Source organism: Sphingobacterium sp. MYb388 (genome assembly GCF_037479535.1).
Taxonomy (GTDB): Bacteria; Bacteroidota; Bacteroidia; order Sphingobacteriales; family Sphingobacteriaceae; genus Sphingobacterium; species Sphingobacterium anhuiense.
This window is the reverse complement of sequence record NZ_JBBGYV010000002.1, coordinates 1-57,671: the sequence shown is the minus strand read 5'-3', so window position 1 is coordinate 57,671 and position 57,671 is coordinate 1. Positions and strand designations below refer to the sequence as shown.

53 protein-coding genes (1 of these 53 running past the window's edge) are annotated in these 57,671 nt (G+C 35.1%); 22 read left to right on the top strand and 31 right to left on the bottom strand.

What is annotated here, in order from left to right; all coding sequences use genetic code 11:
• The 6 genes from WH188_RS06190 to WH188_RS06165 all read right to left on the bottom strand — a co-directional run.
• A protein-coding gene (locus WH188_RS06190; RefSeq protein WP_339423539.1) for a DEAD/DEAH box helicase crosses the window boundary here: on the bottom strand, positions 1–245 show its start. The gene continues 898 nt to the left of window position 1, outside the view; only the first 245 of its 1,143 coding nucleotides appear in the window; the start codon lies at positions 243–245; its stop codon lies beyond the left edge, outside the window.
• Positions 246–396: 151 nt separating this feature from the next.
• Positions 397–942 carry a CopD family protein gene (locus WH188_RS06185; RefSeq protein ID WP_339423538.1) on the bottom strand — a complete coding sequence of 182 codons (546 nt, stop codon included), beginning with the start codon at positions 940–942 and terminating at the stop codon, positions 397–399.
• Between the two features lie 121 nt (positions 943–1,063).
• A complete protein-coding gene (hemE, locus tag WH188_RS06180; protein WP_132843008.1) occupies positions 1,064–2,101 on the bottom strand; it encodes a uroporphyrinogen decarboxylase in 1,038 nt (345 codons plus the stop codon).
• Positions 2,101–2,619 (bottom strand): hypothetical protein, encoded by a 519-nt coding sequence (locus WH188_RS06175; protein WP_231577776.1) that lies wholly within the window; start codon positions 2,617–2,619, stop codon positions 2,101–2,103. The genes hemE and WH188_RS06175 overlap by 1 nt, the downstream gene beginning before the upstream one ends.
• 6 nt (positions 2,620–2,625) lie before the next feature.
• Positions 2,626–3,333 carry a response regulator transcription factor gene (locus WH188_RS06170; protein ID WP_021189964.1) on the bottom strand — a complete coding sequence of 236 codons (708 nt, stop codon included), beginning with the start codon at positions 3,331–3,333 and terminating at the stop codon, positions 2,626–2,628.
• The gene (locus WH188_RS06165) at positions 3,323–4,198 is read right to left on the bottom strand and encodes a sensor histidine kinase (protein ID WP_132770986.1); all 876 of its coding nucleotides are present in this window, start codon (positions 4,196–4,198) and stop codon (positions 3,323–3,325) included. The genes WH188_RS06170 and WH188_RS06165 overlap by 11 nt, the downstream gene beginning before the upstream one ends.
• A 133-nt stretch (positions 4,199–4,331) precedes the next feature.
• Between WH188_RS06165 and WH188_RS06160 the strand changes: the two genes are divergently transcribed.
• The gene (locus WH188_RS06160) at positions 4,332–5,036 is read left to right on the top strand and encodes a YjjG family noncanonical pyrimidine nucleotidase (RefSeq protein ID WP_339423537.1); all 705 of its coding nucleotides are present in this window, start codon (positions 4,332–4,334) and stop codon (positions 5,034–5,036) included.
• 84 nt (positions 5,037–5,120) lie between these two features.
• On the opposite strand, the gene WH188_RS06155 is transcribed toward WH188_RS06160, so the two are convergent.
• The 3 genes from WH188_RS06155 to WH188_RS06145 all read right to left on the bottom strand — a co-directional run bounded on the left by WH188_RS06155 (position 5,121) and on the right by WH188_RS06145 (position 8,822).
• A complete protein-coding gene (locus tag WH188_RS06155) occupies positions 5,121–5,927 on the bottom strand; it encodes a 3-keto-disaccharide hydrolase (RefSeq protein ID WP_339423536.1) in 807 nt (268 codons plus the stop codon).
• A 57-nt stretch (positions 5,928–5,984) separates the two neighbouring features.
• Positions 5,985–8,432, bottom strand: coding sequence for a TonB-dependent receptor domain-containing protein (locus tag WH188_RS06150; protein ID WP_021189963.1), 2,448 nt, complete (start codon positions 8,430–8,432; stop codon positions 5,985–5,987).
• 108 nt (positions 8,433–8,540) lie between these two features.
• A complete protein-coding gene (locus tag WH188_RS06145) occupies positions 8,541–8,822 on the bottom strand; it encodes an ATP-dependent Clp protease adaptor ClpS (protein ID WP_132770990.1) in 282 nt (93 codons plus the stop codon).
• 72 nt (positions 8,823–8,894) lie between these two features.
• Here WH188_RS06145 and WH188_RS06140 point away from each other — a divergent pair, with 72 nt between their 5' ends.
• From WH188_RS06140 to WH188_RS06125, 4 genes are all read left to right on the top strand, one after another.
• Positions 8,895–9,941, top strand: coding sequence for a 3-oxoacyl-ACP synthase III family protein (locus WH188_RS06140; RefSeq protein WP_208701748.1), 1,047 nt, complete (start codon positions 8,895–8,897; stop codon positions 9,939–9,941).
• A gap of 213 nt (positions 9,942–10,154) precedes the next feature.
• A complete protein-coding gene (locus WH188_RS06135; protein WP_339423535.1) occupies positions 10,155–11,108 on the top strand; it encodes a DUF2157 domain-containing protein in 954 nt (317 codons plus the stop codon).
• Entirely contained in the window at positions 11,098–12,186 is a 1,089-nt protein-coding gene (locus WH188_RS06130) for a DUF4401 domain-containing protein (RefSeq protein WP_339423534.1), read from the top strand. Before WH188_RS06135 ends, WH188_RS06130 begins: the two co-directional genes overlap by 11 nt.
• The gene (locus WH188_RS06125; RefSeq protein WP_339423533.1) at positions 12,173–12,661 is read left to right on the top strand and encodes a GDYXXLXY domain-containing protein; all 489 of its coding nucleotides are present in this window, start codon (positions 12,173–12,175) and stop codon (positions 12,659–12,661) included. Before WH188_RS06130 ends, WH188_RS06125 begins: the two co-directional genes overlap by 14 nt.
• A 61-nt stretch (positions 12,662–12,722) precedes the next feature.
• On the opposite strand, the gene atpG is transcribed toward WH188_RS06125, so the two are convergent.
• The 9 genes from atpG to WH188_RS06080 form a co-directional block, all read right to left on the bottom strand.
• Positions 12,723–13,616 (bottom strand): ATP synthase F1 subunit gamma, encoded by an 894-nt coding sequence (gene atpG, locus WH188_RS06120; protein ID WP_021188670.1) that lies wholly within the window; start codon positions 13,614–13,616, stop codon positions 12,723–12,725.
• A 79-nt stretch (positions 13,617–13,695) separates the two neighbouring features.
• A complete protein-coding gene (gene atpA, locus WH188_RS06115; protein ID WP_021188669.1) occupies positions 13,696–15,270 on the bottom strand; it encodes a F0F1 ATP synthase subunit alpha in 1,575 nt (524 codons plus the stop codon).
• A gap of 49 nt (positions 15,271–15,319) precedes the next feature.
• Positions 15,320–15,865 (bottom strand): F0F1 ATP synthase subunit delta, encoded by a 546-nt coding sequence (locus tag WH188_RS06110; RefSeq protein WP_021188668.1) that lies wholly within the window; start codon positions 15,863–15,865, stop codon positions 15,320–15,322.
• Between the two features lie 31 nt (positions 15,866–15,896).
• Positions 15,897–16,397, bottom strand: a complete 501-nt coding sequence (locus tag WH188_RS06105) for a F0F1 ATP synthase subunit B (protein ID WP_021188667.1) — start codon at positions 16,395–16,397, stop codon at positions 15,897–15,899.
• Between the two features lie 92 nt (positions 16,398–16,489).
• Complete coding sequence (atpE, locus tag WH188_RS06100) at positions 16,490–16,678, bottom strand: ATP synthase F0 subunit C (protein WP_021188666.1); 189 nt, start codon at positions 16,676–16,678, stop codon at positions 16,490–16,492.
• Positions 16,679–16,714: 36 nt separating this feature from the next.
• A complete protein-coding gene (gene atpB / locus WH188_RS06095) occupies positions 16,715–17,872 on the bottom strand; it encodes a F0F1 ATP synthase subunit A (RefSeq protein ID WP_232789408.1) in 1,158 nt (385 codons plus the stop codon).
• Positions 17,873–17,904: 32 nt separating this feature from the next.
• Complete coding sequence (locus WH188_RS06090; protein WP_132770996.1) at positions 17,905–18,309, bottom strand: hypothetical protein; 405 nt, start codon at positions 18,307–18,309, stop codon at positions 17,905–17,907.
• Positions 18,302–18,490, bottom strand: coding sequence for an AtpZ/AtpI family protein (locus tag WH188_RS06085; protein WP_259194211.1), 189 nt, complete (start codon positions 18,488–18,490; stop codon positions 18,302–18,304). The genes WH188_RS06090 and WH188_RS06085 overlap by 8 nt, the downstream gene beginning before the upstream one ends.
• A gap of 81 nt (positions 18,491–18,571) precedes the next feature.
• The gene (locus tag WH188_RS06080; protein ID WP_339423529.1) at positions 18,572–20,812 is read right to left on the bottom strand and encodes a helix-turn-helix domain-containing protein; all 2,241 of its coding nucleotides are present in this window, start codon (positions 20,810–20,812) and stop codon (positions 18,572–18,574) included.
• Positions 20,813–21,070: 258 nt separating this feature from the next.
• Between WH188_RS06080 and WH188_RS06075 the strand changes: the two genes are divergently transcribed.
• From WH188_RS06075 to WH188_RS06060, 4 genes are all read left to right on the top strand, one after another.
• Positions 21,071–21,568: a phosphomannose isomerase gene (locus WH188_RS06075; protein ID WP_021188662.1), complete on the top strand. Its 498-nt coding sequence runs from the start codon at positions 21,071–21,073 to the stop codon at positions 21,566–21,568.
• Positions 21,569–21,823: 255 nt separating this feature from the next.
• Complete coding sequence (locus WH188_RS06070) at positions 21,824–22,555, top strand: hypothetical protein (RefSeq protein ID WP_168127094.1); 732 nt, start codon at positions 21,824–21,826, stop codon at positions 22,553–22,555.
• 11 nt (positions 22,556–22,566) lie between these two features.
• Positions 22,567–23,676, top strand: coding sequence for a hypothetical protein (locus WH188_RS06065; RefSeq protein WP_021188659.1), 1,110 nt, complete (start codon positions 22,567–22,569; stop codon positions 23,674–23,676).
• A 28-nt stretch (positions 23,677–23,704) separates the two neighbouring features.
• Positions 23,705–24,697 carry a hypothetical protein gene (locus tag WH188_RS06060; RefSeq protein ID WP_132770999.1) on the top strand — a complete coding sequence of 331 codons (993 nt, stop codon included), beginning with the start codon at positions 23,705–23,707 and terminating at the stop codon, positions 24,695–24,697.
• Between the two features lie 71 nt (positions 24,698–24,768).
• On the opposite strand, the gene WH188_RS06055 is transcribed toward WH188_RS06060, so the two are convergent.
• Both WH188_RS06055 and WH188_RS06050 read right to left on the bottom strand, forming a co-directional pair.
• Positions 24,769–25,878 carry a zinc finger domain-containing protein gene (locus WH188_RS06055; protein ID WP_168127093.1) on the bottom strand — a complete coding sequence of 370 codons (1,110 nt, stop codon included), beginning with the start codon at positions 25,876–25,878 and terminating at the stop codon, positions 24,769–24,771.
• A gap of 9 nt (positions 25,879–25,887) precedes the next feature.
• Entirely contained in the window at positions 25,888–27,018 is a 1,131-nt protein-coding gene (locus WH188_RS06050; protein ID WP_132771001.1) for an SPFH domain-containing protein, read from the bottom strand.
• A gap of 203 nt (positions 27,019–27,221) precedes the next feature.
• Between WH188_RS06050 and WH188_RS06045 the strand changes: the two genes are divergently transcribed.
• Both WH188_RS06045 and WH188_RS06040 read left to right on the top strand, forming a co-directional pair.
• Positions 27,222–29,093 (top strand): DNA topoisomerase IV subunit B, encoded by a 1,872-nt coding sequence (locus tag WH188_RS06045; protein ID WP_021188656.1) that lies wholly within the window; start codon positions 27,222–27,224, stop codon positions 29,091–29,093.
• 235 nt (positions 29,094–29,328) lie between these two features.
• Complete coding sequence (locus WH188_RS06040; protein ID WP_132771002.1) at positions 29,329–31,110, top strand: hypothetical protein; 1,782 nt, start codon at positions 29,329–29,331, stop codon at positions 31,108–31,110.
• A 103-nt stretch (positions 31,111–31,213) separates the two neighbouring features.
• On the opposite strand, the gene WH188_RS06035 is transcribed toward WH188_RS06040, so the two are convergent.
• From WH188_RS06035 to WH188_RS06025, 3 genes are read right to left on the bottom strand one after another with little or no spacing between them, the layout of a single operon-like run.
• Positions 31,214–32,119 (bottom strand): class I SAM-dependent methyltransferase, encoded by a 906-nt coding sequence (locus tag WH188_RS06035; protein ID WP_132771003.1) that lies wholly within the window; start codon positions 32,117–32,119, stop codon positions 31,214–31,216.
• Between the two features lie 54 nt (positions 32,120–32,173).
• Positions 32,174–32,926, bottom strand: a complete 753-nt coding sequence (locus WH188_RS06030) for an ABC transporter ATP-binding protein (protein ID WP_132771004.1) — start codon at positions 32,924–32,926, stop codon at positions 32,174–32,176.
• Positions 32,927–32,943: 17 nt separating this feature from the next.
• Positions 32,944–33,678 carry an MlaE family ABC transporter permease gene (locus WH188_RS06025; protein WP_021188651.1) on the bottom strand — a complete coding sequence of 245 codons (735 nt, stop codon included), beginning with the start codon at positions 33,676–33,678 and terminating at the stop codon, positions 32,944–32,946.
• A gap of 289 nt (positions 33,679–33,967) precedes the next feature.
• Here WH188_RS06025 and WH188_RS06020 point away from each other — a divergent pair, with 289 nt between their 5' ends.
• Both WH188_RS06020 and ispG read left to right on the top strand, forming a co-directional pair.
• Positions 33,968–34,912, top strand: coding sequence for a LiaI-LiaF-like domain-containing protein (locus WH188_RS06020; protein WP_132843025.1), 945 nt, complete (start codon positions 33,968–33,970; stop codon positions 34,910–34,912).
• Between the two features lie 46 nt (positions 34,913–34,958).
• On the top strand, positions 34,959–36,971 hold the full coding sequence (ispG, locus tag WH188_RS06015; RefSeq protein WP_183917192.1) for a (E)-4-hydroxy-3-methylbut-2-enyl-diphosphate synthase: 2,013 nt from the start codon (positions 34,959–34,961) through the stop codon (positions 36,969–36,971).
• Positions 36,972–37,028: 57 nt separating this feature from the next.
• Here ispG and WH188_RS06010 read toward each other — a convergent pair whose 3' ends face one another.
• The gene (locus WH188_RS06010; RefSeq protein ID WP_052764493.1) at positions 37,029–37,502 is read right to left on the bottom strand and encodes a T9SS type A sorting domain-containing protein; all 474 of its coding nucleotides are present in this window, start codon (positions 37,500–37,502) and stop codon (positions 37,029–37,031) included.
• A 257-nt stretch (positions 37,503–37,759) separates the two neighbouring features.
• Between WH188_RS06010 and WH188_RS06005 the strand changes: the two genes are divergently transcribed.
• Positions 37,760–39,706: a KUP/HAK/KT family potassium transporter gene (locus WH188_RS06005; RefSeq protein ID WP_132771007.1), complete on the top strand. Its 1,947-nt coding sequence runs from the start codon at positions 37,760–37,762 to the stop codon at positions 39,704–39,706.
• A 139-nt stretch (positions 39,707–39,845) separates the two neighbouring features.
• Positions 39,846–40,757: a 23S rRNA (adenine(1618)-N(6))-methyltransferase RlmF gene (gene rlmF / locus WH188_RS06000; RefSeq protein ID WP_168127091.1), complete on the top strand. Its 912-nt coding sequence runs from the start codon at positions 39,846–39,848 to the stop codon at positions 40,755–40,757.
• Between the two features lie 63 nt (positions 40,758–40,820).
• Here the strand turns inward: rlmF and WH188_RS05995 are convergent, their stop codons facing one another.
• Positions 40,821–42,515 carry an amino acid permease gene (locus tag WH188_RS05995; protein WP_132771009.1) on the bottom strand — a complete coding sequence of 565 codons (1,695 nt, stop codon included), beginning with the start codon at positions 42,513–42,515 and terminating at the stop codon, positions 40,821–40,823.
• An 80-nt stretch (positions 42,516–42,595) separates the two neighbouring features.
• Positions 42,596–43,279 (bottom strand): ACP phosphodiesterase, encoded by a 684-nt coding sequence (locus tag WH188_RS05990; RefSeq protein WP_132771010.1) that lies wholly within the window; start codon positions 43,277–43,279, stop codon positions 42,596–42,598.
• A gap of 112 nt (positions 43,280–43,391) precedes the next feature.
• Here WH188_RS05990 and tyrS point away from each other — a divergent pair, with 112 nt between their 5' ends.
• Positions 43,392–44,675: a tyrosine--tRNA ligase gene (gene tyrS, locus WH188_RS05985; RefSeq protein ID WP_132771011.1), complete on the top strand. Its 1,284-nt coding sequence runs from the start codon at positions 43,392–43,394 to the stop codon at positions 44,673–44,675.
• Between the two features lie 117 nt (positions 44,676–44,792).
• Entirely contained in the window at positions 44,793–45,767 is a 975-nt protein-coding gene (locus WH188_RS05980; RefSeq protein WP_168127090.1) for an energy transducer TonB, read from the top strand.
• Positions 45,768–45,838: 71 nt separating this feature from the next.
• On the opposite strand, the gene WH188_RS05975 is transcribed toward WH188_RS05980, so the two are convergent.
• On the bottom strand, positions 45,839–46,537 hold the full coding sequence (locus tag WH188_RS05975; RefSeq protein WP_339423528.1) for a DUF4397 domain-containing protein: 699 nt from the start codon (positions 46,535–46,537) through the stop codon (positions 45,839–45,841).
• 154 nt (positions 46,538–46,691) lie between these two features.
• Here WH188_RS05975 and WH188_RS05970 point away from each other — a divergent pair, with 154 nt between their 5' ends.
• Entirely contained in the window at positions 46,692–49,379 is a 2,688-nt protein-coding gene (locus WH188_RS05970; protein WP_168127088.1) for an FtsK/SpoIIIE family DNA translocase, read from the top strand.
• A gap of 3 nt (positions 49,380–49,382) precedes the next feature.
• A complete protein-coding gene (locus WH188_RS05965; RefSeq protein WP_168127087.1) occupies positions 49,383–50,039 on the top strand; it encodes a LolA family protein in 657 nt (218 codons plus the stop codon).
• A 53-nt stretch (positions 50,040–50,092) separates the two neighbouring features.
• Here WH188_RS05965 and WH188_RS05960 read toward each other — a convergent pair whose 3' ends face one another.
• The gene (locus WH188_RS05960) at positions 50,093–50,899 is read right to left on the bottom strand and encodes a lytic transglycosylase domain-containing protein (RefSeq protein ID WP_168127086.1); all 807 of its coding nucleotides are present in this window, start codon (positions 50,897–50,899) and stop codon (positions 50,093–50,095) included.
• Positions 50,900–51,145: 246 nt separating this feature from the next.
• On the opposite strand from WH188_RS05960, the gene WH188_RS05955 reads away from it, so the two are divergent.
• Entirely contained in the window at positions 51,146–52,774 is a 1,629-nt protein-coding gene (locus WH188_RS05955) for a pseudouridine synthase (RefSeq protein WP_168127085.1), read from the top strand.
• A gap of 104 nt (positions 52,775–52,878) precedes the next feature.
• The gene (locus WH188_RS05950; protein WP_168127084.1) at positions 52,879–53,349 is read left to right on the top strand and encodes a nucleoside triphosphate pyrophosphohydrolase family protein; all 471 of its coding nucleotides are present in this window, start codon (positions 52,879–52,881) and stop codon (positions 53,347–53,349) included.
• 32 nt (positions 53,350–53,381) lie between these two features.
• Here WH188_RS05950 and WH188_RS05945 read toward each other — a convergent pair whose 3' ends face one another.
• Positions 53,382–54,329 (bottom strand): TIGR01212 family radical SAM protein, encoded by a 948-nt coding sequence (locus WH188_RS05945; RefSeq protein WP_168127083.1) that lies wholly within the window; start codon positions 54,327–54,329, stop codon positions 53,382–53,384.
• Between the two features lie 114 nt (positions 54,330–54,443).
• Here WH188_RS05945 and WH188_RS05940 point away from each other — a divergent pair, with 114 nt between their 5' ends.
• Positions 54,444–55,469 carry a LacI family DNA-binding transcriptional regulator gene (locus WH188_RS05940; protein WP_168127082.1) on the top strand — a complete coding sequence of 342 codons (1,026 nt, stop codon included), beginning with the start codon at positions 54,444–54,446 and terminating at the stop codon, positions 55,467–55,469.
• Positions 55,470–55,530: 61 nt separating this feature from the next.
• Here WH188_RS05940 and WH188_RS05935 read toward each other — a convergent pair whose 3' ends face one another.
• On the bottom strand, positions 55,531–55,734 hold the full coding sequence (locus WH188_RS05935) for a hypothetical protein (RefSeq protein WP_168127081.1): 204 nt from the start codon (positions 55,732–55,734) through the stop codon (positions 55,531–55,533).
• A gap of 311 nt (positions 55,735–56,045) precedes the next feature.
• Positions 56,046–57,587, bottom strand: coding sequence for a sulfatase family protein (locus tag WH188_RS05930; protein WP_168127080.1), 1,542 nt, complete (start codon positions 57,585–57,587; stop codon positions 56,046–56,048).
• Positions 57,588–57,671: the final 84 nt, after the last annotated feature.

Genomic DNA, 57,671 nt, shown 5'->3' with positions numbered 1-57,671 from the left:
GTAGGAACAAGTACAAGTACTTCAATATTTCGATCTCTTTTAACAACATCAATTTGTAACTTCTCTAATATAGGCATCACAAAACATGCAGTTTTCCCAGAGCCTGTTTGCGCAATACCCATCAGATCTTTGCCCGATAAGATAACTGGAATAGCTTGTTCTTGAATAGGAAAAGGTTTCAGATAACCTAATTGCTTGACAGAACTAATAATATTGTGTGATAAACCTAAAGACTCAAATGACATAAAATGTTTTATTTACTGCAAATGTACACTATTATTTATTGTCAATAGTTATCCCGTAAAGATCAGATCAACATCTGCTAGTCTAGATAACCGAATTTAATAGTAATAATTAGTTTGGAATGATCCCGATTTTTTAGAAATTAAAAAACCATTATTTGCCTTCTCTTGAAGTTCTATATTTTTTATAAGCTTTGATTAATATCATTAATATAATCGCCAGTGATAGCAGACCGACAACGCCATAGATCCAGTTCAATGCAGATTTTAAAACAACGGTAAAGACAATGGAAAATAACAGTACAGTAGATACTTCATTCCACATTCTAAGTTTTGAGGAACTAAGCGTTGATTTTTCATCTCTAAGATTAAACATCATCCGTTGACTGATAAAATGGTAAGCAATCATAGCTGCCACAAATAGCAACTTGACATGCATCCACCCCATTTGTAATAATGATGGATTAACATACAGCATTACTAAAGCCGAAAAAACTGTAATGTACATGGCAGGAGTAGTTATTACCCACCACAATCGGTTCTCCATGATTGAAAACTGCTTGTGTAAAACGGTATATGCCTCTTTAGATTGATCTTTTGCCTCTGTATGATAGATGAATAGTCGGGGCATATAAAATAATCCCGCCATCCAACAAATGACAAATATGATATGTATCGCTTTAGCGTAAAGATAAATCATAATCCTAAAAGTATGAATACAAAGATAATTGAATATTGAGTTATTGAGAAGAACTTATTTACTACAAACAAAACAAGGAACAAATATTTGTTCCTTGTTTTGTTTATTAAACTGATACTTGTTAATATTTAAATTCTTTAACAACTTCAATTGCGTATTTCACATTGTCAAAAGGGATATCAGGCATAATACCATGTCCTAAGTTGAAAATAAATCCATTTTCACCACGCATACGTTCAAATAATTGAAGGATCTTATCTTTGATTACTTTTTTATCAGCATACAATACAAATGGATCCAAATTACCTTGAACAGCAATTCCCGCAGGTAACGATTGTTTGATATTTTTTAAATCTGCATTCCAATCGACAGATATCACATCCGGTTTTGCTTCTGCCATTATTGGGGCAAACACAGAAGATCCTTTACAGAAAGAAATTACTGGAACATCTTTTCGATTCAAACGAGAGATGATTTGATTATTATAATAATGAGCAAACTCTTTGTAATCATTCCAAGATAAAGCTAATGCCCAGCTATCAAATAACTGAACAGCATTAACACCAGCAGCAATTTGCATGTTTAAATACTCGACGGTTACATCAGCTATCTTTTGAAGAATAGTATGAGCCAATTTTGGTTCATTATTCAACATCAATTTGGTCAACTTAAAATCTTTTGAAGAAGCTCCTTCAACTAAATAACTTAAAATTGTAAATGGTGCACCTGCAAAACCAATTAAAGGAATACTACCATTCAAACGCTGTTGAATTACTTTAATAGCATCAGCTACATATTCCAATTTAGGCAAACAATCAGTAGCTAATTTATCTGCATCAGCAAAAGAACGCACTGGATTAGCGAAACGCGGACCTACTCCTTGTTCAAAACTTAAATCTCCACCCATTGCTTCTGCTGTAACCAAAATGTCAGAAAACAAAATTGCGGCATCTATACCTAGTAAGTCAACTGGCAACATGGTAACATCTGCAGCAATCTCCGGAGTTTTGCACATTTCCAAAAAGGAATATTTATTTTTTATTGCCCAGTACTCAGGCATAAATCTTCCAGCTTGACGCATCATCCATACAGGCGGGCGTTCTGTTTGCTGCGAAAGTGCAGCTCTAATCAATAAATCGTTTTGTAAAGTAGTAATCACTATATATGTTTTGAAATTTCGTTTTGTATTTTGCCAATTATACTGGCTTGACGTTCTGTTAAATTCAATTTCTTCGCCACATCAATATAAGCTTGAGCACGTTCATACTCTTCTTTTCTTAAACTGATATTCGATAAATTGATTAAGACCATCCCTTTTTCATTATCTTTTTTCCACGGTAATCTTGATGCTAATTGGAAATGGTATTCAGCTTCATCAATGCGATCCTCATGAAGTGAAATCGTACCCATCATATATTCATAAATATTACGACGTCCTTTCCTCAAGCGATCAGGATTTTTCACTTCAGCCAGTAAAACTTTTGCCTTAGCATAGTCCTGCTTATGAAATGAATCACTAGCCATAGCTACTGAGCTCTCGCGCAAATGACTCCACACCAGATAACAAACACCACCTGCAATCAGGATCGAAGTTTGATAATGTCCAGCATAAACGCCATATCCAATTAACAATAATGCAATGATAATAACAGCTACACGAGCCTTAAATGTCATCATAAAACGTTATGCATTATTATCCGTGAATTTATATCCAACACCACGAATAGAATGGAAATAAATTGGGTGTTTTTGATCAGGTTCAAAATATTTACGGAAAGTCAAGATGAAATTATCAATCGTACGAGTTGAAGGATAAACATCATAATTCCATACTGTTTCCAATATTTGTTCGCGAGAAACAGCTTCATTTCGGCGTTCAATCAATAGCTTCAACAACATGGTTTCTTTCTTTGTTAAAGAAGTAATAGTACCATCTGCATGATGCAATTCATATGAATTAAAATAAATTGTTTTATCACCAATTTGATAAGAGTTTAATTCTTTCAGATCATCAGGTTTTAAACTTCTTCGCACCAAATTACCTACCCTAAGGATAAGTTCTTCCAAATTGAAAGGTTTGATTAAATAATCATCTGCACCTTTTTTAAGACCAGTGATACGATCTTCACTACTGTTTTTAGCAGTTAAAAACATAATAGGAACTTCCGTATTTTGTAGTCGAATAGTTTCGGCAACCTGGAATCCATCAATCTCAGGAATCATGACATCCAGAATGATCAAATTAAAACGTTCTTCCTTGAATATTTTCAAAGCCTTTTTACCGTCTGTAGCTGTTGTTACACGGTAACCTTCTAACTCCAAATTTAACTTGATAGCCTCTAACAAGTGTTCTTCATCTTCTACGAGCAGTATGCGTTGTTTACTTTGCATTTTTATCAAATGTTACTTCAAAAATACTCCCCGAAGGAGTGTTATCTTTTACCTTAATAGACGCGTTATGCTTTTGCAAGACCGTCTTCACTATATACAACCCCAAACCGGTACCTTTAGTTTTACGTGTCGCTTCACTTCCCACACGATAAAATTTATTAAAGATAAGTTTTTTCTCCACATCACTGATACCAATTCCATGATCAGCAACAGAAAAAATTATTCCATGCTCTTCATTTGTTAATTTAACCACAACATTTGCACATGGTGGAGAGTATTTTATTGCATTCTCGATCAAATTAGTCACGACATTACTTATTGCAAACTTATCAGCGTAGATCATAACATCCGAATCCAAATTAGGTTTCAACACTTGCGTTCTACAAGCATTCTTTTGAAGGCGGTCCACAATTTGTTCTACTAATTCGGTGAGATTAAACTTTTCCTTCGGAAGATTATAATTGCGGCTTTCAAGCTTAGTGGTGATTAATACATTTTCCACCAAATCATCCAATCGCTCAATATCCTTCAAAGAATTCCTTAAAAAAACTTGTTGCTGTTCCTTATCCAAATCTCTTTTCAAAATTGTTTGAATATATAATTTGACCGAAGCTAGCGGAGATTTTAATTCATGAGTTATGGCCAATAAAAAGTTTTGTTGCTGTTGTTGTAATTTTTGTTCACGAACAAAAAGCTTTTTTAAACGTAAAGCGCCCCAAAGAAAGATCAGTAAAAAAAATATACCTTCACCGATAATCATCGATTTCCTTTGTGGTTGAAACCGAGCAAGCATAACACCCCACCAGATCAATTGGGAGGTGGCATAAAAAACAAGAAAATAAAATAAAACAAGTGCTTTTTTCATACGATATATTGCAACAGAACAAAAATAACGATAAACAGAGGTATAAAAAAATGTGTTGGACTTTATGACACTAAGAGGAAAATCGAACAGCCCCTATTTCTTTCATTAGTTCATATTACGCTATATTTGTACTATGTTTCAACAAGACAAAAAAGATATATTCTTCGATTTAGATCATACCATTTGGGATTTTGATAAAAATGCAGAAGAGACATTGGACGAACTATATTATCATTACAAATTTGATCAGCTATTTCAGCAAGAAAGCTCTGCCCAATTTATCCAAACCTATACGGTCAATAATCATCGCGTATGGAATCTGTATCATCATGGTAAAATTGATAAAACGGAATTACGCCGTGCCCGCTTTGCAGATACATTTACACAACTTGGTGTAGATCCGTCCCTATTTCCCTCTAGTTTTGAAATAGAATATTTACGCATGTGCCCACAGAAAACCAATTTATTTCCACATGCACATGAAACGCTTCAATATCTGTATAAAAATTACAACTTACATTTGATTTCAAATGGATTCAAAGAAGCTTGCGAAGTAAAGCTTGATAAAAGTGATCTCAATAAATATTTTAAAAATATCTTTATTTCCGAAGTGGTTGGGGTCAACAAACCTGATCCCAGAATATTCAATTTCGCATTAGATAAAGCCGACGCAAAAATTGAAAATTCCATCATGATCGGTGATAATATTGATGCAGATGTTCGAGGAGCAATGAATGTAGGCATGGATGCCATATTCTTTAATCCTAATCAAGGTGAAAGACCACAAGATGTAATACATATGATCAGTAATTTAAAAGAATTACAGTCCATTCTATAAAATAAAGGAATGAAATAACAGAATCATAAAGCATAAAAAAAGCGAGCTTGATTTTCAAGCTCGCTTTTTTATGCTTTATGGTAATTACAATTTTTTCACAGTAATATTTTTGAACCATACGTCATCACCATGATCCTGAAATCCGATAACGCCTGATTTAGTTTTGCCACCGACATTCTTCAATAATTCGTAAGCCAAAGGCCATTTTTCTTCACTAAATTTACTTTTTTGTAATAGATCAATCCATGATTGATCCCATAGTGTATATTCAACAACTTTGACGTCATTCTGCCACTGTTCAACTTTACCTTTATTAACAACAATTTTCACTTTATTCCATTCACCATAAGGCTTAGCATTTTGAGGCTTCGCAGGGATCATATCATATAACGACGTTGATTTACGATTTCCATCAACCCCCATCTTCGCGTCAGGATGATTTTCATTATCCAGCACTTGACATTCAGGACTGGAAATATAAATTGGTTGTCCTTCAATTTCCTTTGCTAAAAAGAAAATACCAGAGTTCGCTCCTTTTGCCACTTTCCATTCCAGTTCCAATTCAAAGTTTTTGAAATCATGAGCAAAAATTAAATCTCCACCTTCATTATTTCCAACATTTGCCTTGCTGTCAAATTTTATAGCACCATCATCAATGATCCATTTTTTAGGCAATACAGCTTTATCATAACCACGCCATCCTGTTAAAGAAGTACCATCAAAAATGACATATGCACCTTGTTTATTTTTGTTAAAATTTTTCAAATCTACCTTAGGTAGATCCAAAACCTTATATGCAGGGACTTCTTTCTTCTGTTGAGCGACAGTAGTACCAACACTTGCAGTACCCGCGAGCATAGTAGCTGCTAAAACGATTGTTCTTAATTTCATATCTAGTATTTATATGGATTAAATTTAAAAAAAAATCATCGGAATCAAGAATATATCTTAATATTCTTCTCCGGATATTTCATTTGTATTAGTCTCCCTTTTCTTAGACTTTGTTAAATCCTGACCTCCGAATCGATACGAAACTGATAAAGTAACCATTCTTTTCATCCAACGCCTTTCAAAATTAGAAATCAACTGCGGCGTTTCCGTATACCCTTCCATTTTTCTAGAATTGAATACGTCACGGACATTCAACATAACAGAAGCTTTCTTATTAAAGACATCTTTTTTCAAAGCTACATCTATACCTTTCATCGCATTCATCTTTCCTTGAGCCATTACACGAGAAGAATTATATTCGCCTCTAACCTGTGCAGAAAATGTTGGTGTCATCCTATAGTTCATGGTTAAATTAGAATTATAAGAAAATCCCTTCCTACTTGGCAACTGGTACAGCTCATTAGCTTTATAATTGATATTTATCAAGTTCAGATTGAATGTAAAATCAAAATCTTTTGTTGCATTGACTTTGGCAATAAATTCAAAACCAGATAAAGTACGGCTTGTTAAATTCTCCCATTTACTATAAGTCACACTATTCGAATCTACAAAGAATACGTAAGGTTGAATCACTTCACTGGTATGATTAAAATATGCTGAACTGACCAAATTAACTTTACCATAAGTTTTCGCATAACTCAACTCAAAAGCATGCACATCTTCAGGTTTCAAATTAGGATTACCCTGTCGGCTATTCATATTATCTGTAACATCTGGAAATGGATTGATTTGCCATCCGCGAGCACGTTGCACCCTTCTTGAATAACTCAACTGTAACTTATCACCACTATCATCTAAATCATACGTTAAGAATACAGTGGGATATAGACGAAAGAAATTTTGATTAGCTTTTTCTTCTTTGACAAGTACTTCTGGATCTTTTGAAAAGTAAGTCGATTTTAATTCAAATTGCTCGCCACGTAACCCCAATTGATAGCCAATTTTTTTACTTAATTTATTCTGATAATTGACATATAAAGCATGAACCGAACTCGTAAAATCAAAATCATTACTGATCTTATAATCGGGGAAATAAAGCCCAAGGCTATCAACTAAGATTTCAGAAAACTGCGTATCAAAAGATTTTCTAATCTGCGTTCTATATCCAGCTTCAAACTTACTCGTCTCAGAAAATGGCAATACATAATCAGCTTGTAGATTAATCACCTTTCCGTTTTCAGAAGTCACATTTTTACGACCATCAGCAGGTATGGGACCACTAAAGTTCTGTAAAAAATCATTTGTTCCATCTTCTTTATCATTTCCATAACTTGCATTCGCAGTCAGCTCTTCTCCAGATCGCTTAAATTGATGTCTAAAATCAAAATTTAAATCATAAGCAAAGTCATCTTCAAATTGACGTGAATTACGATTACTAGTCCCCGAAAGTTTAGGATGATTAGAATATTGGTAATTCAAATCTTCAGAACGATCACTATTACGGATACTCATATTACCAGAAAGCCCCAAAGTAGTACGATCCGTTATATTATAGTCAACTCCTGCCTTAATATTATGTCCGTTTCCTTTACGGGAAGACTCAGATTCATTATAGATACGGCTGTTATTATCTAAAAAAGTGTTATCAACCTTCCCACTTCCCACCATATTACGGCGGTTAAAATTATAACTTCCAAAATAGTTAAACTTCTTATCTCTGTAATTAAGCGTCAATCCAGCCATATAGTTATCATAAGACCCCGCGGATGTATTAACAGCCCCATTCAATCCCGTACGGATATTTTTTTTCAAGACAATGTTCACAATTCCAGTCTGTCCTTCAGCGTCATATTTGGAAGAAGGATTGGTGATAATTTCGACTTTATCAATTGAATTAGCTGGTAAACTCTGTAATAAGGCCGTCACATCATTACCTGCCATTGCAGATTCTTTACCATCAATCAAAATCTTAACATTAGATCCTCTTAAACTAACCGTCCCATCCTGATCGACTTGTAAAGTTGGCACATTTGCTAATAAATCGGTGGCTGTACCACCTGCACTCACCAAACTTTCTCCAACATTAAAAATCTTACGATCGATTCCAATCTGCATCGCCGGTGCTCTTCCTTCAATTACAACTTCACTAAGCAATTCACCAGAAGGTTTTAAAACTAATTTACCGAGATTAAGATTGGAAGAATTTGATACGACAATATTTGTTTTCACGAAGTCGGAATAGCCAACATAAGTAACACGTAACGTAAAAGTACCATTTGGAACATCTTGAAAAATGACTACGCCATTCTCATCAGATTGGGTACCCTTTAAATAAGCTTGAGCACTACCCGTCAGTAATGATGCACTAGCAAAATTGACTGGAGTTCCAGTTTTTTCATCAATAAGAGTAGCAGATACTTTACCAGATTGAGCGAAAGCTATTATCGGAAAGAATAAAAACGTAATAAGAAAAGTAAAGAAATGGGTCTGATTTTTAGAGAACATAATAAAGTTATAAGCTGTAATACTACAAAAATGTATTTTTTTGTTGAACTAAAACGACTCGTAACCACTTTATTACTCAATAAAATGACCTATCTCGGAAATAAAAATCTACTCGACAGATACAGTAAGACCTTCTGCTTTTAGAATTTTTCTATAGACCTCCATCTCAGTCAAAGATCCCTCCAAGACTGCACATTTACCATCATTATGCACTTTAAAAGCAATTCTTTCAGACTCAGGTTCCGAATATTGCAAATGATGCATCATACAAAAAATAACATGGTCAAAAGTATTGATATCGTCATTCCACAAAATCAGTCGATTGGAATCTTTAACTGAAGCTAAAATTTCGGATAAGGAATAGGTTTCTTGTGCAGTTTCTGTACTCATACTACAAAAGTACTTTAATTTTCAAAAATTACGTAATTTTACTTAATTTGAACTTAACATAAATACAATCATATGTTTCAATCCAAAATTGCAGGTATAGGATACTACGTACCAAAAAATGTTTACACCAATCAAGACTTAACCCGTTTCATGGATACAAGTGATGAATGGATTCAGGAAAGAACAGGTATTAAAGAGCGTCGTTATGCGGATAGAATTGGTGAAACAACCACCACTATGGCTGTTGAAGCATCAAAAATAGCGATTGAACGCGCAAATACGACTGCCGAAGAAATTGATTTTATTATTTTTGCTACGCTTTCGCCTGATTATTATTTCCCTGGTTGTGGCGTACTTCTACAGCGGGAAATGGGTATGAAAGAAGTAGGTGCTTTAGATATCCGAAACCAATGTTCAGGTTTTATTTATGCATTATCTGTCGCTGACCAATTTATCAAAACTGGGATGTACAAAAATATTCTTGTCGTTGGCTCTGAAAAACATTCTTTTGCCCTTGATTACTCAACACGCGGAAGAAGTGTGTCCGTAATCTTTGGAGATGGCGCCGGAGCTGTTGTTCTTCAACCTACAAATGAAGCAGGTAAAGGTATTCTAAGTACTCATTTACATTCTGACGGTGCTGATGCTGAAAAGTTAGCGATGTATTACCCTGGTGCATCTGGTGGGATCTGGTTAGATGAAAAACCAAAATGGCCGGAACAAGAGCTTGGCGGAATGTTAATGACAGCAGAAATGCTAGAAAATGGAACAGCATTTCCAGTCATGGACGGTCAGACAGTATTTAAAAAAGCAGTGGTAAAATTTCCAGAGGTAATAGGAGAAGCACTAACCAAAAATAATTTAACAACACAAGATATTACCCTCTTAGTACCCCACCAAGCAAATCTTAGAATTTCGCAATTCATCCAGAAGACATTGAAGCTAAATGACGATCAAGTATTTAATAACATTCAAAAATATGGAAATACAACCGCGGCATCAGTTCCAATTGCATTATGTGAAGCATGGGAAGCTGGAAAAATTAAAGAAGGAGATCTTATTTGTTTAGCTGCTTTTGGCGCAGGATTTACATGGGGATCAGCCCTCATCCGTTGGTAGAAAACACACGGTAATTTTTTAAAAAAAACTAAGATTTACTGCTAGCCCTCAGAATTAAAACAGTGTTTTCCACAGGAGTTATTAACATAATGTTAATAACTCCTATGGAAAACATCATATAGCCTATCAGATTCCGAAGTATCTCCCACCTTCAATCTTTTTCAGATCCATTCTATTCCAGAAAATTATCACAATTTTTCGTTAGATTTAGTAATGGAAAAACTAAATCGTGAAGACATATCGATTGCAAGTAAGCATAGTAATCTTTCAAGAGAACAGATAGAAAATCTTTTAGAAGAAAATGTGTACGTAAATACCAGAGACTGGAAGCGATTCTTAGATTTATTCTTACTTGTATTAGGAATCGGGTTTGTTGTCTCTGGCATTATATTTTTCTTTGCATTCAATTGGGCAGATTTAAACAAATTCATTAAAATCGGAATTATACTTCTTCTACTAGCTGCAACTGTACTTTGTGCACTTCTATTAAAAATAAATGAAGTATATAAAAATACATTATTGACAGCTGCTTCCATGTTAGTCGGTGTATTATTTGCGGTATTTGGACAGATATACCAAACGGGAGCTAATGCCTATGACTTTTTTCTTGCCTGGACGATATTTATCACGATTTGGGTAATCGCAACACGATTTTATCCACTTTTGCTTCTCCATATTCTTCTTATTAATACAACCATTTTCCTATTCAACGATCAAGTTCTAAATAGTTTTGACCCAGTTAGTATGTCTACACTACTATTCTTTATCAATGGTAGTGCGTTAACGGCCTTATTATCTCTAAATCATTATCGGAAAATCCAGATACCACTATGGTTTAGAAATACGTTTACGCTTATCGTAACTTCAATTTCAACAATCGGTTTGTGTTACCTCATATTTGACTCAAGACTCCTAAACGGATTATTATTAATTATTGGTACGCTAGCATGCTACTCTTACTGTATCTATTATGCCTTACAGACAAAAAGTACATTTTTCATTGGAACCATAGCTTTCAGTATTTTAATTATCACTAATTGTCTGCTTATTAGAATCTTTGAAGATGAATTTGTCTTGATCATCATCAGTCTTTTTGTGATAATAACGGTGACAGCCATTATAAAATTATTGTTAAATCTTCAAAGAAAATGGACCAATGAAAAATAAACAAGAAATACTAAATAAAATAGAACTTTTGAGCAAAGGCAACGAGCCCAATTTTCAGATCAATATAAATGATACAATGGCAGCGTATCAACATTTGGAGGAAAACAGATCAAATCTGACTATAAAAATACTATCCATACTTGGAGTTATATTAAGTGTTTTAAGTTTTTTAGGAGCCTTATTTTTACTAAACATCTTAAACGATAAGTTGAATTTAATCATTTGCGGTTCCATCTTTCTTATTCTATCTCTATACTGCATTAAAAAATATAACGCCATTATCATTGATACTGCAAGTATTGCATTTTATATTGTGGGAGGATGGATGCTCATATATGGTTTCGATATCCATGATTTAAATTACATTTTTATACTCTGTTTTATCATCAGCTTATGTACACTATTAATTGTACAACGCTATCTATTATCCTTGTTAAATATACTTTGCATCATTTATTCCATAATAGCTTTAATCAATCACAATGATCAAAATCTATTATTCATTACATTGATCAATGCTATTCTCATAATCGCATTGATCTATTTTTTATCACATGAAGCAGCTGTACTATCCAAACGAAATTTAATCAGTACAATCTATAATCCATTACGCTTAGGGCTTATTCTTGCAACCGTAGTCACGACAGCATTCATTATACTATCACACTATGAGACCAACGAGCAAGTAAATAACACCTCATTCGCATTACATATATTATCAGTACTATATGCATTAGCAACTTTATGGGTGGTTTATAAAATCACAAGTAAATTTGAGATCACAAAATCCAAAGTACTTTTTCCTACATATGCGCTTCTCATACTGATGCTAGGTTCAACAGTTATTAATCCCGGTATCGCATGTTCAATACTACTCATCTTAATTTGCTTTAATTATCAATATAGGATTGGTCTGTCAATTGGTCTTATTTCCCTACTCCTTTCCTTATGGCATTTTTACTATAATCTAAACTTTTCATTATTGGTAAAGTCATTAATTTTAATCATTTCCGGATTGTTATTTTTAGCCATTTACTTTGTTATAAATTCAAACAAAATCAACAATGAAAAAATATAAAAACTGGATCATAGCAGCAAACTTATTGGCCATCATTGCTTATTTTACTTTTACGATCATGCAGAAGGAAAAAATTCTAAAAGATGGTAAACTGATTCTTTTGGAGTTAGCACCTGTCGATCCAAGATCACTTATGCAAGGTGATTACATGCGCTTAAGATATAGTATAGCAGACAGCATAACGCCTGCTCAAGCGCCGCCACGTGGATACGTTGTTGTCAAATTAAATACTAAAGGTATAGCAAGTGGGGTTCGCTTGCAAAACAATACGACACCGCTAAAGAAAGACGAACTCTTGATCAAATACACGATGTCTAATAGACATAGTTTAAATATAGGTGCCGAATCCTTCTTTTTTCAAGAAGGGCATGCAAAAAAATATGAACAAGCAAAGTTCGGCGGGATTAGAGTAGATAATAAAGGAAATAGTTTGTTAGTCGGGCTTTATGACGAGCGGGAAAAAATGATCAGGTAAAGCATAAAAAAGGCGATGAAAATAAATTCATCGCCTTTTTTTATATTGATATTACTCTTAATTATCCGTTTGATAATGCCGCTGCACCAGAAACAATCTCTGTTAATTCTGTTGTAATAGCAGCTTGACGTGCTTGGTTGTACGAAAGCTTTAATGCTTTTAACAAATCTCCAGCATTATCAGTTGCTTTGTCCATTGCAGTCATACGGGCACCATGCTCAGAAGCATGAGAATCCAAAATAGCTTTATACAATTGAATTTTAATAGCTTTAGGAATTAATTCCTCAATGATCTTCTCTTTCGAAGGTTCGATAATATAATCAACCTCAGCAGTTTTTTCCTTAGTAGAAAGGGTATCTTCCGTAGGAAGTAATGGTAAAATTTGTTCCGAAGTCAAGATTTGTACCGCTGCATTTCTGAATTGGTTATACACCACTTCTACACGGTCAAAGTTACCTTCTTTGAATTGTTCCATTACAAATTCAGTGATTTTTGAAGTATTCTCAAAATTTAAAGCACCGAATAAATCACTATGATTGGCAATAATATTATAAGCAGGCTTTTTAGCATAGAAATCATATCCTTTCTTACCTACAGTAATGATACTTACATCACCTTTACGTAATTGATCAGCATACTTTTCAGCAACTAAATTATTTGCAGTTTTGATTGCATTCGCATTAAAAGCACCAGCCAAACCTCTATTAGAAGAAACAACAATAATCAACACTTTATTTGGTTCACGATCTACCGTATAAGGAGAATTACTTCCTTCTACACTTGCAGATACATCTGCCAAAATTTCACGAAGTTTATTCGCATACGGACGCAATTGAACAATTGCATTAGTAGCGCGTTTCAGTTTCGCTGCAGATACCATTTTCATCGCTTTAGTAATCTGCTGTGTTGATGTTACCGATGCGATACGGATTCTTACTTCTTTTAAATTTGCCATATTTAATTTGAGATTTGAGTATTGAGTACTGTGTATTGAGTATAACTCGCTATACTCAATACTCTATACTCATATCTAATTAATATTTTGATGCTAAATCTTTAGCTACTGTTTCTAATACTGAAGTTAACTCATCTGAGAATTTACCTGCTTTAAAAGCATTTAAAACTTCTGGATGACGTTGCTCTAACAACGTTAAGTATTCTTCTTCAAATTCTCTCACCTTATTTACTGGAACTGAACGGAATAAACCTTTAGTACCTGCATAAATAATTGCTACTTGTTTTTCAACAGAAACCGGAGAGTATTGAGCTTGCTTCAAAATCTCAACGTTACGGATACCTTTGTCTAAAACTCCTTTAGTTGCTGCATCTAAATCAGAACCAAATTTCGCGAAAGCTTCTAGCTCACGGTATTGTGCCTGATCTAATTTCAATGTACCAGCTACCTTCTTCATCGGCTTAATCTGAGCATTACCCCCTACACGAGATACAGAAATACCTACGTTGATCGCTGGACGGATACCTGCGTTAAACAAGTTAGACTCCAAGAAAATCTGACCATCAGTAATTGAAATTACGTTTGTAGGAATATAAGCAGAAACGTCACCCGCTTGAGTCTCAATAATTGGAAGAGCAGTCAATGAACCACCACCTTTTACCAAGTGTTTGATAGACTCAGGAAGATCATTCATATTTCTAGCAATCTCATCAGAAGCATTGATTTTCGCAGCTCTTTCTAATAAACGGCTATGTAAGTAGAAAACGTCACCTGGGTATGCTTCACGTCCCGGAGGTCTTTTCAATAATAAAGAAACCTCACGGTAAGCTACCGCTTGTTTTGATAAATCATCATATACGATCAATGCTGGACGACCTGTATCACGGAAGAATTCTCCGATAGCAGCACCCGCCATTGGCGCGTAAAATTGTAATGGAGCTGGATCAGCAGCAGAAGCCGCAACAACAACCGTATAAGCCATCGCACCACGTTCCTCTAAAGTACGAACGATATTCGCAACTGTAGAGTTCTTTTGACCAATAGCAACATAAATACAGAATACAGGTTGACCAGCATCATAAAATTCCTTTTGGTTTAAGATTGTATCGATACATACTGCAGTCTTACCTGTCTGACGGTCACCGATTACTAGCTCACGTTGTCCACGACCTACTGGAATCATAGCATCGATCGCTTTGATACCTGTTTGTAATGGCTCCGTTACTGGCTGACGGAACAATACACCTGGAGCTTTACGCTCGATTGGCATTTCGTATGTCTCACCTGTAATAGGTCCTTTACCATCGATTGGCTGACCTAATGTATTTACAACACGTCCGCACATACCTTCACCTACTTTAATAGATGCAATACGATTAGTACGTTTAATAGTATCACCTTCTTTCACGATGTCTGAAGGACCTAAAAGTACAACACCAACGTTGTCTTCTTCTAAGTTTAATACGATACCTTGTAATCCGTTATCAAATTCAACCAATTCACCGGACTGAACTTTAGTTAAGCCGTAAATACGAGCAATACCGTCACCAATACTAAGTACGGTACCAACTTCCTCTAGTTCGGCTTCTGATTTAAAGCCCGACAATTGTTCTCTTAAAACTGCCGAAACCTCATCTGGTCTTACCTCTATCATTGTTATTATTATAAGGGGTTCTTGATTTTGTTAAATGCTAAAATCAACACTAAACGCGTTGACCTTCAAAATATCTTTCTAATCTATTTAATTTACCTGCAATACTTGCATCATATTGTTTGTCACCAATCGTGATTACAAACCCACCGATCAAAGATTGATCAACTTTATTTGTAATCAAAACCTGCGCATTAACTTGATTTGCAATTGTTGCTTTTAATTCTGATAAATTAGTATCAGAAAGTGGTGCTGCAGATATCACTGTAGCTTTTACAATTCCTTTTACTTCATTGTACTCGCGAACAAATTCATGAGCAGCAGCCTCGATCACTTCAGCACGACCTTTTTCAATCATGATCTTGAAGAATGATAAAATAGCAGGATTGATTTTATCTTTAAATAATGCCTCTAAGATATTTACTTTCTTGTCCAATTTAATAATTGGATTAGACAATACTGCACGTAGCTCAGGATTAGCTTTCAAAACCTCGATGAATTGATCCATATCCGTTTTGATAGCGTCCAAACTACCTTGTTCTTTTGCCAAATCAATTAATGATTTCGCATATCTTGATGCTACTTTAAATACTGACATACTTCTTTAATGATAAAATTTGAATGACCGATTAGTTTACTTTCACGTCTTTAAGCAAATCTGCAATTAACGTTTCTTGCTTATTTTGGTCTTCAAATTCTTTGCTTAATACTTTACGAGCAATATCCAATGCCAAAGTAGAAACTTGATTCTTTACTTCTGCCATTGCTTTGTTTTTTTGCTCATTGATTTCAATTGATGCTTGAGCTATCATCTTAGCACCTTCAGTATGGGCTACATTTTTTGCTTCAGCAACAATCTTATCTTTCATTTCTTTAGCCTCTTTCAAGATAAGATCACGTTCTACACGAGCTTCCTTTAGTAAGGATTCGTTTTCATTGGTTAAGCGCGCCATCTCTAATTTAGCTTTTTCAGCAGATTCCAAAGCATCAGAAATACCTTGTTCACGTTCTGCTAAAGCAGCGATGATAGGTTTCCAAGCAAATTTACCTAATAAAAAGATAATGATTAATAAGATGATGACTTGCCAGAAAAACAAACCAAATGAAAACTGTTCTATTAATTTTTCCATTGATGTATGATAATATTTTTTGTATTTCGTCTAATTGAAAGTATTATTTATGACCAACCGTCATAAATAATACTTTTAAATTCATTGGGTGATTATTTACCTAATAATAACGCACCGAAAGCTAAACCTTCTAATAAGGCTCCGATAATGATCATCGCAGTTTGGATTTTAGATGCTGCTTCTGGTTGACGTGCGATAGCTTCCATTGCTGAACCACCGATTTTACCTAGACCTAATCCTGCTCCGATAACGATTAAACCCGCTCCAATTAAATTGTACATAATAAATGATTTAAATATAATTAAACAAAAAATTTCTTAGTGATGTGCTTCGTTGTGCTCTTCAACAGCCATTCCAATAAATAGCGATGACAACATCGTGAAGATAAACGCTTGTAAAAATGCTACTAATATTTCAATTACCATCAGGAAAGTTGTCAATAGCATAGACACCCCGATACTACCTCCCAATGTTAATTGTTGTTGCAATACATAAACAATTGCAATCAATCCCATAATAACAGTGTGTCCAGCTGTAATATTGGCAAACAAACGAACCATTAGAGAGAATGGTTTTGTAAACATTCCTAATACTTCAATTGGTGCCAAAACAAATTTAAAAGGAACTGGTACTCCTGGCATCCAGAAAATATGCTTCCAGTAGTCCTTATTTGCTTTAATATTCACAAATAAAAATGTAAAAATTGCTAAACATATCGTTACTGAAATATTACCTGTAACATTGAATCCCAGCGGTGTTAAACCTAATAGGTTTAAAACTAGAATTAAGAAGAAAACAGACAATAAGTACGGCATAAATTCTCTATAACGATGTCCAATATTTGGAACCGCCATCTCGTCACGTACATATAAAACTAAAGGTTCTAACACGCGACCTGCACCCTTAGGTAAATTATTCGCTCCCTTTTTGTATGTTTTTGCTAGGCCGATAAATCCCCAGAATAACAAAACAGTTGCTAAAATTAAACCCACAACATTTTTAGTAATTGATAGATCTAATGCCTTAGCATTTGTCGGGTGATGGTGTTCATCATAATTAAGTGTACCGGTAGCATCTGTTTTGTAGATTTTACCATGGTATAATTTATAAAACTGTCCATCTTTTTCAACGGTATTTTTACCAAAATCAAATTCTGAGGACATAAAAATTTTAACACCCCCGTCAATGATAATCACTGGCAAAGGAAATCCATAAGTCTTACCTTCTTTTTTATCTGTATACAAAGAGAAATAATGATCGTCTTGTAAGTGGTGATCAATATACTCATCTATTTCCTCCCGCTGAGTTTTTGGCTCTTCTGCGTGAGTTGAAATCTCAGCTGTATGAGACTCAGATGCCTTTACTAAAAATGGACTAACAGCAAATAAAATTACTGCAAAAAAAAGAAATGCTTTCTTAACGCTCCCCATGTTCTGTTTTTTATTTTTGCGCAAAAATACAATATTATTTGTCATTTTTTGCGATTAATTTGAACTTTTTATTAAAACTACTTATTGACTGATTCCACTTCTTTATTAATGACCTTAAAAGCAACTAATACGTCAAAAAACAAGTATAGAAAAAATACGATTAAAAAATTATATTCGAATATATCATCGGACGAATGATTCAATCCTCCTCTAAAAAAAACATAACTTAATGCTGCTTTTAACGTAATTAGGCCCAAAAAAATGAAACCTATACTTTTAGGCATTACGGAATCGGAGATCAGGATAACAATTAATACAACTAATGAAGCAACAGATTCAAATGCGTATAAACTATACAATTCAAAACCAGTTAAACTTTTAAAATCAGCAATCCCAAAAGAGGGTAGTGCAAAGTAGTGCGCCCCAAAGAGGACTGCAGTAAAAATTAGAAGTATTGCAATAAATTTAATGTAATTATTCATCCCTGTTCAATCGATTAGCTTCTCGTATAAAATGATAAAGTGAGGCGAAAATACCTATAAATGTGCATATTTTCATGGCAAGACCATTAGAAAAATGGTATTTCTCATCTAGCCAGGTGCCTAACATATACATCAAATAAATTGTGACTCCCATTTGCAGAGGCAATGAGATAAAAACCATCCACTTATTTGGGTTTTTATTAGACTTTCCCATGGCTATTTATAGCTAACTTTTACAAACATACACATATTTTGAAACATCTTAATCATGAACTGGATTTTCTAAAACTTTTTGTCCGATTTTAATATGCGGATAGTCTATACTCGCTCCCAGCATCATCTTTAATTCTGACGAAGATTTATCTGGATGTGCTTTTATGGTATTAATGATGAGATCCAGCTTATCCTGTTCAATCAATTCTGTGGCCTCCACTTCTGTCCCAACAAAATGAATAAGATGTCCATAAATTGTTCCCGCTACCATACCTCTTTTCACCGCGATCTCTTCAATACTAGCACCATCTTTGTAGAGTTCAAGAGTTACCTGCTTTGTATCCAACTTTTTAGAGCTCTCCCCCTCTTCACTTTGCACGACTAAATCTTCTTTTTCTTTTGTCTTTGACTGCTCCTGCACCTGTTCCAAAGCTTCCTGAAAATTATCTTTTTTAGATAATGCATCTGCGATAATCAAACACTGCTGAAGTTGCTCACGCTTACGCTTAAAATCCAACAACAGTTCTTTAGCCTCATCAATGTATTTTTTAGTTCGTTTCTTAATCTGCCATTCCTTAATATGCTGTTCCAACGCACCAACGAGATCATGATCCATCTTAGGTAAGAACCAATTGACCGCTGAAGTCGTACGGTCACAGATCAAAGCGTAGTCTACATGTTGATCTGTTTTTTTTAAAAGCTCATATAATTGTGTAATGAATTTATGTGCTACTTTTTCTTGTGTGAGCAGATTTGACTGTATGGTAGACCAAAAAGCCTCTGCCTCCACTTTATTATCGATATTACGATCAGCTAATGCAGTAACTTGCTCTTGACATGAAATAGTTAGATAATCCCAGCGAAAACATTGAATTAGGTTTTGTGCCAAATAAGACCTCTGACACTGTTCCAATATTTCTTTAATATCGGTTTGAAAAGAAGAGCGCAATGCAAAATCAACAACCTGACTATCTGTTCTAATTGCGTAGGTCGGTATAATGGATTTCAGGACCAACCCTTTTAAACTCGTCAATCTACTTAATGCAACATAAACCTGTCCTGCAGCAAATGAAGTACCCGCATCTATAATTGCTTTATCAAATGTCAGTCCCTGGCTCTTGTGAATAGTAATCGCCCAAGCTAACCGCAACGGAAACTGTGAAAATGTCCCCAGTACTTCTTCTTTGATCTGATCCTGCCCTTTATCATAGTTGTATTTGATATTTTCCCAAGTTTCTCGCTTAGCCGTCACATCCTCACTTCCATCGGGGAATTTAACAACCACAGTTCCAGCTTGCAAATTTATATCTTTCACAGTACCGATCTTACCATTATAATATTTCCGATCCTCACCCGTATCATTACGTATAAACATCACCTGGGCACCAATTTTCAAAGAAAGAATCTCTTCTGCGGGATAAGATCCTTGAGAAAAATCATCTTTAACAACAGCTTTTAAATTCAGCATCTTACCAGACAGATTAGCCAATGCTTTTCCATTAATTTCATCAGCATTTCGATTATGTGAAGTAAGCGTAATAAACTGCTCTCCTTCCTTTGGCTCAAAATCTGGCTTATAGTAGGTATTCAATTCTTTCAACATTTCGCTATCACAGTTATTATTTCGAATTGCGTTTAATATGGAAATAAAACCTTCATCCTGCTGTCTATAAATCTTATCTAACTCTAATAAAATCGGTGGATTGTCACGAAGAACCTTAGCATTAAAAAAGAATACAGAGCTGTAGTGATTTCGCAAAACCTGCCACTCATGATCACGCACTACTGGTGGTAATTGATAAAGATCGCCGATAAAAAGTAATTGTAAACCTCCAAATGGTCGCATATCACGACGCACAGATTGCAGAATAACATTAATAGCATCTAATGTATCAGCCCGAACCATCGATACCTCATCAATCACCAATAATTCCAATTCTTGAAGAATCGTCCGACGTTGTTTAGTTAGTTTAATAGTACTGAATAAGCGGCTTTTATTATAAATATGTCCATCTTGTTCATCCCATTTCAGCTCGTGATCTTCTATAAAAGTTCCGAAAGGCAACCAAAAAAGTGAATGAAGGGTTGTTCCTCCCGCATTCATAGCAGCAACACCAGTTGGCGCGGTGATCGCCATTTTTTTATAACTATGATCACGTATATATTTCAGAAATGTCGTTTTTCCGGTCCCTGCTTTTCCTGTAAGAAAAACATGTTGATTTGTCTGATTAACAAAAGCAACAGCTTGCATAAAAGACGTATTTTCACGATCTATTTTAATTTCTGACATACTGATAATTTTAATATAGGATTACAAAACTAATCAAATATTTTGAGAGGATATAATCATAGCACACTTCAAATAGGACGTATGCAACTTCTAATAAATATCCGATTCAGATGAAACCAAACGTAACTAGAAATAAAAACAATAGCTAAATTGTAAACAAAAAAAATATCGCTAAAACGTTTATGCACTTTTTATTTAAAAGATTTTATTTATATTTAGCACTAAAATAACCGTACATTCTTACTAAGACACATATTTATGGTAACTGATAAATCAACGCTATTTGAGGAATTAGATAAAGCGTTAAAAGAAAAAGGATTTGAAATTGATAAATCAGATCAGACAAGACCCTGGGGAGGTTTCTTTGTAATCAACGAAGATCAAGCACAAAAATTTGCCGATGAGTATTTCGACGGATTAGATGTAAAAGATCTAAAAATTTCTGGCAAATTAAGTCCAAAAATTCTCGTTGTAGCTCCCGAAAAAAGATTATCATGGCAGTATCACCACCGTCGTGCCGAAATTTGGAAAGTAATTCACGGAACTGTGGGCGTTATGGTATCGGATACAGATGACGAATCAGTTGTACAAACGCTAACAGCAGGTAGTGTCATCAAACTTCGTCAAGGTCAACGCCACCGATTAATCGGATTAGATGGTTACGGTATATTAGCTGAAATATGGCAACATACCGATATCGAAAATCCTTCAAACGAAGACGATATTGTTCGTGTTCAAGATGATTTTGGTAGATAAAATAATCGTTTCAAATTATTATTTCTTATCATCACGAAAACTCGGAAATTAGCTTTCCGAGTTTTTTTTATCCCAAACTCAATAGATTGATTTATATCCCTCCTAGCCTATCCCTTATCATTAAATAGATTACAATTAAATTTCGGATTACCCGACAGTGCAATCGTGATATAAAATAAATGTTTTAAAAATGTAGTAATATGAATCTAGATTACCATTTTTTATTATTTTTACTAGACTTAACTAACAAAAATTATGACTGATCAAGGAAACAATAAAAACTATAGTATATTGGATAGTCTTAAAAAGCTAATTTTTACAGATCAGGAAGAGACTCAGCTCAAAAACCCGTCTCCCGATATCCAAAAAAATCCACCCGCTACAGAAATAAAAGATTATTCAACATCCCCCGAAATAAAAACAGTTTCAAACCAGCAGCCTCCAGCCATACCCATTACAGCCAATGACGGTTCCACCGATATTAAACAAATGAAACTGAAAGTGCTCGGAATACTGGAAAGACTCAATGAACAAGGATTAGACTTTTTTGAGGTATGGAATGCTGCAGCTGCAATGGGAAAAGTAGACGAAACAACACTGAAAGCAGCCTATACTTCGCTTAAGTTTGTTGATAATACGTTAACAAAGGGCAAGCTGAAAACAACTGGCACTAATTATGCTAACAAACTGAAAGAAACCATAGCCAAAGAAACACAGCAAAAAGAATCGGAAAAGCATAAAGCAGAACAAGACCGTGAATTTGAAAAGACAACCTTAAATAATGAAATAAAAACATTGACCGATAGCATTGCAAAGCTTCAGGATGATTTGAAAAAGAAACAAATTACCCTAGCCCAGATTAATGATAAATATGAGCCAAAACTAAAAGAGATAGAGCAAAAGATATCAATTGGAAACGCCGCTGTCAATGAAGTCGTCAATGATATACAAACAACCTTAGCAATTATAGAAAGGTCAATCTCATAAGATATAAACCAATGGAAAAGAAAGAACAGTACATTAATATTCCAGCTGAAATAAAATCACAGCTACCAATTTTTCAAGTATTAGGAGACCATCTGCCTGCTCAGATGCAAACACCAGAAGCCAAAAAGACAATCTCCAGTATATTCTTTTGGGCATTGGTTATTGGCGGAGCAATTGCTTTTTTCAAGTTTTTACCCGTCATGCTTGAATATGCCGCTAAAAGTATTTTGTTCGTAATATTCAGTATTTTATTAATAACCTTATTACTATTAGCGCCAAAAATTATTCAGCTATTACATCGCTTTGGCACTGTCCTTTTATTTAAAGGCGAAAAAGCCATTATTCGTAATAATCCAATAGAGACCTTACAGCTTTTATCAAAAGACGCAAAAGATACCTTAAAAAGAGTAAAAGAAAAAATAAGTAATGTAGATGGCGTTCGTATCGATATGATTCAAAGCGGTGAAACCGCACAAAAAACAGCAGAAGAAAAATACATTTATGCAAAACGTTTCACTGCAGAAGCGGCAAGTCAAGATGAAAATGCCCAAAATGAATCGAAAAATAACAATACGGAGAAAGCGAATGCTTATATGCGAAATGCAAAAGAAACACGGACAAAAGCATTTCTCTTAGGAAAAGAAGGAGAGTCTGAAGAGCAAAATGCGAGAAGCTATGTACAGTATGCTAATCAATTTGCAAAGGTACTAGAAGTACTAAAAGATAATGAAAGTGCTGCTCGAATTTACGTAAGTACTCTAGACAGCAGTATTTCGATTATCTCAAAAAAACTAGAAGCTACTCAAAAGATGAAAAATGCTACAGAAGGGCTTGCCGATGTCTTTAATATAAAAGACGGTTGGGCTTTCCAAGAAGCCATGAATGCCGCAACAGGAGCCATCAGCCAAAATATTGCTTCGATCAGATCAAACCTTGACTTTTTAGATCAAAACAATAACATAACAGTAGGAGGAGCTCCTACCCAAGTAGAATTAGAAGAATTTATCCGTAAAGTAGATGAACGAAATTTGAAAGTACTGAATGTAAGCCAGATGGCAGACGCAAGTTATGAACTCAAACCGGAAGAAAAAATAGATAAGGGATTTACATTATTAGATTAATCAATTTAAAAAAAAATACACTATAATTATGGAAGAAAAATCAACATGGGCTAGATTACGTTGGCCAATTAAAGCAATAATTATTGCAATCCCATTACTGGCTCTGGGCTATTGGGCTTTCGACTCTGGTAAATTTGATGGACAATCAACGAGCACCTCCGATACCACAGCTATTAATATATCGTCCAATCCATCGAAACAATCAACTGACGATAAAAGAACATTTAACTATCAACCTGAAAAACCTGTAAATGGTGAATATAAAGGAGTAATCGAAGTCGGAGCCTCAGGTTTCAATTCTTTTGTCGTAAATATCGATAAGCAGAATCACTGGGAAATCATTTCCAAAGATTTTGGCAAATCATTTGTCTATGAAGGTCTAGCCAGTACAGAAGATATCCGGAAAGGACTTAAAGACTACATTGGAACTATGTTTGACAAAGGTGTTAAATCAAAAAACATACACTTTGTCATCAGCTCCGGCGCACAAAAAGAACCTAAGACAGCAGTTATTGTTTCCGAACTAAAGAAAATGGGATTTGTTGTTAATTTAGTAACAGCAGAACAAGAAGGTAAATTAGCACTAAAATGCGTACTTCCTCCTTCTTATCAGGACAATTCCTTTGTCGTAGATATTGGCTCAGGTAATACTAAAATTTCATGGGTTGCTGGTGAAACAAAATCACTTGAAGCACCAGGTGCGAAATACTACGAAAAGAACTTAAAAGATGAAGATGTTTATACTGAAGTAAAAACGTTAACAGCAAAAATTCCTGCAGCCAACAGAGAAATCTGTTTTATCATAGGGGGAGTGCCATTTGAATTGGCGCAACAAACACGTACTGGCGAAGAACGTTTCACAGTATTAAATAATCCAGAAACCTATAATACCGATAAAGTAAAAATCAAAAGTGGGGTAAATATCTATAAAGCAATTAAAGATGCTACGAACTGCGATACCTTTGTATTTGACTGGGATGCCAACTTTACAATAGGCTTCTTACTTTCTTTAAACAAATAAAGCTATCGATCATATCATAAAAAATGGTCTTATTGTATTTTCAATAAGACCATTTTTTATTTATAAGAAGATTATCCCATTTGGCTTAACAAAACAACTAGAATTATTACAAACAATATCAAGAGCGCAATCTTCCAAAAGCTATATGGTCGTTGTCCATAAACCTTACCGTTAAATGCGTTAACCATAATCTGATAACTTTTACCCTTATATCGATAAGCCGACAGCCAAACCGGAAGTAAGATATACTTTAGCCTGATATCCTTATAAACAGAATCAATATCATCAATCCTTTGCGTATCTCCGCCGATATCCGATCTGACGGTATCAGCGATCTCATCATCCATAATTTTTTTGGCGGCATGAGCACCAGCCACATGATCAATACTAAAGGTTTCTGCGATAAATCCGCTAAGATATTGATCATTGAAAGGCTTCAGATATTCCATATTCCAAGGACCTATTTTTGAAGCAAAATTATTAGGTAATGACGTTGAAGCACTAACTATAACATCTTTAAATCGATTAAAAACACGTCCAGAAGCATAATACCATCTGGTCTGTTGCTCCTCATAGGTCTCTGTTTTGCCATCAGCAGTTCTTCTAGTTCTAGTGACATAATAATATTCACCTCGTTGCCCCTCATAAGAAGAACTCGCTTCGGCATCATAACTCCAAAAAGGAATATAAACACCTTTCAACCTATTATTTTGCGCACTAAAAATCCGCTTAAAATCATTAGGAGCAAACCATAAACCTCCAGCCCATTTTTTAAAAAGCGGAAATGCCTTATTCTCCTCAATAAAAAACGGAATCACCCCATGTGGTTTTACAATACGTTTTTCTTGATGGTCAATCACCAAAGGAGAAGCGCAAAAAGCACATAAATCTGCTGTAACATGCGGATCTAATGTAGAATTGGCTCCACAGTTTTGACAATGCACCACCTCAGCAGCAACCGTAAACCGAGCGTCATGAATATCTTGCATTGCTGCTGTAAATTCTTCATAATCAACCGGACTGATAACTTGGTTCGTTAACTCACTTTCCTTAATCTGATTTTCAGTACCACAGTAAGCACATTTTAGATATGACGTTCCTGGTTGGTAAGCTAAAATCGCCCCACAACCCTGACACTTTAAATCCTGACTAACTTCCGTTGTCTTTTCCTCAAAACTCATAAACAGAATCTATGCCCCCGGAATTGGCGGAGGGCCAGCATTAAACAAGCTTGTCAATTCGTCAATTTCACGCGCTTCAATCCAATTTTCCAGCCCAGCTTTCCAAACGAGTGTAGAAGAAACTAGTTTGCCGCTTCTTACCTCGTCTTTCAACTGATCAATCAAAAAAGGTCCTTCTTGAACACCATTAATCGCTAGAAAATACTGAACCGCTTGCGGTATCGCCGGTGGTGCCACCGATGGAGAGGCACCCGTCGGATTATTGCCTTCAAATTTATTCTGTTGAAATATACCTGACATCTGGCCAGCCATTCCGGCACCTAATCCAACACCCATTCCTGCGCCCATAAGACCACCGCCATTGGGGTTTTCAGCAGCTTTTTCCATGGAATTAGCTGCTTGAAATTGAGCATAAGCACCTAAATTTCCAACAATACCCATACTGCTTCTTTTATCCAGTACCTTTTCAACTTCTTCGGGCAATGAAATATTCTCAATTAGAAATTTATTTAGATTCAAACCGATCTCTTCAAATTCAGGACGTATTTTCTCTTGTATAAAGTTGGATACCTCATCATAATGAGAAGCTAGGTCTAAGACAGCAATTTTTGACTCTGCAATTGCATCCATCCCTCTGGTTACAGCGATATTTCGAAGTTGCTCATTAATACTTTCAACCGTAAAAGTTGGATTAGTCGACGCAATTTGCTTTAAGAAGACAGCAGCATCTTTAACCTGAAAAGCGTAAGATCCAAAAGCCCGAAGCCGTATAGGACCAAACTCAGCATCCCGTAACATAATAGGATTTTTAGTACCCCATTTTTGATTAGTAAACTGACGCAAACTTATGAAAAACACATCTGCTTTAAATGGACTATTGAATCCATATTTCCACCCTTGGAGGGTCGTCATGATAGGCATATTCTGAGTTGTCAACACATGTCTACCCGCAGTAAAGACATCCGCAATCACCCCCTCATTCATAAACACAGCAACTTGTCCTTCTCGTACTGTTAACTGCGAATTCATTTTTATTTCATTCTGATACCGTGGAAATTTCCAGACTATAGTATCAGGACTATCATCTACCCATTCAATGATATCGATAAACTCATTCCGTATTTTATCAAATAAGCCCATAATTTCTATTTATAATGTTTCCTAAATTTAAGTAAATAATAGGGAATGCAATATAAATATTTATACAATTTATTGGAGAACAATTACACAAACGCTCCTCTAGAGAGATCTTCTATTCTAAATAAATGTTTTCAGATCGTGACTGCACTTATTTAATCTTTATTTTGCTATTTTTGCTACACACCGAAGAATAATTAAAAAACATGAGTACTTATAACGAAGATAGTATACGTTCCCTCGATTGGAAAGAACATATTCGCTTACGTCCCGGTATGTATATTGGGAAATTAGGAGATGGTTCTGCTTACGACGATGGTATTTATGTCTTATTAAAAGAAGTAGTCGACAACTCTATTGATGAGTTTGTGATGGGAGCTGGAAAAACGATCGATATTACGGTCAACGACAATAAAGTCGCTGTTCGGGATTACGGACGTGGAATTCCCATTGGTTCTGTCGTAGATGTAGTATCCAAAATCAATACCGGAGGTAAATACGATAGCAAAGCCTTTCAAAAGTCTGTAGGTCTTAATGGTGTCGGTACTAAAGCTGTCAATGCTTTGTCTGGACAGTTCACGGTACAATCGTACCGCGAAAAAGTAACCCGTATCGCACAGTTTAGTAAAGGTGAGTTACTATCAGATGAAGAAAAAGAAACAACACAGCGTAATGGTACCGCAGTTATATTTTACCCGGATGAGACCATCTTTAGAAATTACAAATATCGTTTAGAGTTTGTGGAAAACATGATCTGGAATTATGTTTTTTTAAATTCTGGATTAACTATTAATTTCAATGGACAGAAATTCATCTCTGAAAATGGTCTAAAAGATTTATTAGAGCGGAATATTGACACCGAATCCATGCGTTATCCTATCATTCACCTAAAGGGTGAGGATATTGAAATCGCGATTACCCACGGACAGCAATACGGTGAAGAATACTACTCTTTTGTCAATGGACAACATACAACGCAAGGAGGAACACACCAAGCAGCGTTTCGCGAAGCCTTAGTGAAGACAATCCGTGAGTTCTATAAAAAAGAATTTGAAGCATCAGACGTACGGTCATCTATCATTGGCGCGATCGCAATCAAAGTGCAAGAGCCGGTCTTTGAATCACAGACCAAGACAAAACTTGGTTCCCAAAGCATCGGTCCTGATGGTCCAACTGTAAGAACATTTATCAATGACTTTCTAAAAAAAGCATTGGACGATTACCTGCATAAAAATTCAGATACAGCAGACGCTCTGTTAAAACGTATCTTACAATCGGAAAGAGAACGTAAAGATATTGCCGGTATCAAAAAACTTGCAAATGAACGTGCCAAGAAAGCTTCGTTACACAACCGTAAATTACGCGACTGTAAGGTCCATTTCTCCGATAAAAACGAACGTAATCAGGAAACAACCTTATTTATCACCGAGGGGGATTCAGCTTCAGGTTCAATTACTAAATCTAGAGATGTACAGACACAAGCTGTTTTTAGTTTAAAAGGAAAACCTTTAAACTCTTACGGCATGTCTAAAAAAATTGTCTATGAAAATGAAGAGTTCAATTTACTGCAACATGCTTTAAATATTGAAGACGGTTTAGATGGCTTACGTTATAACAACATTGTATTTGCTACAGATGCCGATGTAGATGGTATGCACATCCGCTTACTTCTCTTGACATTTTTCCTTCAGTTTTTTCCTGATTTAGTAAAGGCTGGTCACGTGTCTATCTTACAGACACCCTTGTTCCGTGTACGGAATAAAAAAGAAACCATATATTGCTATTCCGATGAAGAAAGACAACGCGCAATTGCAAAATTAGGAAATAAGCCCGAAATTACCCGATTTAAAGGACTTGGAGAGATTTCTCCTTCCGAATTTGGTTTATTTATCGGAAAAGATATGCGCTTAGACCCTGTCTTCTTATCTAAAGACAATAAAATACAGCAACTTTTAGAATACTATATGGGTAAAAACACTCCCGATAGACAAAAACATATCGTCAATAATCTTCGTGTAGAACTAGATCTAGAAGAAGAATTAGCCAAACTGGCGAAATTAGAAAAACAAGCGGGTTAAGACCGCTTGTTTTTCTTTCATATTATCCATACAGCCATTTTAGAAATCCCATTCGTTCACCTGCTGTAAAACTGTACTACAACTAAAGGTGTAAAAGAATCATAACTATTACATGAGATCGGGCAGAAGATTCTTTAGGTATATAATAAAAGTGACGCATATCATTTTTTAAACACACAGACATTACTTTTTCATATCCTTTTTATTCGGTATTTCGTATTGAAATAAAACTGATATGACGCATTCATTCCATATTCCCGTTTTGGGTCTAGCATTTTCAATAGATTCCCCTTTAAAAGTCGCTCGATTTGGTATTTCATCTGTGATATCCATTGTAGATGATGAATTAATTGAGCGTATTCGAGCATACTATTGTACCCTAAACAAAAAAGAATACCATCCGATAACAAAAAAAGAACCTGACTACAGAGCTCATCGTATTTCCAGTTATTTAAATCTGGTTTCCAACATTGTTCAAGAACAAATTGAGCATATGCGTATAGAGTTTTTTGAAAAAGGATCAGAGATCGATCGCTACTTCCAGCTCATCCCCGAATCCCACCCCGCAAAAAATATCTATTATGCGATGCTTTCAGAAACAGATATCTTAGAAAAGGCTAAAAAAAAGCAAATCCTTAGATCCTTTATCAAAGCTGGAGATATCGATGTCAATATCATGTCTAAAGTCGACAAAATTAATTATGATAAAGATGGAATTGCATTAGATGATACTTACTCAGACGCGCTAGCTGCCTTACGAGGTTTTGCACAATCAGACCTGCAGTCGTCTGTCATCTTATCAGCAGGTATGAATCCAAGACTATACGCCTATTTAGCAGAGTTGCCTGCTTTCTGCCAGCAAGAAGATGGAACTTTTCAGAAAAAAATAACACTAAAAGTTAGCGACTACAGATCGGCATTGATTCAAGCAAAGTTTTTAGCGAAAAAAGGAATCTGGGTTTCAGAATTTCGTGTAGAGTCTGGGCTAAATTGTGGCGGACATGCCTTTGCAACAGAAGGATTTTTATTAGGTCCTATCCTATCCGAATTTAAAAATAAAAAACACGAATTACAGGAAGAACTATTCAGCATTTATCAGAATTATTGGTTACAAAAAGGTTGCAACTTCCAAGCTGCTCCGCCGATTAAATACACTGTTCAAGGAGGTGTGGGCACATCAAGTGAACATCAATTCCTACTGAAACATTATGAATTTGATGCTGTAGGATGGGGATCACCATTTTTATTGGTCCCTGAAGCAACCACAGTCGATGATGAAACATTATTAGCACTGACCACATCGGAAGAAGAAGACTTTTATATCAGTGGAGCTTCTCCTCTCGGAGTACCTTTTAATAATTTCAGAAAAAGCTCTGCAGAACGCCTTCGCTTAAAAAGAATAAAAGAAGGAAGACCCGGAAGTCCATGTAAAAAGAAATATCTCGTATCAAACTTAGATTTCAGTAATGAACCGCTATGTACAGCTTCACGTGCATATCAAGATAAAAAAATAAAAGAATTACAGGGAAAATCATTAGATCAAAAAACCTATAATATGGAATATGATCTTATTACAGAAAAGACATGTTTATGTGATGGACTAGCTGCCCCGGCATATTTAAAATATAACATCCTGAAACATAAAGAACAAGATGCTGTATCCATTTGTCCAGGTCCAAATACTGTTTGGTTTAAAAATAAGTTCTCCCTTGATCAGATGATTAATCATATTTATGGCAAAGACGATTTGATCAAAAATGATAAAAGGCCATTTTTATTTATTAGTGAACTATACTTATATGTAGCACACATCAAAAAATATGTAGAAATGAATGCCGACACGGTCAATGACAAAAAAATAAAATATGTTGAAAAGTTCAAAAATCAACTTATAGAAGGAATAGCTTATTACAGCAGATTAAAAAATGAGCTAAAGGGGTTTTCAGATCAAATTGTAGAATGTATACCGGAGCAACTCAAAAGTGCAGAAAGAGAACTCGCAGAAATAAAATTTTAATAAGTTCCAACAATACAATATACTGAATTAAAGAGAAACTTATTAATAGTAAAAGGATAGCCAATCGGCTATCCTTTTATTAATTTATATTTTGTTATCGTATCTATTTAGCAACTTTTCTGAACTTACCAAAAACACCCAAAGGTAATTTTGGTCCCGCAGTAGCTTGCAAATATAACTCTCCGACTTCTAGATTTTCTACTTTTGGAAACGCAGTACGAATTAAGTTCTCCACAATAACAGAAGAGAAACCTAACGAATAAGTATTTAAAATCAAGAAATGTTCTTTAGGATCTAATAATTGCACCACATCATGCATCATTTCCATGATATGATCTTCCAGTTTCCACTTCTCCCCTTTAGGACCATGACCATAAGCCGGAGGATCTAAAATAATACCATTATATTTATTTCCTCTTTTTACCTCACGCTTTACAAACTTCAATGCATCTTCTACTACCCAACGAATATTATCAATTTCCGACAACTCTTGGTTTTCATTAGCCCAGCTAACTACTTGTTTAATAGAGTCCACGTGAGTTGTATCTGCTCCAGCGGCACGCGCAATCAATGATGCACCACCTGTATAAGCAAATAAATTTAAGACCTTAGGATTTTCAGTTTCAAAAGCACGCACTGACTGTGAAATATAATCCCAGTTAACCGCTTGCTCAGGAAAAATACCAACATGCTTAAATGAAGTTAATCCCAGACGGAATTTAATCGCAACATCATCATTTTTATATTGAATATGCCAACGATCCTGCGCTTTAGGATTTTTTTTCAACCATTCTCCCGAAGTAGCAGAGCGACCTTTAAATTTAATATCATGGCGTTTATTCCATTCCGCTGCAGATAGCGTTTTTGGCCATACAGCCTGCGGTTCTGGACGAATCAAAACTAAATTGCCAAAGCGTTCTAATTTCTCGAAATCACCACAATCGATTAACTCGTAATCTTTCCAATGTTGTGGTGTTAATAATTGTATATCTGTAGTAGTCAAAATCAATAATTTGGCGCAAAGATACGTAAATCTAAAAACAAATACGCAATGATGAATAGATTACATGGTTTCTTTTGCTCGCTTCATCAGTGGGCTTGCAAATACAAAATTATTTAATTCTTCTACATCAGACCGCATCATATCTTGATTTGAACCTTCCCAAAACTTTTGCCCTTTGTAGAGATATAGAATATATTCTCCAATACCCATTACCGAGTTCATATCATGCGTAACCACAATTGTTGTCGCATTATACTCTTCTGTTAGCTCTAGGATTAGCTCATCAATCAAAATCGAAGTTTCTGGATCCAAACCCGAATTTGGTTCATCACAGAAAAGATACTTTGGACTCATGGCTATTGCACGAGCAATTCCAACTCGTTTTTTCATCCCACCGGATAACTCTGAAGGATAAAGTTTATTCCTTCCTTTTAAATTAACCCGTTCCAAACAAAAATTAGCACGGTCCAATTTTTCAGATTTAGACATCTCCGTAAACATATCCAATGAAAAAATAATATTTTGCTCCACAGTCATGGAATCGAATAATGCGGAATTCTGAAATAACATGCCTATTTCCTTTCGAATTGGGATACGGTCTTCAAAACTAAGTTTTGAAAAATCCTTACCATCAAAGAGAACACGACCTTTGTCCGGCTCATGTAGCCCCACCATACATTTTAGCAAGGTACTTTTTCCAGAGCCCGATCCTCCAATAATTAAACTTACTTTACCTGGTGCAAAAGTGGCATCAATACCTTTCAATACCTCGTTACTTCCGAAGGATTTATAAATCTGCTCTATTTTTATCATAATTATTTTAAAAGAAATTAAAGCATGAGTGCCGTTATTAAATAATCAGCTGCCAATATTGTAATACAGCCAATAACAACTGCTTTAGTACTCGCTTGACCGACTTCTAAAGCCCCACCTCGAACCGTAAAACCTTTGTATGCAGATATGGAAGTGATGATAAACCCAAAAACAAATGCTTTCACAATTGCAACAGTAACAGTAAACCCATTAAAGCCTTCTTGAATTCCCATAATATAATCTGATGGTGTTACTGCTCCAGAAAGAGCTCCTCCCATAAGTCCTCCCAAAATAGCACAAAAAATTGCTAAGATAACCAATACAGGAACCATGGTAATTCCAGCCAATATTTTAGGTAATATAAGGTAACCTGGTGCATTAATACCCATAATCTCTAAGGCATCGATTTGCTCAGTCACACGCATGGAGCCGATTTGTGATGAAATAGAAGACCCAACACTTCCCATAAGCACCAAAGCAGAAATCGTAGGTCCCAGTTCCAAAATATTGGAATCTCGGTTAATGGAACCAATTATTGAATTTGGAATCAAATCAGAAACCAACTGAAAGGCAATTTGCATCGTCATAACTGCCCCGATAAACGTAGAAATTATAAGAATGAGACCTAAAGACCCTATACCAATTTCGTTCATGGCATGCATCGTTTCCTTCCAATAAATCTTTCCTTTTTCTGGTTTCTTAAAAACCGACCGCAGCAATAACAAATAAGAACCAATATGGTGAAATATCATATATAAATAGTATTTTTCTTCTTTAACGTCTAATATACTATTATAACACCATATATTACAAATTGGTTTGCCATAACATTACGATAGCGATACAAGATTCATAAGAATACCATAAACTCAAAACAACTAAAAATAGATCGTCCCCAAGAAATACAATCACTCAATTACCGATGAAATCATATATTTTACCGAGATTAGTACATGAATAACCTAATTCATAAAATCAAAAATTTATTTTAGATTACATTTGTATTGTAGTTTTAAAAACAAACGAACAAATAATTTTATTATGGACGCAAAAAGAATCACCACAGGCATTATATTTTTATTCATCGGAGTAATCTTACTCTTAAGTAAAATGGATATTATTGAGTTTAATTGGTTCGAAGTTTTTCGCTATTGGCCATTATTAATCATTTTGGTGGGCGTAAATATTCTTGTTCCAAAGAAAGACATTGGATATATGATATCTATCGGAACCACATGCGTCATTTTAGCAATATTCACCTTTATAGGCATCACAACACCTAACCAAAGTTTCTTATCCCGAATCATGGAAAACAGAGATCTGGATATTGATTCCGAAAATGAAGAAGATTTCATCGGAACCTCAAACGCTGTCTCTGCCAAAAAAAATATAAATACCAGCCATGCGACTGCCAATATTGACTTAGGAGCGACCAAGCTGGTATTAAAAGATACAACCGTAGCAAATCTCTTTGAAGCAGCCAATACATCTGACAAGTATTTTCTGTCCTTAAATACTGATGTTAAAAACGACGGGGCTGCGACACTTAATTTAAGTGGAAAAACAAAAAAAGGAATAGATTCAAAAGGAAATTCCACCATTATCAAACTAAACAAAAATATCATCTGGGATTTAAACTTTGACGTAGGTGCTGCAGATATGCAAGGTGACTTATCAAATTTTAAAATTAAAAATCTTACAGTTGATGCTGGCGCGAGTAATCTAGATCTTAAACTCGGAAATCCACAAATGATTTCTAATATTAATATTGACGCCGGTGCTTCTTCCATAAAAATAGCATTACCAAGAGAAGTCGCATGCCAGATTATTACAGAAATGGCACTGTCAACTGTAGATGCTGATGACAGTTTTATAAAAGGTGGAGACAAAGGAATACTGACAAGTCCTAATTTTGAAAATGCCAAAAATAAATTCAAAATTTCAATTGATGGTGGTATAACCTCAGTAACAGTTAGCCGCTACTAAAAAGACCCTAGAGAAGTGCAGTAGAATGCATAACTTTGCATTAGATATGGACACAAGTAAACTTTTGACATTACCTGGTATTTATTGCAACTCGCAAACCACCTATTCAAGGTGGAAGACAAGAGAAGTACAAATTGGAGATGTACCCATGGGTGGAGACAATCCGATACGTATTCAAAGTATGACAACAATCGACACCATGGATACCATGGGTTCTGTGGAACAAACCATCAGAATGGTCGATGCTGGTTGCGAATATGTACGAATAACAGCTCCTTCTATAAAAGAGGCTAATAATCTGGCTAATATTAAGCAAGAATTACGCGCTCGAGGATATCATGTTCCTCTAGTAGCAGACATTCACTTTACCCCCAATGCGGCAGAAGTTGCAGCAAGAATCGTTGAAAAAGTACGTGTAAATCCGGGTAACTATGCCGATAAGAAGAAGTTCGACCAACTGAGCTATACAGACAGTGAGTATCAAGCTGAATTAGACCGTATTTATAAAAAATTCAAACCCTTAGTCAATATTTGTAAAGAATATGGCACTGCTATGCGCATAGGAACCAATCATGGTTCCCTTTCGGACAGAATCATGAGTCACTATGGTGATACTCCAGAAGGAATGGTTGAATCGGCTATGGAATTCATCAGAATTTGTGAAGACTTAAATTATTACAATTTATGTATCTCCATGAAATCAAGCAATCCGCAAGTGATGGTTCGTGCCTATAGACTGCTGGTCGAGAAGATGATTAATGAGAACATGAACTATCCATTACATCTAGGTGTAACGGAAGCTGGTGATGGAGAAGATGGACGCGTCAAATCAGCTGTTGGAATAGGAACTTTATTAGAAGATGGTTTAGGTGATACAGTACGTGTTTCGCTGACTGAAGAGCCAGAAAAAGAAGCTCCAGTTGCTATTGCTTTAGTTAATCGATATACAAAAAGACAGCACGATTTCAATACGTCTGTGATTCCTCCAATCTTAAAATTAACAGACAATAACAGTCCTACTCCCTATATCTCAAAAGAAGTCAATACTTTTATTGGAGGATCATTGGTCCCACGTGTGGTAGTTGACATATCCAGACAAAATCTAAAAGATGCCGGTTTCTTGTCGCAAGCAGGCTACCGCTACGATATGCTGTTAGACAAATATCACATGGGAGAGCAGTCGGTTGATTTTGTTTATCTAGGCGATCAATTGCCATCTTTTAACATGCCGGCAAATTTAAAACAACTGTATAATTACAACACGTGGAAAAGTATTCAAAATAAAGCCAATATACACCCTTTATTTACGCTGGAAGAATTCAATCAAGCTAATGAGAAGGATGCTTCTTTAAATATAGTAAAAATTAAAAACGAAGATTTAGTAACAAGTTTATTTGAAACGCTACCACTTGATAAAACTATTGTGTTTCTTTTAGAGACAACAGCAGTTCATGGCATGGCAGAACAAAGACAATTCTTCAAAAATCTTCAAGAAATTGGCTTAGATAACCCGGTTATCATTAAAAGAACCTACGAAGCCGTGGCATTTTCTGGACCAATAGGTGATTTCATGAATCCGGAAGAACCAATTTCGAAACTTCAGTTATACGCGGCGACCGATTTAGGAGCACTTTTAATTGATGGCTTTGGATCCGGAGTTTGGATTGATTCGCCAGCAACACCTTTGGACAAAATAGTATCCTTATCATTTGGAATTCTACAAGCAACAAGATCTAGAATTTCTAAAACAGAATATATATCATGCCCAAGCTGTGGACGTACATTATTCGATCTGCAAGAGACCACGCAGATGATTAGAAATAGAACAAATCATTTAAAAGGATTAAAAATAGGTATTATGGGCTGTATTGTTAACGGTCCAGGTGAAATGGCTGATGCCGATTATGGCTATGTAGGAGCCGGACCTGATAAGATTACACTTTATCGCGGACAAGAAGTTGTTAAGAAAAATGTAAGTTCAGCACATGCTTTAGACGAGCTCATCAACATCATTAAATCGGATGGCTTGTGGATAGAAGAAAGTGAAATTCCTAATTAACGAAAAAGGCTTAAATGATATCATTTAAGCCTTTTATATTTTTTATCGTTCTAATTTCTATTTACGCACAGAAAATCTCTTTACAACAGTTTCTGAGCCAGAAACAACACGGATAAAGTAAAATCCTGAATTAAGTTTACCAGTTGGATCAAAAGAAAGATTTTGATTACCAGCATCTAAACTTCCATTCATTAACTGAACGACTTCATTTCCAAGTGCGTCCATCACTTTAATCGCAACTGAACTTTGTTTCCCTAATTTAAATGATAAACTTATTTGTTCTGAAATCGGGTTATAAAAAACTTTAACATTATTAATCAGCTTATCTACTTCCTTCGTATTATCAGAATTAGCGGTTAATCCCATAGAATAAGCCAGATGATCAGCCTTATCCAAATAAGATAGTCCATCGTTATTGGCCGTTTCAGTAGAATTCGAAGTATGCAATACAGATGCATAGCCTAAACTTCCTGTCAGCGTAATCACACAGAGCAGGCCTAAATAAGCTATTTTTTTAATAATAATTTTCATTTGTATATAGGACTTCTTAGATCGGTTATAGTTTAAATCAAATATAATATTTCCCAATCAATTTATCAACAACAAAAGTAGGTTATTTGTTTAGATATTATTAACTTATATTGAATAAAAATTTGCCATTTAACAATTTTTAACAAGATTTGCCGTTGTCAAACTAATTGCTAAAATTTGGCACGAGTTTTTCTATTGCAACGAACCTTCATATTCGTGTTAAAATGAAGGTTTTTTTACTTAAATCAAATAAAAAAATGACGACTAGTCATCAAAGTACCGCACAAAAAGTAAGTCTTGCTGGTCTACTAATTAGTTTAGGGATCATATTTGGAGATATTGGTACCTCTCCACTTTACGTTTTCAAAGCCATTATGAACAAAGGTGTCATTGACAAAGACCTTGTTCTGGGTGGATTATCATGTGTCTTCTGGACAGTTACCTTACAAACAACTGTTAAGTATGTCCTGATTACCCTTCAGGCAGACAACAAAGGTGAAGGAGGAATTCTCTCTCTTTTTTCATTGGTACGTAAAAGAGCACCTTGGTTGATTTTTCCAGCAATGATCGGTGCAGCTACTCTCCTTGCAGATGGCATGATTACACCTGCCATCACCATCTCTTCGGCGATTGAAGGATTAGACATTAAGTATCCGGGTCTACCAACAATTCCAATTGTGGTAACAATTATTACCTTATTATTTGCTATCCAACGCTTTGGAACATCGGTAGTTGGTAAAATCTTTGGTCCACTGATGTTCGTTTGGTTTTCTACCATCGGAGTATTAGGTATTAGTAATATTCATCTTGAATATGAAGTATTAAAGGCGCTTAATCCTTATTATGCTATTAAACTACTCATAGCATATCCGAATGCCCTTTTCATCATTGGTGCTGTATTCCTATGTACAACAGGAGCAGAAGCTCTCTATTCTGATATGGGACATTGTGGTAAAGGAAACATCCGCATCAGCTGGATTTTCGTAAAACTAACACTCGTATTGAACTACTTTGGTCAAGGTGCTTGGTTATTGACACAAGAAGGCAAAGTACTAGGAGAAAATAATCCTTTTTATGCCATCATGCCACATTGGTTTCTTGGTTACGGTATTGCGATTGCAACCATGGCTGCAGTAATCGCCAGTCAAGCCATGATCTCAGGGTCATATACCCTTATTTCGGAAGCTGTACGCTTAAATATATGGCCGAAGGTTGCTATTCGCTATCCAAGTGATCATAAAGGCCAATTATATGTTCCTTCCATCAATCTAATTTTGTGGGCTGGATGTATGCTGATCATTAAAATTTTTGGAGAATCTAGTAATATGGAAGCCGCCTATGGTTTGGCCATCAACTTGACATTCTTAACGACAACAATTTTGATGACTTTCTTTCTTGCAGCTAAAAAAGTCAATAAATATTTCATTGCATTATTTACAGGCTTCTATTTAATATTAGAATTGATGTTTCTAGTCGGAAATGGTGTAAAAATTGCGCATGGAGGATGGCTTACATTATTATTAGCATCGCTTCTATTTCTCATTATGTACGCTTGGTGGAGTGCCAGACGTATTAAAAACAGATTTGTTAACTTCATCAATATCGATAAGTACTATCCGATCATTTCAGAATTGAGCGAAGACAAGTCTGTACCTCCATACGCTTCACATTTAGTGTATCTAACAAGTGCAAACTTCAAATCAGAAATTGAATCCAAAATAATTTATTCGATATTAAATAAAAAACCAAAACGTGCCGACGTGTACTGGTTGGTTCACGTTGATGTTATGGATCATCCCCACACACGTGAGTATACAATCGATCAATTAATTCCTGGAAAACTAATTCGTATAGATTTCAAACTAGGCTTTAGGGAGGAGCAACGTATCAGTTTGCTATTCCGCAAAGTAGTGGAAGATATGGTGCAAAAAGGTGAAATTGATATTACCAGCCAGTACGATACTTTAAAGAAACACAAAATCCCAGGAGATTTTAAATTTGTTGTATTAGAAAAAGTACTCTCAAAAGGAAATCAATTAAGTTGGTCCGAACGTATTATCATGGAGATATATGGTTATCTTAAAAAATTAAGTCTATCCGAAGAAAAAGGATTTGGTTTAGATGCTAGTTTTGTAACTATAGAACGCGTACCACTAAGTTTACCGCAAACAACAACCATAGATTTAAAGCGGAAAAACAACTGATAGTATCCTGTTTATACCATAAGCCTCCAAGAAGTTAAACACAGCTTGGAGGTTTTTTTATTGAGCATTTACCACCAGCTATTTTTTATTTCAGCGATCTCTTAAAATAAAAGCTTATTTTTGCATCAAATACAACATTATGGCAGGAACAGCAACAACTCCCACAAAAAAACTTCACCCTAGAAATAAACATCTTGATGCATACGATTTTGCGAAATTAATCAAAGTCGTTCCTGAACTCAAACCATTCATTTTTGTTAACGATTACCGAACAAAAACAATAGATTTTACAAATCCAGAAGCAGTAAGACATTTAAATAAAGCATTGCTTCAGCAATACTATAACATTCAATATTGGGATATTCCTAAAGAGAACCTTTGCCCTCCTATTCCAGGGCGGGCAGACTACATTCATTACGTTGCTGACATATTAGCGAAAGGCAACAATAATGAAATTCCAAAAGGAAAACAAGTTAAAATCCTTGATATCGGAGTTGGCGCAAATTGTATCTACCCAATTGTCGGTCATCACGAATACGGTTGGTCATTTGTAGGTTCAGAAATTGTAAAGAAAGCGTACAAAAATGCCATTGAAATCGTTCGGTTAAATCCAGAACTTAAAAACAATGTGCAGATTAGATTACAGAATAACCCCAAAGCTATCTTCAAGGATATCATTCTCGAAAATGAAAAATATGATATGGTGATCTGTAACCCACCATTCTTTTCCTCTCAATTAGAAGCATTGGCACAAGCAGACCGCAAAATAAAAAGTTTAAAGCCCGCTGAGCAAGAAAATATCGTTCAAAGTTTTGCAGGTCAAGGAAGCGAACTGTGGTGCGATGGTGGCGAAAAAGCTTTTATCGGACGAATGATTTTTGAAAGCCAATTTTATAAAGATCAAGTAAAATGGTTTTCGACATTGGTAGCTCACCGCGAAGATATCAGAGGTTTACAACACAAGCTTAAAAAGCTGAATGTAACCGAAATGGAAGTCATCCGAATGGAACAGGGAAATAAAGTTGGCAGAATCCTTCTCTGGAGATTCTAGCAGATATAAAAAAAGCTCTAAACAATGTTTAGAGCTTTTTTTTATCTAGTAGCATGATGCACGTTAAGAAATACTTTCTTTATTTAATTTCGAGTGCTTATATCCATAAAGGAAATAAATAACTAATCCACCAATAAGCCAAATAATAAAGATAATCCAGTTACTCGCTCCCAATTCTGTCATTAAATAAAGATTAATCAAAATACCAGTTACCGGCAATAAAGAGAAATTCATTTTAAAACTATAAATGCTAAGTCCTAACCAGGTTAACCAAAAAATAATGATCAACACCTTATGTTCGATTATCTCCATAAAAGTCAGGTTCTTCCATTCTAATAGGATTGCCTGTCCATAAATCCACATCAAAACAATAGCACCCAGTAAGCCTAGACCAACTAAATATTTACCATTTACATAAGGAACTCTAAATTTTGACTTTTCAGATAATCCAGAATAATCCATATAAAGAACACCCGCACATACCATAATAAAGGCAAAGAAAGTACCTACACTTGTTAAATCGACAAAAAAATCCATCTTAAAAAACAATGATGGAACTCCCACAACGATACCTGTTACTATAGTTGCATAAGAAGGGGTTCTATATTTAGGATGTATACGTGCAAAGCGTTTAGACATCAGCCCATCCCGGCTCATCGTCATCCAGATTCTCGGTTGCGCCAATTGGTACACCAATAATGCACTTGTAATCGCAATTACGGAAGTAACCGATATAACACCAGCCATATAATCAAACCCAACATACTTAAACACAAAAGCTAAAGGATCTTTTACATTCAACTCCGTGTAATTAACCATACCAGTTAATACGAGGGTTATAGCGACATATAAGACCGTACAGATTACCAAACACCAGATCATAGCCTTAGGTAAATCACGTTGCGGGTTCTTACATTCCTCTGCAGTCGTTGAAATCGAATCAAAACCAATAAAAGCAAAAAACACAGCCGCAACACTTCCCATAACACCGTGCATTCCGTTTGGAGCAAAAGGTGTCCAGTTTTCCGGTTTCACATAAAAGATACCCCCAAAAATTACAGCCAATATAATCCCGACTTTGATCATAACCATGATCGCACTAGCACGTTGTGATTCTTTAATCCCAATATAGACTAAAGCAGTAACTAGTACAGTAATAATACCTGCAGGGAGATCAAAGATGATTGGTACTCCTCCGATTCGCGGAGCGCTTAAATAAGCTTCTAATCCCTGCTTATCTGCTGCCGTCAATGCATTTGCACCGTGCTCAGCAAGCTTTTGTGATGCGTCCAATGCATAGCCAGGAGCCATCGATAACCAAGCGGGTATATGTATCCCAAACCCTTCCAGCATTGAAGCAAAATACTGAGACCAGGAAATTGCAATTACGGTGTTAGAAACGGCATATTCCAAAACTAAAGCCCATCCGATAATCCAAGCAAATAATTCCCCAAAGGCAACATATGCGTAAGTATAAGCACTTCCCGAAACTGGAACTGTACTGGCAAACTGAGCATAAGACAAAGCCGTAAAAACACAGGCAAAAGCTGTAAAAATAAACAGAAGTGAAACCGCAGGTCCCCCTTCATAGCTTGCTAGGCCGATTGTGCTGAAAATTCCTGCACCGACAATAGCCGCAATACCTAGTGAAACCAAATCTCTTACACCGAGTACCTTTGCAAGTCCTGAACCCTCACCATGTTGCGAGTCGTAGATAATCTGATCAACACTTTTCTTACGAAAAAGTCTTTTAAACATGTAGTTTATGTTAATATGTTAAGTAATTTGCTACGAAAATAAAAAAAAATAATACGGATAATAGTAATGCATCACAAATACTATTCAAAATCTATCATTTCATAATGAATATATTGATAGATGTCATGAAAATCCTTCATATTTTCTTTTACATAAAGGCTTAATTTACTGCTTACCGATAAAACTTGATCTTCATGAACATCAAAAGACCATAAACGTTTACAAATCTGAAATAACGCACGGGTAACCTGTGCCAGATCCGTATATTCATAAATGTACTGAGAGGCAATAAATCTATCAAAAAAAGTATCAAACTTCGCGACATCCTTTAGTTCACTAGTAACTAGAAAAGATCTTAAAGAGTTACGGTCTACCCGCTCAAGGGCGGTATAAAACTTAGCAATAGAAACAGCTTTATGTTCAATTAAAAGATGATCTAATAACAGTTCTAGTGCGATATGCGCAAAAAAAGAAGGCCTAATCGGAAGTCCGATCAATTCATTCTTGACAGATTCTTTGATCTCATGTGTATGGTGGAAAAAGTAATCCGAATTGTGGAACAGACGGTCAACTTCAATATGCCCATTCCACCCTTTAAGTAATTCAGATTGTAACGGCTTGGCTCCTATCTGATCTTCAAAATTATTGGGTTTGAGGATAAAAGCCTTATCGGCATTTTTCAATAGATCAGGTAATAAGCTACCAACAACTCTTTCAGGAGTCGTCGCAAAACGTTCAAAATAAAAGTGTGATAAAAAATTCATAACAGCATTTTTATACCTACCGTAGTCATTTAACGAGAAATATTCACTCAATATACAGCTTAATCTCTTATATTTGTGGCTTATATTAAAAATTTTTAACCCATTTTACACAATGAGCTTTGTAGAAGAATTACGCTGGAGAGGCATGCTTCAAGACATTATGCCCGGAACTGAGGACTTACTAAATAAAGAAAAGGTATCTGGTTATATTGGTTTTGATCCAACAGGAGACTCTTTACACGTAGGTCACTTGACACAAATCATGACGTTGATACACTTCCAAAATGCAGGACACAAGCCTGTTGCTTTGGTTGGTGGTGCAACAGGAATGATTGGAGACCCTTCATTCAAATCTGCAGAACGTAACTTATTGGACGAACACACATTAAATCACAATGTGAATTGTTTGAAAACTCAGTTAGGTAAATTCCTTGCATTTGGAGAAGGTGAAAATGATGCCAAAATGGTTAACAATTACGATTGGTTTAAAGATTTCAAATTTTTAGATTTTATTCGTGATGTTGGTAAATTAATTACTGTTAACTATATGATGTCTAAAGATTCTGTAAAAAAACGTTTGGAAGGTGAAAACGGCCTTTCGTTTACAGAATTCTCGTACCAATTGATTCAAGGATATGACTTCTATTATCTATGGAAACATCACAACTGTAAAGTACAAATGGGAGGTTCCGATCAGTGGGGAAATATCGTAACGGGTACAGAATTTATCCGTCGCCAAGATCAAGGGACTGCTTTTGCTATCACAACACAGTTAATTAAAAAAGCTGATGGCCAAAAATTTGGTAAAACTGAATCCGGAGCGGTATGGTTAGATCCTAAGAAAACATCACCATACAAATATTACCAGTTCTGGTTAAATACTTCGGACGATGATGCTAAAAATTGGATTAAGATCTTTACTTTAAAATCTAAAGAAGAACTTGATAACATCATTGCCGAGCACGATGCAGCTCCACATACAAGAGCAGTACAAAAAGCCTTAGCAAAAGACATTACTATTCGTACACACTCGGAAGAAGCATATGAAACAGCAATCAAAACTTCTGATTTCTTATTCGGCAATGGTACGCTTGAATTCTTAAATGGATTAGATCATGAAGCTATTTTAGATGTATTCGAAGGTATTCCGCAATTCAATGTTTCACCAGAAACTTTGAGCAGTGGTATTAACATATTAGATCTACTAGCAGTCAACACACAGGTATTCCCTTCTAAAGGTGAAGCGCGTAAAATGCTACAAGGTGGTGGTGTGTCAATCAACCGCGAAAAAGCGACAGATATTGAACAAGTAATCAATGCTTCTCACTTGATTAATGATAAATATATCATTGCACAAAGAGGAAAGAAAAACTACTATTTAATTATTGCTGAATAAACTTTTTTAATTACATAAAATAAAAATGACCGACTTGATCGGTCATTTTTATTTTATGAACTTTTACTATCTTTACACTTTAAAAAAAATTACATATCCAAACAGACATTAAGTTAGATGAGAAAAATCGCATTAATAAGCCTGCTGTATCTTATAACGTGTACTTTTAGTTATGCACAAGTAAACATTCAAACACTTTATACAAAAAATAACGAAGTAACAAAAGAGTTAGATAAAGCATATTATGTACGTCTTGTCAGCATTCCAGATCAAAATACAAAAGATACCTTAGTTGAAGAATTTTATCTTTCTAATAATGCACTCAAATTGCAAGGAAAAGTAACCAATATCTCCGGAACAAAATTTAAAGGTAAGAAATACGAAATGTTTGAAAATGGGAATCTCAAATCAGAGCAGATGTATTCAAATTATTCAGAACAGATCGATACGGCATTCTACTATCATCAAAATGGTAAAATAAAATCTATTCTATATTATCCCTTTGCGATCGATAAAAAAGGTAAATATAAAATTGAAGAAACACTTTATTTAGCCTACGCAGATTCAACAGGAAAGATCCTGCTAAAAGATGGCAATGGTTTCGCCGTATCAGATAACTCCTATAGTTACGAAGAAGGTAACTATGTCAATCACAAAAAACAAGGTGATTGGAAGGGGCACTTTAATGGAAAGCGATATACCTTTACAGAAACTTTCATAGAAGGGAAACTGATTTCAGGCATTACCACAGATTCAATAGGCAATAAAACACCTTATGATTCAATTACAGGCTGGAAAGAACCTACTTATCCAGGAGGTATTAGAGCACTGATGAGCTTCATCGGTCAAAATTATAATTATCCTACGCAAGCACTGCGTGCTGGTGTACACGGTGTAGTAGAGATCGAATTCGTTATCGATAAAAGTGGAGAACCCCGCGATTTTAAACTTAAAAGAGATATAGGCTATGGAGCCGGTGAAGCTGGAATCAGAGTCGCTAAAAAGATGAAAAAATGGGAACCAGGGCGACAAAGAGGTATACCGGTCAATGTCAAATATTTACTTCCCATTCGTTTAAATTCAGCAAGATAAATAAAAAGCCTGTTCTTTTCAGAACAGGCTTAGTTATTATAATCAACCACAATTATAACCAGATCTTCTACTTATTTATGCTTAACGATTTGGAAGCTATATTTTTTATTGGTATCGCTACTTGACTTCAAACCTGCGGCATAAATGGTATAAACTTCCTTATCTTCAGGTTTAAAATCTCCCAACAGTTCAGTCATACCAACACCATTTATTTTCAGTTTATATACATCAGCAATTTTAATATTCTTAAAAGGAGCCAATTCTTTATAAGCTTTATCTTTAACAGCTAAACTATCAACATCATTTAATGTAAGCGTCAACTTAGATGCTTCAGGACTCAAATTCATAAATCTAAATTTTGCATATCCTGTTTTCAAAGTTCCAAAATCATCTTCAGTAGCCAATACATCAACTTTATCTTTACCGATCACATAGAGGCTGTAAAATTTGCCTGGAGTAAAATCTACTTTTTTACTCACTAGTGCTGTATCACCAGGAGTTGATTTCGGATCAAATACCCGCACGAGTCTACTACCAGGATACGCATTTTTATAACTCAAAACGCGATTAAAGGAGAAAACACCCTCCCAGTTATTATTCAATTTATTCTGGTCGAGACCAATATCTAATCCTTCAGATCCAGGTACAGCATTCACAGCAGACACAGCCGAGATTTCCACATAAGCGTAATCATCATCCAGCTTATTACATGAATTTAATGTCAGCATAAAAACCATTTTACTGATTCCAAAAAATAATGCTTTTTTCATTTTCATTTTTTATTTACAACAAAATTCAACGATCGTCTCATTAAAAAACGTATGTTAGAAACAAAATGCTACAAGAAAAAATAAAAGGTTTAGTAAGCCAATTAAATTTCCTCCTAAATACTTAAGTTTGTATGAAGGATAACTGTGAAAATTCATGTCAAATAAAGGAAATACATTTAGACCATCTAGCGCTAATACAACATTTAAAAGGAGTCAGAAAAAAGAAGCTCCCAATAATAAGAAAGTAGAAAATAAAGAAGAAGCTCCCGCTAGAGACTTATCAGAACTGCAACAAAAATTAATTAAAATTTTAGGGGCTTTCCTGATACTATGTGCGATATTATTGGGGATAGCTTTTGTTTCATATTTATTCACCTGGTCTGAAGATCAAAGCTATATTGCAACCAATAATGGTGGTTGGGGCGTAGTGATGAATACAGCGGAAGAAATTGACAATCCCGATATCGAACTACCTGTAGTACAAAATAGATTGGGAAAATATGGTGCATTGTTTGCAAACCAATTTATTTACAATTGGTTCGGCATTGCGTCCTTCCTCTTTGTACTGGTCTTCTTTGTAATCGGATATAAATTATTGTACAAAAAATCAATATTACCAGTTTACCGTACCATTATATACTCTTTTATCGCGATCGTATTTATATCTGTTACATTAGGTTTCTTGCATAGCTTCATTACAAAAGTGCCTCACATTTTAGAAGGTAAGTTTGGTTTCTGGACTAATAAATTATTAGAAGCTCAAATTGGAACAGTTGGTGTTGCCGGAATTTTAATCTTTGCCTATTTGACGACATTGATACTGGTATATAACCTAGATCTAAAATTTAGTATTTTTGACTCGCGTAAAAAACAAGATGAGGAAGATGAAAATTTTGATACGGAAGAAGAAGAAACAAACTACACAAACTCCATCCGTACAACAGAACCATCAGTATCTGAACCATTAATTAATAGAAGGGAAACCTATACACCTGCACCTAGTCTGAATGACAGATTTCAATCGAGTAGAAATGCTGATATTCAATTAAATGAAGAATTCACTCCTCCTCATAAAGAAATCATTTTACCTGTTTCGGAAATAAAACCTGAGAACAAAGTGCTCATCCCATTCGAAATCGAAGAACCAACTCCAGCGGATGAGGATACGAATATAATGAATGAAAATACCGTTTCATTTACGGTAGACGAACCTCTTCAAATAGATCCTATTGTAGAAGAAAAGCCGGTACAAAGTCATGAATTAGAAGTAGAATCACCTAAAGAAGAAAAGACGATTACGGCTAATGATCTAGTTGCACAATTCGGTCAGTATGATCCTAAATTAGATTTATCAGGATATCAACATCCAACCTTAGATCTATTAAAAGATTATGGAACTGGAAAAATCACGATCAACCAGCAAGAGCTGGAGGCCAACAAAAATAAAATTGTTGACACCTTACGTAATTATAATATTGAGATTGAACATATCAAGGCTACAATCGGTCCTACGGTAACATTATATGAAATCATTCCTAAACCTGGAGTACGTATTTCAAAAATTAAAAATCTAGAAGACGATATTGCACTGAGTTTAGCGGCTTTAGGTATCCGTATTATTGCTCCGATGCCGGGAAAAGGAACTATTGGTATCGAGGTTCCTAATAGCAATCCTGAAATGGTTTCCATGAAATCAATTATTGCAACAGAAAAATTCCAAAAGACGGATATGGACTTGCCAATCGCCTTAGGGAAGACAATTTCGAATGAAGTTTATATTGCCGATTTAGCTAAAATGCCCCACTTACTGGTAGCCGGTGCTACAGGACAAGGTAAATCCGTAGGTATCAATGCGATCTTAACATCGCTACTGTACAAGAAACATCCTGCAGAATTAAAGTTTGTATTGGTCGATCCAAAAAAAGTAGAGCTTTCTTTATTCAAAAAAATAGAGCGACACTTTCTCGCGAAATTACCAGGAGAAGAAGATGCTATTATCACAGATACAAAGAAGGTTATCAACACATTAAACTCCCTTTGTATTGAAATGGATCAACGTTATGACTTGCTAAAAAATGGACAAGTACGTAATTTGAAAGAATATAATGCAAAATTTGTCAATCGCAGATTAAACCCTGAGGAGGGTCATCGATTCTTACCCTTTATAGTTCTTATTGTAGATGAGTTTGCCGATCTGATGATGACAGCTGGTAAAGAAGTTGAAACACCCATTGCACGTTTAGCACAATTAGCACGTGCGGTTGGTATTCACTTGGTAATTGCCACCCAACGTCCTTCGGTCAATATCATTACAGGTACGATTAAAGCCAATTTCCCGGCACGTTTGGCATTCCGCGTATTATCTAAAGTAGATTCACGTACTATTTTAGATTCAGGAGGTGCAGATCAATTAATTGGTCGTGGAGATATGCTTTTATCAACAGGTAGTGACTTGATTCGTATTCAATGTGCATTTGTAGATACTCCAGAAGTCGAAATGATTTCTGACTTTATCGGAGGTCAACGTGGATATCCATCCGCATTTATGCTACCTGAATATGTTGATGAAAGTGGCGATGGTTCAGGTTCTACAGATTTTGATTTCTCAGATAGAGATCAATTATTCGAAGAAGCGGCACGCCTAATTGTTATGCATCAACAGGGGTCAACATCACTCATCCAGCGTAAATTAAAGCTGGGGTACAATAGAGCTGGGAGAATAATTGATCAGTTAGAGTCTGCAGGAATCGTTGGTCCTTTTGAAGGAAGCAAGGCCCGTGAAGTACTCTATCCCGATGAATATTCTTTAGAACAGTTTTTAGAAACATTAAGGAAGGATTAAAAGATGAAAAAAACAATGGGCATCATGCTAGGTTTCATAACCTTAGCAGTCGCAACTCCAGCACTGGCACAACAAGATGCTGCTGCAAAAAAAATATTGACAGAAGTCAGTAAAAAGTATGATAGTTATCAAACGGTACAAGCAAAGTTTTCATTTTCAGCAATTCAGGGTTCAAATAAATCTGCCTACACCGACGCAGGGACACTCTATTTAGATAAGAAAAACAATAGATATCATATTACGATGAATAGTCAAGAAATGATATCAGATGCAAAGAGCTTATATACTATTTTGAAAGAAGAAAAAGAAGTTCAGATTGCAGCAATAGAGAATAGCACAGATGCAATAGATCCCAGTAATATTTTTAGCTTTTATAAAACCGGATTTAAATATAACTTGATTGCAAATGAAAAAGCTGGAAACACACTTTTAAATGTCGTTCATTTAACACCAACTGATAGTAAAAAGAACTATTCTAAGATAAAACTCCGCATCAATAGAGCAACAAAACTGATATATGATGCGACTATCTATGATAAAAACGGTGGTCAATACAGTTACACGATTAAGAGTCAGGTTCCCAATAAGAATTTGGATAACAGTTTATTTAGCTTTAACAAAAGCAAATACAGCGGTTATGAAATTGTAGACCTAAGATAGGTAGAACAGACACTAGAAAAAAAGGCTTGAATTATATAATTCAAGCCTTTTTCTTATAACATATTCTCATTTGGATCTTTCTGATCCGATCGGTTCGCATAGCGCGTATAACCATGTTTTTCAGGATTCTCGATAATCTCTTTCATCGAAATCAACTTATAGACATAAGAACCAGTTTCATTATTCAACTTTAAATTGTAATAACTATCCTCTTTCTGGCGTCTAATAGAACCCTTTAAACTTCCTCCACCTACATTATAAGCAGCAGCTACAAGAGTCCAGTTTCCAAACTGCTTATAAAGTGATTTAATGTACTTAGCGGCGGCATGAGTAGACTTCGTCAAATCTCGTCTCTCATCAACATTTCCATTCACTTTCAATCCATAAAGTCTAGCAGTTGCAGGCATAAACTGCCAGTAGCCACCAGCCCCTTTAGAAGAAACGACTCCTCGATCCAATCCACTTTCTACCAATGGAACGTACTTAAAGTCTTCAGGAATACCGTAGGATGCTAAAATCTTCTCAATCTGCGGCAGATAGGCCTCTGCTTTTTTATGTAGACTGTAAGAGCCTCTCTTTTTGAAAGAGAAGTTTTTAAAATATCGCAACAACTTGCTTTCAACATGTGGCCGATTTATCGGCAACGTATCATTGGCAAATGTCAACGAACTCAAATAATGATTATTATCATTATTTTCATTTTTCTCCTTTTCATCTTCCCCATTAGAAAGATTACTTGGCGCTTTCACAGTAATGATCTTATCATCACCTGCAGCAATTGTGTTTGGGTTTGAGTACAATTTTGACAACACTAACGCCGACAAAATCAGACTACAACATAATACTTTTTTTCTAAACATTCACTCCCTTAATGCTACCCTATCCACGATAAAATCGATCAAAAAATAGCTTGGTACAAATTCAAGGCTACAAAGATAAAGACTATTTACTTAAAAAACAAACACTTAACCTTTTCAAGGTTTAAACATGTTTCAAGCTTGATTTTTTTGTAACTTTTCATCCCTCAAAAAAAAAATTAAATTTATTTCTAGAAAAAAAGAAAATTATGGGTAAATTTGCCGTTCACATTATTTTATAGTAATAAGATGCCATTCAGCAATAAAAGGAACAGTCGTGATGACAAGTCCAAAAACTCAAGAAGTACCTCAGAAAACTTCAAACCAAGAGGCGATCGTTCAAAGGATGATAGATCCTCTAATTTCAAAGAAAACAAAAGACCGAGAAGTTCATCATTCGGCAATAAAGATAACACAGACAGACCATATAATAACGACAAAAAATCTTTTGGAGGTGATAGACCTTTCAAAAAATTTGATGGCGAAAACTCCGATAGAAAAAGAAGCTTTGACAAACCCTTCAATAAAGAAGGTAAATCTTTTGGCGGTGACAGACCTTTCAGAAAAGAGGGTGATAGCTCCGACAGAAAAAGAAGCTTTGACAAACCTTTTAACAAAGAAGGTAGATCTTTTGGTGGTGATAGACCTTTCAGAAAAGAGGGTGATAGCTCCGACAGAAAAAGAAGCTTTGACAAACCTTTCAACAAAGAAGGCAGATCTTTTGGTGGTGATAGACCTTTCAGAAAAGAAGGCGAAAGTTCCGACAGAAAAAGAAGCTTTGACAAACCTTTCAACAAAGAAGGCAGATCTTTTGGTGGTGATAGACCGTTCAGAAAAGAAGGTGAAAGTTCCGACAGAAAAAGAACTTTTGACAAACCTTTCAACAAAGAAGGTAGATCTTTTGGCGGTGAGAGACCTTTCAGAAAAGAAGGTGATAGCTCCGACAGAAAAAGAACTTTTGACAAACCTTTTAACAAAGAAGGCAAATCTTTTCAAAAATCTGATGGTGATCAAACTGACTTTAAACGTCCAGCTAGAGACAAATCAGATAGACAATATAAATCTTCTTATAAAAAATTCAATAATGACGAAGATCGTAAAGAGGGTTCTACTGAAAGAAGATCAACAGAAAGACCTCAACGTTCAAAATCTTCTCAAAATGACGGCCTAATTCGTTTAAATCGTTATATCGCTAATTCTGGAGTATGTTCTAGAAGAAAAGCAGATGAATTAATCGCAGCTGGCGTTGTTAGTGTTAATGGTGAAGCCGTTACTGAATTAGGTGCTAAAGTAGATCCAGCTAAAGACGACGTTAAATATAATGGTGAGCGTTTGAAACGTGAAAAAATGGTTTATGTCCTATTAAATAAACCTAAAGATTACATTACTACTACCGAAGATCCTCAGGAGCGTCACACAGTAATGGAATTAGTTTCAAAAGCTACTAAAGAACGTATCTATCCAGTAGGTCGTTTAGATAGAAATACAACTGGTTTATTATTAATGACAAACGATGGTAATTTAGCTGAAAAACTTTCGCACCCTCGTAATAACATCAGTAAAATCTACAACGTAGAATTGAATAAAAGCTTAACACAAGGTGATTTTAATAAAATTGTTTTCGGTCTTGAACTGGAAGATGGTTTTGTAAAACCTGATGATTTAAGCTACGTAACTGGCGGAAGTAAAAGAGAAGTTGGTGTTCAGATCCATAGTGGTAAAAATCGCATCGTAAGACGTATTTTTGAATCGTTAGGATATGAAGTAGTAAAACTAGACCGTGTTGTATATGCTAACTTGACTAAAAAGGATTTACCAAGAGGTCGTTGGAGATACATTGAAGAGCGCGAGCTAGTTCAATTGAAACATTTAATTTAATATTTACTCCTTTATATAGAAAGCAGCTTCACAGCTGCTTTTTTTATTTGACTCAATTTTTAAATTAGATTATATTGCATAATTTAGTAAAAATAAAATATAACATGACTGATCCAAAAACATTAACATCCGTAGCCGAATTTCATAAAGTTTTCCAGCATCCGATATTAGAAAAACCAACAATCCCAAGTGAAAAACGCAGTGCATTACGTGTATCTCTTATTGCTGAAGAATTAAAAGAGTTGGAAGAAGCTATCCAAAACAATGATCTTGTAGAAGTAGCAGATGCATTATGTGATATACAGTATGTGTTAGCAGGTGCTGTACTTGAATTTGGTTTAAAAGACAAATTTAATGAGCTATTCGAAGAAGTGCAACGTTCAAACATGAGTAAAGCCTGTCAATCCATTGAAGAGGCTGAAGCAACAATAGCACATTACAAAAATTCAAAAGGTGTCGATAGTTACTATAAAGAAGTAGATGGTCTATTCTTAGTATTCAGAACAGAAGATAACAAAACATTAAAATCGATCAATTACTCTCCGGCCGATTTAAAATCAATCATAGAAAAATAAAAAAAGGTTGCTATAATTATAGCAACCTTTTTTTATCCTATATATTTCGAGCCTTGTATGGCCTCTTTACGTTCCAAAGCCTTATCTATGTACGTTTGAATAGCTGATTTCTTCATTCCCCAATTTGGAGCAATCAGTAAATCTTGATCTGCCAACCCAAATAATCGTTGAATAACAATATCCGGTCGCAATAGTGGAATAAATTCTGCTAGAAAGTCACAATATTCATCAATGGAGAAAACATGAAAAGGTTCACGCTTGTACTGAACGCCCATGATCGATCCTTCAACAATATGCAGATGATGTAACTTCACAAATTTAATCTGCGGGTGTTTATTTATTTCATCAGCATATCTTAACATCATTTCATGCGATTCCCAAGGGAAACCAAAAATTGTATGTACACATATTTCCAATGGACTATTTTCAACTAATTTAAGTGCTTTTTGTAATTCATCATGAGAACAACCACGATTAATTCTATCCAGAGTTTCATCATAAATTGATTCCATTCCCATTTCCAGGTCAACATCATAACGATCACAATAACTTTCTAACAAAGCTACCTTTTCAAAATCAATACAATCTGGTCTAGTTCCAACAGAAAGACCAACAGTATCTTCAGGACAAACTGCTAAAGCCTCATCATACATCGCCTTCAAAAAATGTGCAGGGGCATAAGTATTCGTATTGGGTTGAAAATAGATAATGAATTTATCAGCACGATACCCTTCTCGCGCTCTTTTGATACCTTCTTCCACCTGTTCACGAATTGTAGGCAATTTACGTGCAGATTCGGGAGTAAATGAATCTACATTACAATATGAACAACCACCATACCCCTTACTTCCATCACGATTAGGACAAGTAAAATTCCCATCCACAATGACTTTATATACGCGTTGACCATTATATTTCTTTTTCAAGTAAGATCCATAATGATTATATGGCTTTTGTCCTATATCTAATAATGTACTCATAAATACAAAGATAGAAAGATTTCATAGGATTTAATTATTGGAAACACATTATGTCCCTTACAATGATCGAATCTTTACACAATTTAGTATCTTTATAAGTTATATTAGGAAATTATGAAAAGATTAACTCTTAAAGATATCGCAAAAGCGCTAAACTTATCAGCTCCCACCATTTCCAAAGCCTTATCCGATAGTTACGAAATAAATAAAGAAACAAAAGAGAAGATCATTGCTTATGCCCATAAACATAATTACCAATATAATGCATTAGCTAGAAGTTTAAAAACCGGTAAAACCAATATTATAGGAGTTATTGTTTCGACTATCAGTAATTCATTCTTTTCACAAATATTGGAAGGAATAGAAGAGTCCTCGCTTTTTCAGAAATACAATATCATTATTATGCAAAGTCGAGAAAGCCCTGCAGTAGAAAAAAAATGTATTGATATTCTATATTCTAAAGGCGTTGATGGTATATTAATTTCCCCTGTATCAGATAGTGCTAACTTAAGTTATTTACAACAACTACATAATAGCAACTGTCCTATTGTTATCTTCGATCGTATCAATAATAATTTACAAACCTTCAAAATAGGAATTGATAATAAAAAAGCGGCACAAAAAGCAACGCAAGAACTTATTGATAGAAACTACAGCAATATACTGCACATTACAGGAGTTGCTAATGGTGTTACAAATGAAAGACTTCTAGGTTTCCAGGAGGCCTTAAAACAAAATAACATCCCATTTGATGACAAAAAATTACTGAGATGCGATCTATCACAAATTCAAATCGTTGAAGAGCAAATCCTAAATAAATTAGAAGAATTAAAAAATGACAATAAAAGTCCTGATGCCATTTTTACTGCTACAGACTTATTGACAAATCGTACAATAGGTTTATTAGCACAACAAAAAATTAAAATTCCATCGGAAATTGCCCTTATTGGATTTTCAAATACGAATTATGCCTTTTCTTTTAATCCACCATTGACCTGCATTTCTCAACCAGCTACAAGAATAGGAAAATTAGCTTTTGAAAAAATGATTCATATCCTAGAATTTCGATTAAAAAAGAGAGAAATTGTCTACGAAACGATAGAACTAGATGCAGAGATTACCATTAGAGAATCTATCTAAGCAGTCAGAAATGATCATTATATCATAACATAATAAGGGGATTATATATCCCCTTATTATGTTAATGTCCACCTCTATTTCTTCCATTACCTTTATGGTGCTTGTTATGCCCCTTCTTGTAATTTTTATTATGTCCTTTCTTATGGTGACCGTGATGATGCCCCCGTTGAGGTCTATGACCATGATCATGATAATATCCTACACAAGAACTAACAGACAGCAATAACATTAACCCTCCCAAAAAAATTGCAAATTTTGCCTTCATAAATAACCTATTCTTTTCAGAAAATAGCCAAATACTATACCAAAAGAGTCCATAGATAAAAATTACAGCTGTTTTATCTCATAACAGCCTGTTTATAAAGTAGTTTATACAACAAATAAATCTGACATAATAAATTACAACTAAATAGGAGATCAGATTAACCTTAATAATTGGATGAACTAATCAACCAGCAAAAGCCATATATGCTGTCATAGTTATAATCTTGGCAAAATAAATCCGATATAGGAATTCTAAAAGTACCATACATATCCCTAAAAAGTCAATACAAGTACAAAAAAAAGGTAGATGTTTTATTTACTCATTATCTCTGCAGCAAGATCATCCTTGTATTCTTTAATTGATATTGCCAGATCCTTTTTTAATGCAATTAATAGTTCGCTATTTTCAACCTCACTATAAATATTATTCAATTCTTGAGGATCTTTCTCAAGATCGTAAAGTTCCCAAAAATCTTGTTCTCCATAAAAACGAATCAACTTAAACTTTGTAGTTCTGATACCAAAATGTGGCATCACACGATGAGGTTGTGGATATTCATAATAATGATAATAAATTCGATCGCGCCAAGATACTTCATCATTTTTTAAAAGATCAAAAAAAGATTTTCCTTGAATTTCTTTTGAAGCAGGAGCATCTGCCATCGCTAACAATGTGGGAGCCCAATCAATATTCAAAACAGGCTGTTCAATGACTGTACCCGCTTTGATAACCCTAGGATAGCGGATCATAAAAGGAGTTCTCAAAGATTCTTCATATATGAAGCGCTTATCAAACCATCCATGTTCGCCTAAATAAAACCCTTGGTCCGAACCATAAATAACAATCGTATTTTCAGCCAAACCATTGTCATCCAAGAAATTCAAAATCTTTCCGATATTACGATCCAACGCCTTAGCTGTAGAGAAGTAATCGCGCATGTAACGTTGAAATTTCCACTCTGCGAGCTTCTTACCGGTTAGTTTTCTATCATTGAATTCTTTACTTATCCGATCATCGTAATAAGCACGGTAAGCATTACGTTGTTCGCTATCCAATCGGCTATAAATCCAGTCGGTTTCATAATCAACATTTACTTTCAGATCAAAGCCCAGTTTCATTGTTCCTGAAATACTCATATCCTGATGAGCTGCAGCTTTCCTATTCTCATAAGTATCGTAGAAAGTTGACGGAACTGGAAAAGTAACATCATCATATGCTCCGAGATCTTCTAATGCAGGCAACCACTCGCGATGTGTGGCTTTCTCACCAATTACAAGAAAAAATGGTTTATCCTTATCTCTTTTTTCTATCCAGTCCTTTGAAAGGTCTGTAATAATATCTGTGACATAACCTTTATGATTAACCGTATCATTCGTCTGTGTAATAAAATCTGGATTAAAATAATGACCTTGATCAGGAAGAATAGTCCAATAACTGAATGCGTCCTGAGGTAATGTTTCCAGATGCCATTTTCCTATCCATGCAGTTTGATATCCAGATTCAGCTAAAGATCTGGAGAAAATAAACTGATTAATATTAAATTTTTTGTCATTTGAAATAAAACCATTCACATGACTATATTTACCCGTTAATAGCGCTGCTCGACTGGGACCACAAATAGAATTGGTTACAAAAAAATTATTAAATAAAGCACCTTCATTAGCGATCCGGTCAATATTAGGAGTTTTTGCTAATTTATTGCCATATACACCGATTGCTTTATTCGTATGATCATCTGACAAGATAAAAATAATATTCGGCTTCTTATGTTTCACATCCTGAGCTGGACTAGCATATGAAAACCATATGGGTATAAATAATGCGAAGAGTTTATAAAAAGTAGGTTGTGACATATTGATCAAAATTATTCTTAAAGATAAGATAATCTTGATAAAAAAGGTCTAAACACAAAAAAGCCTCTGCTGTATAGCAAAGGC

Coding starts and splice junctions, on each gene's coding strand:
- WH188_RS06075 (WP_021188662.1), top strand. CDS start 21,071: ATGGTAACTGATAAATCAACGCTATTTGAGGAATTAGATAAAGCGTTA.
- rlmF (WP_168127091.1), top strand. CDS start 39,846: ATGGCAGGAACAGCAACAACTCCCACAAAAAAACTTCACCCTAGAAAT.
- WH188_RS06005 (WP_132771007.1), top strand. CDS start 37,760: ATGACGACTAGTCATCAAAGTACCGCACAAAAAGTAAGTCTTGCTGGT.
- WH188_RS05965 (WP_168127087.1), top strand. CDS start 49,383: ATGAAAAAAACAATGGGCATCATGCTAGGTTTCATAACCTTAGCAGTC.
- WH188_RS05960 (WP_168127086.1), bottom strand. CDS start 50,899: ATGTTTAGAAAAAAAGTATTATGTTGTAGTCTGATTTTGTCGGCGTTA.
- WH188_RS06070 (WP_168127094.1), top strand. CDS start 21,824: ATGACTGATCAAGGAAACAATAAAAACTATAGTATATTGGATAGTCTT.
- WH188_RS06040 (WP_132771002.1), top strand. CDS start 29,329: ATGACGCATTCATTCCATATTCCCGTTTTGGGTCTAGCATTTTCAATA.
- WH188_RS06045 (WP_021188656.1), top strand. CDS start 27,222: ATGAGTACTTATAACGAAGATAGTATACGTTCCCTCGATTGGAAAGAA.
- WH188_RS06020 (WP_132843025.1), top strand. CDS start 33,968: ATGGACGCAAAAAGAATCACCACAGGCATTATATTTTTATTCATCGGA.
- WH188_RS06010 (WP_052764493.1), bottom strand. CDS start 37,502: ATGAAAATTATTATTAAAAAAATAGCTTATTTAGGCCTGCTCTGTGTG.
- tyrS (WP_132771011.1), top strand. CDS start 43,392: ATGAGCTTTGTAGAAGAATTACGCTGGAGAGGCATGCTTCAAGACATT.
- WH188_RS06150 (WP_021189963.1), bottom strand. CDS start 8,432: ATGTTCTCTAAAAATCAGACCCATTTCTTTACTTTTCTTATTACGTTT.
- WH188_RS05955 (WP_168127085.1), top strand. CDS start 51,146: ATGCCATTCAGCAATAAAAGGAACAGTCGTGATGACAAGTCCAAAAAC.
- WH188_RS05970 (WP_168127088.1), top strand. CDS start 46,692: ATGTCAAATAAAGGAAATACATTTAGACCATCTAGCGCTAATACAACA.
- WH188_RS05950 (WP_168127084.1), top strand. CDS start 52,879: ATGACTGATCCAAAAACATTAACATCCGTAGCCGAATTTCATAAAGTT.
- WH188_RS06130 (WP_339423534.1), top strand. CDS start 11,098: ATGAAAAATAAACAAGAAATACTAAATAAAATAGAACTTTTGAGCAAA.
- atpE (WP_021188666.1), bottom strand. CDS start 16,678: ATGTACAATTTAATTGGAGCGGGTTTAATCGTTATCGGAGCAGGATTA.
- WH188_RS06025 (WP_021188651.1), bottom strand. CDS start 33,678: ATGATATTTCACCATATTGGTTCTTATTTGTTATTGCTGCGGTCGGTT.
- atpA (WP_021188669.1), bottom strand. CDS start 15,270: ATGATAGAGGTAAGACCAGATGAGGTTTCGGCAGTTTTAAGAGAACAA.
- WH188_RS06110 (WP_021188668.1), bottom strand. CDS start 15,865: ATGTCAGTATTTAAAGTAGCATCAAGATATGCGAAATCATTAATTGAT.
- WH188_RS06155 (WP_339423536.1), bottom strand. CDS start 5,927: ATGAAATTAAGAACAATCGTTTTAGCAGCTACTATGCTCGCGGGTACT.
- atpB (WP_232789408.1), bottom strand. CDS start 17,872: ATGACAAATAATATTGTATTTTTGCGCAAAAATAAAAAACAGAACATG.
- WH188_RS05975 (WP_339423528.1), bottom strand. CDS start 46,537: ATGAAAAAAGCATTATTTTTTGGAATCAGTAAAATGGTTTTTATGCTG.
- WH188_RS06170 (WP_021189964.1), bottom strand. CDS start 3,333: ATGCAAAGTAAACAACGCATACTGCTCGTAGAAGATGAAGAACACTTG.
- WH188_RS05940 (WP_168127082.1), top strand. CDS start 54,444: ATGAAAAGATTAACTCTTAAAGATATCGCAAAAGCGCTAAACTTATCA.
- WH188_RS06140 (WP_208701748.1), top strand. CDS start 8,895: ATGTTTCAATCCAAAATTGCAGGTATAGGATACTACGTACCAAAAAAT.
- WH188_RS06175 (WP_231577776.1), bottom strand. CDS start 2,619: ATGATGACATTTAAGGCTCGTGTAGCTGTTATTATCATTGCATTATTG.
- WH188_RS06050 (WP_132771001.1), bottom strand. CDS start 27,018: ATGGGCTTATTTGATAAAATACGGAATGAGTTTATCGATATCATTGAA.
- WH188_RS06165 (WP_132770986.1), bottom strand. CDS start 4,198: ATGAAAAAAGCACTTGTTTTATTTTATTTTCTTGTTTTTTATGCCACC.
- WH188_RS06055 (WP_168127093.1), bottom strand. CDS start 25,878: ATGAGTTTTGAGGAAAAGACAACGGAAGTTAGTCAGGATTTAAAGTGT.
- ispG (WP_183917192.1), top strand. CDS start 34,959: ATGGACACAAGTAAACTTTTGACATTACCTGGTATTTATTGCAACTCG.
- atpG (WP_021188670.1), bottom strand. CDS start 13,616: ATGGCAAATTTAAAAGAAGTAAGAATCCGTATCGCATCGGTAACATCA.
- WH188_RS06065 (WP_021188659.1), top strand. CDS start 22,567: ATGGAAAAGAAAGAACAGTACATTAATATTCCAGCTGAAATAAAATCA.
- WH188_RS06105 (WP_021188667.1), bottom strand. CDS start 16,397: ATGGAAAAATTAATAGAACAGTTTTCATTTGGTTTGTTTTTCTGGCAA.
- WH188_RS06135 (WP_339423535.1), top strand. CDS start 10,155: ATGGAAAAACTAAATCGTGAAGACATATCGATTGCAAGTAAGCATAGT.
- WH188_RS06090 (WP_132770996.1), bottom strand. CDS start 18,309: ATGAATAATTACATTAAATTTATTGCAATACTTCTAATTTTTACTGCA.
- WH188_RS05945 (WP_168127083.1), bottom strand. CDS start 54,329: ATGAGTACATTATTAGATATAGGACAAAAGCCATATAATCATTATGGA.
- WH188_RS06185 (WP_339423538.1), bottom strand. CDS start 942: ATGATTTATCTTTACGCTAAAGCGATACATATCATATTTGTCATTTGT.
- WH188_RS06145 (WP_132770990.1), bottom strand. CDS start 8,822: ATGAGTACAGAAACTGCACAAGAAACCTATTCCTTATCCGAAATTTTA.
- WH188_RS05930 (WP_168127080.1), bottom strand. CDS start 57,587: ATGTCACAACCTACTTTTTATAAACTCTTCGCATTATTTATACCCATA.
- WH188_RS06085 (WP_259194211.1), bottom strand. CDS start 18,490: ATGGTTTTTATCTCATTGCCTCTGCAAATGGGAGTCACAATTTATTTG.
- WH188_RS05935 (WP_168127081.1), bottom strand. CDS start 55,734: ATGAAGGCAAAATTTGCAATTTTTTTGGGAGGGTTAATGTTATTGCTG.
- WH188_RS06160 (WP_339423537.1), top strand. CDS start 4,332: ATGTTTCAACAAGACAAAAAAGATATATTCTTCGATTTAGATCATACC.
- WH188_RS06125 (WP_339423533.1), top strand. CDS start 12,173: ATGAAAAAATATAAAAACTGGATCATAGCAGCAAACTTATTGGCCATC.
- WH188_RS05980 (WP_168127090.1), top strand. CDS start 44,793: ATGAGAAAAATCGCATTAATAAGCCTGCTGTATCTTATAACGTGTACT.
- WH188_RS06060 (WP_132770999.1), top strand. CDS start 23,705: ATGGAAGAAAAATCAACATGGGCTAGATTACGTTGGCCAATTAAAGCA.
- WH188_RS05995 (WP_132771009.1), bottom strand. CDS start 42,515: ATGTTTAAAAGACTTTTTCGTAAGAAAAGTGTTGATCAGATTATCTAC.
- WH188_RS05990 (WP_132771010.1), bottom strand. CDS start 43,279: ATGAATTTTTTATCACACTTTTATTTTGAACGTTTTGCGACGACTCCT.
- WH188_RS06030 (WP_132771004.1), bottom strand. CDS start 32,926: ATGATAAAAATAGAGCAGATTTATAAATCCTTCGGAAGTAACGAGGTA.
- WH188_RS06080 (WP_339423529.1), bottom strand. CDS start 20,812: ATGTCAGAAATTAAAATAGATCGTGAAAATACGTCTTTTATGCAAGCT.